The organism is Paracoccus sp. DMF (genome assembly GCF_004407025.1).
In the GTDB taxonomy this organism is placed as follows: Bacteria; Pseudomonadota; Alphaproteobacteria; order Rhodobacterales; family Rhodobacteraceae; genus Paracoccus; species Paracoccus aminovorans_B.
Map to the genome: position 1 here is coordinate 1 of NZ_SOKV02000023.1, position 57,182 is coordinate 57,182.

50 protein-coding genes (1 of these 50 running past the window's edge) are annotated in these 57,182 nt (G+C 68.9%); 31 read left to right on the top strand and 19 right to left on the bottom strand.

The window, feature by feature from the left end:
• The coding region (locus tag E3D03_RS12825) for a substrate-binding domain-containing protein (RefSeq protein WP_263567264.1) at positions 1–268 on the top strand (268 nt) is incomplete at its 5' end.
• On the opposite strand, the gene E3D03_RS12830 is transcribed toward E3D03_RS12825, so the two are convergent.
• From E3D03_RS12830 to cyoA, 5 genes are read right to left on the bottom strand one after another with little or no spacing between them, the layout of a single operon-like run.
• On the bottom strand, positions 265–966 hold the full coding sequence (locus E3D03_RS12830; RefSeq protein ID WP_263567303.1) for an SURF1 family protein: 702 nt from the start codon (positions 964–966) through the stop codon (positions 265–267). The genes E3D03_RS12825 and E3D03_RS12830 overlap by 4 nt on opposite strands.
• Entirely contained in the window at positions 966–1,349 is a 384-nt protein-coding gene (gene cyoD / locus E3D03_RS12835; RefSeq protein ID WP_263567265.1) for a cytochrome o ubiquinol oxidase subunit IV, read from the bottom strand. The genes E3D03_RS12830 and cyoD overlap by 1 nt, the downstream gene beginning before the upstream one ends.
• Entirely contained in the window at positions 1,349–1,966 is a 618-nt protein-coding gene (cyoC, locus tag E3D03_RS12840) for a cytochrome o ubiquinol oxidase subunit III (RefSeq protein ID WP_062563142.1), read from the bottom strand. Before cyoC ends, cyoD begins: the two co-directional genes overlap by 1 nt.
• A 3-nt stretch (positions 1,967–1,969) precedes the next feature.
• Entirely contained in the window at positions 1,970–3,976 is a 2,007-nt protein-coding gene (cyoB, locus tag E3D03_RS12845) for a cytochrome o ubiquinol oxidase subunit I (RefSeq protein ID WP_263567266.1), read from the bottom strand.
• A 12-nt stretch (positions 3,977–3,988) separates the two neighbouring features.
• Positions 3,989–5,185 carry a ubiquinol oxidase subunit II gene (gene cyoA, locus E3D03_RS12850; protein WP_263567267.1) on the bottom strand — a complete coding sequence of 399 codons (1,197 nt, stop codon included), beginning with the start codon at positions 5,183–5,185 and terminating at the stop codon, positions 3,989–3,991.
• A gap of 211 nt (positions 5,186–5,396) precedes the next feature.
• Between cyoA and E3D03_RS12855 the strand changes: the two genes are divergently transcribed.
• Positions 5,397–6,725 carry an MFS transporter gene (locus E3D03_RS12855; protein ID WP_062563145.1) on the top strand — a complete coding sequence of 443 codons (1,329 nt, stop codon included), beginning with the start codon at positions 5,397–5,399 and terminating at the stop codon, positions 6,723–6,725.
• A gap of 18 nt (positions 6,726–6,743) precedes the next feature.
• On the opposite strand, the gene E3D03_RS12860 is transcribed toward E3D03_RS12855, so the two are convergent.
• A complete protein-coding gene (locus tag E3D03_RS12860; RefSeq protein ID WP_263567268.1) occupies positions 6,744–7,655 on the bottom strand; it encodes a LysR substrate-binding domain-containing protein in 912 nt (303 codons plus the stop codon).
• Positions 7,656–7,741: 86 nt separating this feature from the next.
• Here E3D03_RS12860 and E3D03_RS12865 point away from each other — a divergent pair, with 86 nt between their 5' ends.
• Entirely contained in the window at positions 7,742–8,932 is a 1,191-nt protein-coding gene (locus E3D03_RS12865) for an acyl-CoA dehydrogenase (RefSeq protein WP_263567269.1), read from the top strand.
• Positions 8,925–10,073, top strand: coding sequence for a CaiB/BaiF CoA transferase family protein (locus E3D03_RS12870; RefSeq protein WP_263567270.1), 1,149 nt, complete (start codon positions 8,925–8,927; stop codon positions 10,071–10,073). Before E3D03_RS12865 ends, E3D03_RS12870 begins: the two co-directional genes overlap by 8 nt.
• Before the next feature lie 2 nt (positions 10,074–10,075).
• Here the strand turns inward: E3D03_RS12870 and E3D03_RS12875 are convergent, their stop codons facing one another.
• Positions 10,076–11,317 (bottom strand): NAD(P)/FAD-dependent oxidoreductase, encoded by a 1,242-nt coding sequence (locus E3D03_RS12875; RefSeq protein ID WP_263567271.1) that lies wholly within the window; start codon positions 11,315–11,317, stop codon positions 10,076–10,078.
• Between the two features lie 201 nt (positions 11,318–11,518).
• On the opposite strand from E3D03_RS12875, the gene peaA reads away from it, so the two are divergent.
• From peaA to E3D03_RS12905, 6 genes are read left to right on the top strand one after another with little or no spacing between them, the layout of a single operon-like run.
• Positions 11,519–13,057, top strand: coding sequence for a quinohemoprotein amine dehydrogenase subunit alpha (gene peaA / locus E3D03_RS12880; RefSeq protein WP_263567272.1), 1,539 nt, complete (start codon positions 11,519–11,521; stop codon positions 13,055–13,057).
• A 4-nt stretch (positions 13,058–13,061) separates the two neighbouring features.
• A complete protein-coding gene (gene peaB, locus E3D03_RS12885) occupies positions 13,062–14,519 on the top strand; it encodes a quinohemoprotein amine dehydrogenase maturation protein (RefSeq protein ID WP_263567273.1) in 1,458 nt (485 codons plus the stop codon).
• A complete protein-coding gene (gene qhpC, locus E3D03_RS12890) occupies positions 14,516–14,848 on the top strand; it encodes a quinohemoprotein amine dehydrogenase subunit gamma (protein WP_018001313.1) in 333 nt (110 codons plus the stop codon). Before peaB ends, qhpC begins: the two co-directional genes overlap by 4 nt.
• Positions 14,848–15,918 (top strand): quinohemoprotein amine dehydrogenase subunit beta, encoded by a 1,071-nt coding sequence (peaD, locus tag E3D03_RS12895; RefSeq protein WP_263567274.1) that lies wholly within the window; start codon positions 14,848–14,850, stop codon positions 15,916–15,918. Before qhpC ends, peaD begins: the two co-directional genes overlap by 1 nt.
• Before the next feature lies 1 nt (position 15,919).
• On the top strand, positions 15,920–16,588 hold the full coding sequence (locus tag E3D03_RS12900) for a S8/S53 family peptidase (RefSeq protein WP_263567275.1): 669 nt from the start codon (positions 15,920–15,922) through the stop codon (positions 16,586–16,588).
• On the top strand, positions 16,581–18,320 hold the full coding sequence (locus tag E3D03_RS12905; protein WP_263567276.1) for an ABC transporter ATP-binding protein: 1,740 nt from the start codon (positions 16,581–16,583) through the stop codon (positions 18,318–18,320). Before E3D03_RS12900 ends, E3D03_RS12905 begins: the two co-directional genes overlap by 8 nt.
• On the opposite strand, the gene E3D03_RS12910 is transcribed toward E3D03_RS12905, so the two are convergent.
• Positions 18,224–19,168 carry a helix-turn-helix transcriptional regulator gene (locus tag E3D03_RS12910; protein ID WP_263567277.1) on the bottom strand — a complete coding sequence of 315 codons (945 nt, stop codon included), beginning with the start codon at positions 19,166–19,168 and terminating at the stop codon, positions 18,224–18,226. The two genes, E3D03_RS12905 and E3D03_RS12910, sit on opposite strands and share 97 nt — an antisense overlap.
• 353 nt (positions 19,169–19,521) lie before the next feature.
• Here E3D03_RS12910 and E3D03_RS12915 point away from each other — a divergent pair, with 353 nt between their 5' ends.
• Complete coding sequence (locus E3D03_RS12915) at positions 19,522–19,953, top strand: MerR family transcriptional regulator (protein ID WP_263567278.1); 432 nt, start codon at positions 19,522–19,524, stop codon at positions 19,951–19,953.
• Here the strand turns inward: E3D03_RS12915 and E3D03_RS12920 are convergent.
• From E3D03_RS12920 to E3D03_RS12935, 4 genes are read right to left on the bottom strand one after another with little or no spacing between them, the layout of a single operon-like run.
• A complete protein-coding gene (locus E3D03_RS12920) occupies positions 19,950–21,191 on the bottom strand; it encodes an ATP-binding protein (RefSeq protein ID WP_263567279.1) in 1,242 nt (413 codons plus the stop codon). The two genes, E3D03_RS12915 and E3D03_RS12920, sit on opposite strands and share 4 nt — an antisense overlap.
• Positions 21,188–21,916 (bottom strand): response regulator, encoded by a 729-nt coding sequence (locus E3D03_RS12925; RefSeq protein WP_062563159.1) that lies wholly within the window; start codon positions 21,914–21,916, stop codon positions 21,188–21,190. Before E3D03_RS12925 ends, E3D03_RS12920 begins: the two co-directional genes overlap by 4 nt.
• A 58-nt stretch (positions 21,917–21,974) precedes the next feature.
• Positions 21,975–23,912 (bottom strand): MacB family efflux pump subunit, encoded by a 1,938-nt coding sequence (locus tag E3D03_RS12930; protein WP_263567280.1) that lies wholly within the window; start codon positions 23,910–23,912, stop codon positions 21,975–21,977.
• 3 nt (positions 23,913–23,915) lie between these two features.
• Positions 23,916–25,133: an efflux RND transporter periplasmic adaptor subunit gene (locus E3D03_RS12935; RefSeq protein WP_263567281.1), complete on the bottom strand. Its 1,218-nt coding sequence runs from the start codon at positions 25,131–25,133 to the stop codon at positions 23,916–23,918.
• Positions 25,134–25,421: 288 nt separating this feature from the next.
• Here E3D03_RS12935 and E3D03_RS12940 point away from each other — a divergent pair, with 288 nt between their 5' ends.
• From E3D03_RS12940 to E3D03_RS13005, 14 genes are all read left to right on the top strand, one after another.
• Positions 25,422–25,628, top strand: coding sequence for a hypothetical protein (locus E3D03_RS12940; protein ID WP_263567282.1), 207 nt, complete (start codon positions 25,422–25,424; stop codon positions 25,626–25,628).
• A 56-nt stretch (positions 25,629–25,684) separates the two neighbouring features.
• Positions 25,685–26,260: a TetR/AcrR family transcriptional regulator gene (locus tag E3D03_RS12945; protein WP_263567283.1), complete on the top strand. Its 576-nt coding sequence runs from the start codon at positions 25,685–25,687 to the stop codon at positions 26,258–26,260.
• A gap of 27 nt (positions 26,261–26,287) precedes the next feature.
• Positions 26,288–27,493, top strand: coding sequence for an efflux RND transporter periplasmic adaptor subunit (locus tag E3D03_RS12950; protein ID WP_263567284.1), 1,206 nt, complete (start codon positions 26,288–26,290; stop codon positions 27,491–27,493).
• Positions 27,494–27,497: 4 nt separating this feature from the next.
• A complete protein-coding gene (locus E3D03_RS12955) occupies positions 27,498–30,632 on the top strand; it encodes an efflux RND transporter permease subunit (protein WP_263567285.1) in 3,135 nt (1,044 codons plus the stop codon).
• A 95-nt stretch (positions 30,633–30,727) separates the two neighbouring features.
• On the top strand, positions 30,728–32,107 hold the full coding sequence (locus tag E3D03_RS12960) for an efflux transporter outer membrane subunit (RefSeq protein WP_263567286.1): 1,380 nt from the start codon (positions 30,728–30,730) through the stop codon (positions 32,105–32,107).
• Between the two features lie 241 nt (positions 32,108–32,348).
• Complete coding sequence (locus E3D03_RS12965; protein WP_062563369.1) at positions 32,349–33,386, top strand: GlxA family transcriptional regulator; 1,038 nt, start codon at positions 32,349–32,351, stop codon at positions 33,384–33,386.
• A gap of 52 nt (positions 33,387–33,438) precedes the next feature.
• A complete protein-coding gene (locus tag E3D03_RS12970) occupies positions 33,439–34,227 on the top strand; it encodes a DUF72 domain-containing protein (RefSeq protein WP_263567287.1) in 789 nt (262 codons plus the stop codon).
• 206 nt (positions 34,228–34,433) lie between these two features.
• The gene (locus E3D03_RS12975) at positions 34,434–35,741 is read left to right on the top strand and encodes an ABC transporter substrate-binding protein (protein WP_062563167.1); all 1,308 of its coding nucleotides are present in this window, start codon (positions 34,434–34,436) and stop codon (positions 35,739–35,741) included.
• Between the two features lie 104 nt (positions 35,742–35,845).
• Positions 35,846–36,715 (top strand): carbohydrate ABC transporter permease, encoded by an 870-nt coding sequence (locus tag E3D03_RS12980; RefSeq protein ID WP_263567288.1) that lies wholly within the window; start codon positions 35,846–35,848, stop codon positions 36,713–36,715.
• 4 nt (positions 36,716–36,719) lie between these two features.
• On the top strand, positions 36,720–37,550 hold the full coding sequence (locus tag E3D03_RS12985; protein WP_062563169.1) for a carbohydrate ABC transporter permease: 831 nt from the start codon (positions 36,720–36,722) through the stop codon (positions 37,548–37,550).
• 9 nt (positions 37,551–37,559) lie between these two features.
• The gene (locus tag E3D03_RS12990) at positions 37,560–38,558 is read left to right on the top strand and encodes an ABC transporter ATP-binding protein (RefSeq protein ID WP_263567289.1); all 999 of its coding nucleotides are present in this window, start codon (positions 37,560–37,562) and stop codon (positions 38,556–38,558) included.
• A gap of 8 nt (positions 38,559–38,566) precedes the next feature.
• Positions 38,567–40,030, top strand: coding sequence for a mannitol dehydrogenase family protein (locus E3D03_RS12995; RefSeq protein ID WP_263567290.1), 1,464 nt, complete (start codon positions 38,567–38,569; stop codon positions 40,028–40,030).
• A gap of 3 nt (positions 40,031–40,033) precedes the next feature.
• Positions 40,034–40,690: an HAD family hydrolase gene (locus E3D03_RS13000; protein ID WP_263567291.1), complete on the top strand. Its 657-nt coding sequence runs from the start codon at positions 40,034–40,036 to the stop codon at positions 40,688–40,690.
• Positions 40,691–40,702: 12 nt separating this feature from the next.
• Positions 40,703–42,163: an FGGY-family carbohydrate kinase gene (locus E3D03_RS13005; protein ID WP_263567292.1), complete on the top strand. Its 1,461-nt coding sequence runs from the start codon at positions 40,703–40,705 to the stop codon at positions 42,161–42,163.
• Here the strand turns inward: E3D03_RS13005 and E3D03_RS13010 are convergent.
• Positions 42,154–43,086 carry a sugar-binding transcriptional regulator gene (locus E3D03_RS13010; protein ID WP_263567293.1) on the bottom strand — a complete coding sequence of 311 codons (933 nt, stop codon included), beginning with the start codon at positions 43,084–43,086 and terminating at the stop codon, positions 42,154–42,156. The two genes, E3D03_RS13005 and E3D03_RS13010, sit on opposite strands and share 10 nt — an antisense overlap.
• 285 nt (positions 43,087–43,371) lie before the next feature.
• On the opposite strand from E3D03_RS13010, the gene acs reads away from it, so the two are divergent.
• The 4 genes from acs (at position 43,372) to E3D03_RS13030 (ending at position 48,011) form a co-directional block, all read left to right on the top strand.
• Complete coding sequence (gene acs, locus E3D03_RS13015; protein WP_062563175.1) at positions 43,372–45,327, top strand: acetate--CoA ligase; 1,956 nt, start codon at positions 43,372–43,374, stop codon at positions 45,325–45,327.
• 203 nt (positions 45,328–45,530) lie between these two features.
• Positions 45,531–45,839 (top strand): DUF485 domain-containing protein, encoded by a 309-nt coding sequence (locus E3D03_RS13020; RefSeq protein WP_018001287.1) that lies wholly within the window; start codon positions 45,531–45,533, stop codon positions 45,837–45,839.
• The gene (locus E3D03_RS13025; protein ID WP_062563176.1) at positions 45,836–47,551 is read left to right on the top strand and encodes a cation acetate symporter; all 1,716 of its coding nucleotides are present in this window, start codon (positions 45,836–45,838) and stop codon (positions 47,549–47,551) included. The genes E3D03_RS13020 and E3D03_RS13025 overlap by 4 nt, the downstream gene beginning before the upstream one ends.
• A gap of 73 nt (positions 47,552–47,624) precedes the next feature.
• Positions 47,625–48,011: a response regulator transcription factor gene (locus E3D03_RS13030; RefSeq protein ID WP_263567294.1), complete on the top strand. Its 387-nt coding sequence runs from the start codon at positions 47,625–47,627 to the stop codon at positions 48,009–48,011.
• Here E3D03_RS13030 and E3D03_RS13035 read toward each other — a convergent pair.
• Positions 48,008–48,175, bottom strand: coding sequence for a hypothetical protein (locus E3D03_RS13035; protein ID WP_172823788.1), 168 nt, complete (start codon positions 48,173–48,175; stop codon positions 48,008–48,010). The genes E3D03_RS13030 and E3D03_RS13035 overlap by 4 nt on opposite strands.
• A 131-nt stretch (positions 48,176–48,306) precedes the next feature.
• Between E3D03_RS13035 and E3D03_RS13040 the strand changes: the two genes are divergently transcribed.
• The gene (locus E3D03_RS13040) at positions 48,307–49,389 is read left to right on the top strand and encodes a PA0069 family radical SAM protein (protein ID WP_263567295.1); all 1,083 of its coding nucleotides are present in this window, start codon (positions 48,307–48,309) and stop codon (positions 49,387–49,389) included.
• Here the strand turns inward: E3D03_RS13040 and bmt are convergent, their stop codons facing one another.
• Both bmt and trpS read right to left on the bottom strand, forming a co-directional pair.
• Positions 49,390–50,349 carry a betaine--homocysteine S-methyltransferase gene (gene bmt / locus E3D03_RS13045; protein WP_263567296.1) on the bottom strand — a complete coding sequence of 320 codons (960 nt, stop codon included), beginning with the start codon at positions 50,347–50,349 and terminating at the stop codon, positions 49,390–49,392. It abuts the gene before it with no gap.
• A 94-nt stretch (positions 50,350–50,443) separates the two neighbouring features.
• Entirely contained in the window at positions 50,444–51,463 is a 1,020-nt protein-coding gene (gene trpS / locus E3D03_RS13050; protein ID WP_263567297.1) for a tryptophan--tRNA ligase, read from the bottom strand.
• An 84-nt stretch (positions 51,464–51,547) separates the two neighbouring features.
• Between trpS and E3D03_RS13055 the strand changes: the two genes are divergently transcribed.
• Positions 51,548–52,258: a rhomboid family intramembrane serine protease gene (locus E3D03_RS13055; RefSeq protein WP_062563181.1), complete on the top strand. Its 711-nt coding sequence runs from the start codon at positions 51,548–51,550 to the stop codon at positions 52,256–52,258.
• Here the strand turns inward: E3D03_RS13055 and murJ are convergent.
• The 3 genes in view from murJ to E3D03_RS13070 are tightly spaced (at most 10 nt apart) and all read right to left on the bottom strand, a layout consistent with a single transcriptional unit that may run on beyond the window.
• Entirely contained in the window at positions 52,249–53,793 is a 1,545-nt protein-coding gene (murJ, locus tag E3D03_RS13060; protein ID WP_062563182.1) for a murein biosynthesis integral membrane protein MurJ, read from the bottom strand. The two genes, E3D03_RS13055 and murJ, sit on opposite strands and share 10 nt — an antisense overlap.
• Positions 53,794–53,803: 10 nt before the next feature.
• On the bottom strand, positions 53,804–56,614 hold the full coding sequence (locus E3D03_RS13065) for a [protein-PII] uridylyltransferase (RefSeq protein WP_263567298.1): 2,811 nt from the start codon (positions 56,612–56,614) through the stop codon (positions 53,804–53,806).
• Positions 56,615–56,616: 2 nt separating this feature from the next.
• Positions 56,617–57,182 carry the 3' portion of a penicillin-binding protein activator gene (locus tag E3D03_RS13070; protein WP_263567299.1) on the bottom strand. Its footprint extends 631 nt past the window's final position, so the window shows 566 of its 1,197 coding nt (coding positions 632–1,197); the start codon falls outside the window, past its right edge; its stop codon occupies positions 56,617–56,619.

Consider the following 57,182-nt stretch of genomic DNA (forward strand, 5'->3'; position numbering starts at 1 on the left):
CGAGATGGCGATCGGCGCCATCCAGGCGCTGAACGCGGCGGGCGTCGACAAGGAGAAGGTGGTCGTGGCCGGCATCGACGCGACGCCCGACGGGCTGGCGGCGATGCAGGCAGGCGACCTGGATGTGACCGTGTTCCAGAACGCGACCAGGCAGGGCGAGGTCGCGGTGCAGGCGGCGCTGGCCATGGCCAGAGGCGAGGCGACCGACCGCAATATCTGGGTGCCCTTCGAGGCGGTGACGCCCGATAACCTGGCCGATTACCGCTAGTCGCCCCGTGGCGCCGGACCCCGGCGCCACAGCCAGCCCAGCCACAGCGCCCAAAGCGCGGCAAGCGCAAACCAGGTCAGCGCATAGCCGAGATGGCTGTTGCGAAAGCTGACCACGGTCAGCCCGCCGATGGGCAGGCGCGCGTCGGCGCGGGCATCGGCGTCGATGAAATAGGGCGCGACCTTGCCCAGGCCCAGCGTCGCGGCAATGGCGGCGGTGTCGCGGGAATACCAGCGCCCGGCCTCGGGCCGGTTGCTGCGCAGGAATGCGCCGCCGGGCTGGCTGAGGCGCAGGAGCCCGCTGACGCTGACCGGGCCATGCGGCAGGAGGCGGTCGGCCTCGGCGCGCTTGTCCTCGGGGACGAAGCCGCGGTTGATGAGTAGGGTCCAGCCGTCGGGCGTGGTCAGCGGCGTTATCACCCAGAAGCCCGGGCCGCGCGACGTCACCGCCTTGACCAGCGTGTCGGCGCCCTCGGCATAGCGGCCCCGGGCCGAGACCCGGCGATATTCGTCGGCCGGGGAAAGCCCCGCCCAATCGGCGGGGCCGGGGGCAGGGACCGGGGCGGCAGCCAGCCGCGCCTCGACCCGCGCGATCAGGTCGGTCTTCCAGGCCAGGCGCTGGACCTGCCAGACGCCGAGCGCGCAGAAGCCCAGGAAAATCGCCAGCGCCCCGGTCAGCAGCGCCAGCCGGTGCAGCATCACGAGCCGAAGCCCTGCATCGCCTCGTGGTCCATCTGCGGCATCATGTTGGTGTTCATGTGATACATGACCCAGATCGAGCCGGCGAGCAGGATCACCACGATGACGATGGTGAAGATGGTGGACATCAGCGTCCAGCCCTCTTCCTGGTTGCCGGTCATGTGCAGGAAATAGACCATGTGGACCAGGATCTGCACCACCGCAAAGGCGATGATGACCAGCGCCGTCAGGCCCCGGCTTTCGAAACCGCCGGACATGACGATTGCGAAGGGGATCGCCGTCAGGATCACCGACAGCACGAAGCCCTTCATGTAGGAGCCGAAGCTGCCATGGTCGTGGCTGTCGCCGTGATGGTCGTGGTCGTGATGCGAATGGGCAGACATCAGATCATCCCCAGCAGATAGACGAAGGTGAAGACGCCGATCCAGATGACGTCGAGGAAGTGCCAGAACATCGACAGGCAGGCCATGCGGCGCTGGTTGGCCGGGATCAGCCCCTTCTGCATGATCTGCACCATCAGCGTGATGAGCCAGATCGAGCCGAAGGTGACGTGCAGCCCGTGCGTGCCGACCAGCGTGAAGAAGGCCGACAGGAACCCCGAGCGTTGCGGACCCGCGCCCTCGTGCAGGAGATGCGCGAATTCGTAAAGCTCGATGCCCAGGAAGCACAGGCCGAAGAACAGCGTCACCGCCAGCCAGCGCAGCGTGCCGCCCTTGTCGCCCTTGGCCATGGCGAGCATGGCGAAGCCGAAGGTGATCGAGGACAAGAGCAGCATCGCGGTGTTGACCGCGACCAGTTCCAGGTCGAACAGGTCCTTCGGCCCCGGCCCGGCGGCAAAGCTGGTGCCCAGCACGCCGAAGACCGCGAAGAGCACCGCGAACATCAGGCAGTCGCTCATCAGATAGACCCAGAAGCCCAGGCTGGTCGAGGCGCCCTCGGGGTGGTGATGGGGCTCAAGCTCCCAATACTGGCCCATGGTGTCGGTGGTCGTGCTGCTCATGGCTCAGGCCCCCTGCGCAAGCTGGCGCGTCCGGGCATCCTCGGTCGCCTGAACCTCGGAGACCGGGATGTAATGGTCGCGGTTGTAGTTGAAGGTATGCGCGATCGAGACCGCGATGATGCCGAGGAAGCTGACGGCCGCCAGCCACCAGATGTACCAGACCAGCGCCAGGCCGCAGATCGTCGACAGCGCGGCCAGGATCACCCCGGTGCCGGTGCCCCTGGGCATGTGGATATCCATGAAGCCCGAGGTCGGGCGCGGCACGCCGGCCTGTTTCATCTCCCACCAGCTGTCGAGCCCGTGCGAGATCGGGTTGAAGGCGAAGTTATAGTCCGGTGGCGGCGACGAGGTCGCCCATTCCAGCGTGCGGCCGTCCCAGGGATCGCCCGTCACGTCGCGGTAATCGGCGCGGTTGCGGCGCAGGATCGAGACGCCGAACTGCACGAACATGGCCGCGATGCCGCAGGCGATCAGCACGGCGCCAAAGGCCGCGATGGCGAACCAGATCCGCAGGTCGGGATCGTCGAAGACCCGCAGCCGGCGCGTCACGCCCATCAGCCCCAGCACGTAAAGCGGCATGAACGCGACCCAGAAGCCGACGACCCAGAACCAGAACGAGACTTTGCCCCAGAACACGTCCAGCTTGAAGCCGAAGGCCTTGGGCCACCAGAAGTTGATCGCCGCGAACAGGCCGAACAGCACGCCGCCGATGATGACGTTGTGGAAATGCGCGATCAGGAACAGCGAGTTGTGCAGCACGAAGTCGGCAGGCGGCACCGCCAGCAGCACGCCCGTCATGCCGCCCACGACGAAGGTCAGCATGAAGGCCACCGTCCACATCATCGGCAGCTCATAGCGGATGCGGCCGCGATACATGGTGAAGAGCCAGTTGAAGAGCTTGGCCCCGGTCGGGATCGAGATGATCATCGTGGTGATCCCGAAGAACGAGTTCACCGACGCGCCCGAGCCCATGGTGAAGAAGTGGTGCAGCCAGACCAGATAGGACAGCACCGTGATGCAGACGGTGGCATAGACCATCGAGGAATAGCCGAAAAGCCGCTTGCCCGAGAAGGTCGAGGTGACTTCCGAGAAGACGCCGAACAGCGGCAGGATCAGGATATAGACCTCGGGGTGGCCCCAGATCCAGATGAGGTTGATATACATCATCGGATTGCCGCCAAGGTCGTTGGTGAAGAAGTTGGTGCCGACATAGCGGTCCAGCGTCAGCAGGATCAGCGTCATGGTCAGCACCGGGAACGAGGCGACGATCAGGATGTTGGCGCAGAACGAGGTCCAGGTGAAGATCGGCATGCGCATCATCGTCATGCCCGGCGCCCGCATCTTCAGGATGGTGACCAGCAGGTTGATGCCCGACAGCGTGGTGCCGACGCCGGCGACCTGCAGGCCCCAGATATAGTAATCCACCCCGACCCAGGGGCTGTAGCCGATGCCCGACAGCGGCGGGAATGCCAGCCAGCCGGTCTGGGCGTATTCGCCGACGAACAGCGAGACCATGGTGATGATCGCGCCGCCCACCGTCATCCAGAACGAGAAATTGTTCAGGAACGGAAAGGACACGTCGCGCGCGCCGATCTGCAAGGGCACGACATAGTTCATCAGCCCGGTGATGAAGGGCATGGCCACGAAGAAGATCATGATGACGCCATGCGCCGTGAAGATCTGGTCGTAGTGGTGGCTGTTGAGATAGCCCTCGGAGCCGCCGAAGGCCCAGACCTGCTGCAGCCGCATCATCACCGCATCGGCAAAGCCGCGCACGAACATGATCAGCGCCAGCACCACATACATGATGCCGATCTTCTTGTGATCGACCGAGGTGAACCACTCCCTCCAGAGCCAGCCCCAGAGCCGGTATTTCGTCAGCGCCGCCACAAGCGCGACGCCACCGATGGCGACGGCGACGAAGGTGGCCCAGACGATGGGCTCCTTCGGGATGGCATCCCAGTTCAGGCGGCCGAAAAGAAAGGTGGTTTCGTTGGAAAACGTAGCCATGGACGGGTCCGATCAGAAATTCCGCGCCTGACCCGGGGCCGGGTCGAGCTGGGTCACGTCATTGTCATGCGAAGGGGCGAGCGCGCTCCGTGGCGGGGTCAGCGCGCGCCCGCGCAGCGGCGTCAGGTCCATCGGCGCCTGCACCACCTGGGCGGTGCGGCCGAACATCAGCGCCGAATCCTCGGGCGTGCAATAGCTCGCCACCTGGAACGGCGACCAGCCCAGCACCGGCGCGCGGCTGCCGCGGGCCTGTGCGTCATGGCTGGGCGCGGTGTTCATGGTGCCGGCCAGGCCGGCGCCGCCCTGGCGGTCGATGGCCATCATCTCGGCCATGCACATCCTGCCCTCGGCCACGCACATGTTCACCACGCGCTGGAACAGCGTCGGGTCGACCTTGGCAAACTGCATCGGCGGCACGTTCTCGCTGGGCGCCTCAAGCTGCAGGTAACGGGCGCGGTCCAGCGTGCCGCCACCGGCGCGGGTCTTTTCGACGAAGGCGTCGAAGCCCGCCTGATCCGTGGCGAAGGTCTTGAAATGCATGCCCGAGAAGCCGTGGCCGGAATAATGCGAGGCGATGCCCTTGTATTCGCCCGGGTTGTTGAAGACGCCGTGCAGCTTGGTCTGCATCCCCGGCATGGCATAGATCATGCCCGCCATGGCCGGGATGTAGAAGGCGTTCATCACCGAGGTCGAGGTCAGCGTGAATTCGACCGGCCGGTCCACCGGCACGGCCAGCTCGTTCACCGTGGCGATGCCCTGATCGGGATAGATGAAGAGCCATTTCCAGTCCATCGCCACCACATCGACCCGCAAGGGCTGCATGTCATGCGTGGCAGGCACGTCCTCGCTGATGCGGTCGAGCCGGCGATAGGGGTCCAGAAGATGGGTGCCGACCCAGGTCAGCGCCCCCAGCGAGATGATGATCAAGAGCGGCGCCGCCCAGATCACGAACTCCAGCTTGGTCGAATGGTCCCAGTCGGGCGCGTAATCGGCCGCACGATTTTTCGCGCGATATTTCAACGCGAACCACACCGTCAGCGCCATCACCGGCACGATGATGATCAGCATCAAAAGCGTCGACATGACCAGGAGGTCGCGCTGGCGTGCCGCAACGTCACCGGCGGGGGCCAGCACCTCGGCCTTGCACGCGGCAAGCGGGATCAGAAGCGAAAGCCCCGCGAAGCGGATGATTTTATCTTTTCTTTTCATTGGACTACCTGCTGTCCGATGGGTGGCGCAAGGCGAGTGAGTCGGGAATGCACCGGGCAAGTGGCGTCTGCCTACCTTGATCTTGGTCAAGGCGACATGCGACGTTTTGCCCTATGCAGTCCGCCCCGCTTCTGATGCAGGGAAGGGGCGGGACGCCGGGCGGCTCAGGCCCAAGCCCGGCCGGAATCTGGATCAGATCGAAATCACCGCCATGTCGAGCACCTCACATTCGGCCCATGCCGGCCGCCCTGCCGCCCCGGTTTCCAAGCATCAGGGGCATGCGGTTTCGCCCTCTGACATCGCCGTGGGCGTCATCATCGGACGAACCTCCGAATTCTTCGACTTCTTCGTCTTTGCCATCGCCTCGGTGATCGTGTTCCCGCAGCGGATCTTTCCCTTCACCGATCCGCTGACCGGAACGCTTCTGTCCTTCGCGCTGCTGGCGCTGGCCTTCCTGGTGCGGCCGCTGGGCTCGGCGCTGTTCATGGCGCTGGACCGCCGCCATGGCCGGGTGACCAAGCTGACCGTGGCGCTGTTCCTGATGGGCACCGCCACCGTGGCCATGGGCCTGATCCCCAGCTACGAGACCGCCGGGGCCTGGGCCGTCGTCATCCTGGCGGTGCTGCGGATCGGGCAGGGGCTGGCGCTTGGCGGCGCCTGGGACGGCATGCCGTCGCTTCTGGCGCTGACCTCGCCCAGGAACCGGCGCGGCTTCTACGCCATGATCCCGCAGCTTGGCGCGCCGATCGGGCTGATCGTCGCCAGCCTGCTTTTCGCCTATCTCGCCTCGAACCTGTCCGAGGCGGATTTCCTGGACTGGGGCTGGCGCTACCCGTTCTTCGTCGCCTTCTCGGTCAACGTCGTGGCGCTGTTCGCCCGGCTGCGCATCGTCGCCACCGACGAGTTCACCCAGCTGTTCGAATCGCGCGAATTGCAGCCGACCCGGCTGGGCTCGACGCTGGCCGAGGACGGGCCGACGGTGCTTCTGGGCATCTTCGTGCCGCTGGCGAGCTTTGCCATGTTCCACATGGTCACGGTCTATCCGCTGTCCTGGATCTTCCTCTACACCAATGAAACCCTGGTCAGCTTCCTGGTGATCGAGGCGGTTGCCGCCTGTGCCGGCATCGCCGCGATCTTCCTGTCGGGCTTCCTGGCCGATCGCATCGGGCGCCAGCAACTCTTGCTGGTCGGCGCGCTGGCCATCGGCGTCTTCGCGATCATGGCGCCGCTGCTTCTGTCGGCCGGCCAGACCGGCGAGACGGTCTACATGATCGTCGGCTTCTTCATCCTGGGGCTCAGCTTCGGGCAAAGTTCGGGCGCGGTCGGCTCGCTGTTCGAGGCGCGCAACCGCTATACCGGCTCGGCCATCGTCTCGGACCTGGCCTGGCTCTTCGGCGCCGGCTTCGCGCCGCTGACCGCGCTGCTGCTCTCGACCTGGCTCGGGCTGCCGGCGGCGGGGCTCTATCTGCTCTCGGGCGCGGTCTGCTCGACCGTGGCGGTGCTGCTGGCCGGCCGGATGGACTTCAAGGGCGGCGCCTGATCGGCCAGACGCCCGGGCTCAGTCCCGGGCGTCTTCGTTTTCGGCAATGCGCTCCAGCCAAGCGGCGAAAGCTGCCAGGGCGGCGCTGTCCTGGCCCTGCGGGCGGATCAGGCCATAGGGCCAGCGCCCGGGCAGCACCAGCGGGCTGACCTGGCGCAGGCTGCCGGCCCGCAGCGCGGCGGCGGCGAAGATGTCGGGCAGCAGCGCAATGCCCAAGCCCGCCTGCGCCGCCGCGATCACCATGTCGAAATGCTGCAGCCGCGGCCCGCGCATGCGGTCGAAGGCATCGACTCCGGCCAGCGCGAACCAGTCGCTCCACAGTTCCGGCCGCGTCGCCTGCTGGATCAGCGGCCAGCGCATCAGCGCCGCCGACTCGGGGTCGGCCGGCCCGACCAGCCCCGGCGCCGCCACCACCACCAGGTTTTCCCGCACCAGCGGCGTCACCCGCGCGCCGGGACGGGCGAATTCGGCGCGTTGCAGGGCGGCGTCGAAGGGGCTGTCCGCGAAGTCCACCGGCCCCAGCGCGGCGGTCAGGTCGATCGAGACCTGCGGATGGATCCGCGCGAAATCCGGCAGGCGCGGGATCAGCCACATGGCGGCGAATGTCGGCAGCGCCGCCAGCCGCAGCACCTCGCCGCCGTCGCCGAAGGACATCACCATCCGCGCCGAGCGTTCCAGCCGGTCGAGGATCTCGCGCGAATCGCGCACCAGCGCCCGGCCGGCGTCCGACAGGATCAGCCGTTGCCGCACGCGCCGGAACAGCCGCACGCCCAGCCGCTCCTCCAGCGTGCGGATGGCACGGCTGACGGCGCTTTGCGTCAGGTTGAGCGCCTCGGCCGCGCGCGAGGCCGAGCCGGTCTCGGCGCAGAGGACCAGCGCGCGCAACTCCTGGATGCTGGGCGTATAGCCGGGGCGGGCCGGTCGGTTCATGCGCGAAACTCATGATCTGCGGACAAGACATCATTAGCACCCCGGCGCGATCCGCGGTAGCAATGTCGCAACATGAGGAGTGTGCCATGGCCGGAAAATCCGCCCCCTTCACCTGGAACGACCCTTTCCTGCTGGACGACCAGCTCAGCGAGGAAGAGCGCATGATCCGGGACAGCGCCGCCGCCTTCGCCCAGGCGTCGCTGGCCCCGCGCGTCAAGGATGCCTATCTGCATGAGACCACCGACCCCGAGATCTTTCGCGAGATGGGCGCGGCCGGACTCTTGGGCGTCACCGTGGCCGAGGAATATGGCGGCGTCGGCGCCTCCTATGTCGCCTACGGCCTGGTCGCGCGCGAGATCGAGCGCATCGATTCGGGCTATCGCAGCATGGCCTCGGTGCAGTCTTCGCTGGTGATGTATCCGATCGAGGCTTACGGCAGCGAGGCGCAGAAGCGCAGATACCTGCCGAAACTGGCCTCGGGCGCATTCATCGGCTGCTTCGGCCTGACCGAGCCCGATGCCGGCTCTGACCCCGCCGGGATGAAGACCCGCGCGAAGAAGGTCGAGGGCGGCTATGTGCTGTCGGGCGCCAAGATGTGGATCACCAACGCGCCCATCGCCGATGTCTTCGTGGTCTGGGCCAAGTCGGACGCGCATGGCGGCAAGGTGCGCGGCTTCGTGCTGGAAAAGGGCATGAAGGGCCTGTCGGCGCCGAAGATCGAGGGCAAGCTGTCCCTGCGCGCCTCGGTCACCGGCGAGATCGTCATGGAGGATGTCGAGGTCGGCGAGGACGCGCTGCTGCCCGGCACCGAGGGCATGGGCGGCCCCTTCGGCTGCCTGAACCGCGCCCGCTACGGCATCAGCTGGGGCGCCATGGGCGCGGCCGAGGATTGCTGGTTCCGCGCCCGCCAATACGGGCTCGACCGCCACCAGTTCAACCGGCCGCTGGCTGCGACGCAGCTTTACCAGAAGAAGCTTGCCGACATGCAGACCGAGATCGCGCTTGGTCTGCAGGCGTCCTTGCGCGTCGGGCGGCTGTTCGACGAGGGCAGGATGGCGCCCGAGATGGTCTCCATCGTCAAGCGCAACAATTGCGGCAAGGCGCTGGACATTGCCCGCATGGCCCGCGACATGCATGGCGGCAACGGCATTTCCATCGAATATCACGTCATGCGCCACGCGCAGAACCTGGAGACCGTGAACACCTATGAGGGCGCGCATGACGTGCATGCGCTGATCCTCGGCCGTGCCCAGACCGGGATCCAGGCCTTTGGCTGAGGCGCCGCTGAAGGGGCTGCGGGTGGTCGAGCTGGCCCGCATCCTGGCCGGTCCCTGGATCGGCCAGACCCTCGCCGACCTGGGTGCCGAGGTCGTCAAGGTCGAGGCGCCCGAGGGCGACGACACCCGCCGCTGGGGCCCGCCCTTCATCGAGCGGCCGCGCGCCGACGGCAGCATGGAAACCGTCGCCGCCTATTTCCACGCCGCGAACCGGGGCAAGACCTCGGTCACCTGCGATTTCAACGATCCGGCCGATCTCGACCGGCTGCGCGGGCTGATCGACCAGGCCGATGTCGTGGTCGAGAACTTCAAGCTGGGCGGGTTGCGCAAGTTCGGCCTGGATTACGACACGCTTGCGGCGCGCAATCCGCGGCTGGTCTATGCCTCGATCACCGGCTTCGGCCAGGACGGGCCGCGCGCGGCGCAGCCGGGCTATGACTTCCTGATCCAGGGCATGTCGGGGATCATGGACCTGACCGGAGACCCGGGCGGCGAGCCGCAGAAGGTCGGCGTGGCCTGGATCGACATCTTCACCGGGCTTTACGGCGTGATCGCCGTGCAGGCGGCTCTGGCGGAACGCGAACGCTCGGGGCAGGGGCAGCACCTGGACCTGTCGCTGCTGGATTGCGGCGTGGCAGTGCTGGCGAACCAGGCGACGAATTACCTGCTGGGCGGGGTGGTGCCGCATCGCCTGGGCAATGCGCATCCGAATATCGTGCCCTATCAGCTGTTTCCGGCCTCGGACGGGCATCTGATCGTGGCCTGCGGCAATGACCGGCAATTCGCGGCGCTGTGCCGGGTGCTGGAACTGCCCGCGCTGGCGGCCGAGCCGGATTTCGCCACCAACCCGGCCCGGGTCGCGCATCGCGACCGGCTGGTGCCCTTGCTGGCGGCGGCCACGCGCCGATTCACCCGCGCCACCCTGATCGCGGCGCTGGAGAGTGCGGGCGTCCCCGCCGGCCCGGTCAACGACGTGGCCGAGGCCCTGGCCGACCGCCAGGTTACCGCGCGCGGCTTGCGCATCGCGCCCGAGGGCATCCCGGGGCTGCGCAGCCCGCTGCGGTTTTCCCGCAGCCCGCTGGTCGCCGACCGCGCCGCCCCGGCCTTGGGCGCGGGCGAATGGCGCTTCGGCGCGGGCTAGGCTCAGCCCGCCGCGATCTGCCGCGCCACCGCCTCGCCCGCCGCGCCCCAGCGCGCGACCAGCCCGGCCGGCCCTTGCGCCTGCCACAGCCGAAAGGCCTCGGCCGCCGGGATGGTGCCGAACCAGCCGATGCCCTGCGGCGCGGCGGCGGTGCGCAGCACCTCGCGCTCGGCCAGAAGCCCGTTCTCGACCACCACGGCGGCGGCGATCTCGGGGCGGGACGGGGCGTCGGAGGCCGGCAGGTCGTCCGGAAAGTCCAGCCGGGCGCGCCAGAACGGCTGGTCGCGGAAACGCGGCTCGGCGCGCAGGAAATCGCGGCCGACGCGGGCCTGGTGCAGGCTGGTCTCATGCGCGCGCCGCATCAGGAAGCGCCGGCACAAGGCGTCGTCGCCCGGCCGCGCGTCCAGCGTGCGGCGCACGGCGGCGACCGCCAGCGCGCTGGACACCGCCCAGAACTGGCCGTGGCCCGAGAGCGGATCCATCGCCGCCAGCGCATCCCCGACCGGCAGCAGGGAAAGGTCGCCCAGCGGCCGGGGCAGGCGCGGCGCCGCCTCGCGCGCCAGCACCGGGCCGATCAGCGGGGCGCCGGCCAGCGCCGGCTCGGCGGCGGCCATGGCGGCCGACAGGCGCTGACCCGGCCCGCGCGACCCCGATCCGTCCTGACCCGCCGCATCCATCAGCGCCTGCACCCAGACCCGGCCGTCGGGCAGCGCCACCCGCCACAGCCAGCCACCGGCATGGGCGGCCAGCCGGATGCCGGGCGGCAGGTCGGCCCGCGCCCAGCCGGACAGCGCCAGTGTCGCCGGCGCCTTGCCCAGTCCCGCCGGCGCCGCCCGGCCCCGGGCGTCGATGACCAGCGGCGCCCGCAGCCGCCCGGCGCTCAGCGCGACGCCGCCCGGTTCGGGGCGGCCATTGCCCGCGACCAGCCGGGCACCCGCCGCCTGCGCGCAGCCGCGCAGATGCGCGTCGAGGGCGGCGCGCTCGACCACCCGCTCGCTGTTGCCTTCGCTGATGCCTGCCCAGTCCACCTGCCGGCGCAGCGGCCCCAGGATGCCGTGAAACCCCGCGAGCAGCCCCTGGCCGTCCAGCCAGCGATGCAGCCGCGGGCTCAGCCCCTCGGGGCGGGGCCGGCTGCGGCCCGGATCGACCAGCAGCACGCGAAGCCCGTCGCGCGCGGCAAGCCAGGCCGAGATCGCCCCGGCCGGACCGCCGCCCAGCACGATCAGATCGGCGTCATGCGCCATCCGCGCCCCCTTGCTGCCGGTGTTTTCGGCAGTCTGGCCCGCAGCAGCGGCGGCGGACCTGACATTTCCGGCCAAAGCCGGCCGGCGCGACGATCTGTCGCGATTCTGGCCGGGAATGACAAGAATCCAATCCGCCCCGGCGCTTTTCTGGACCCTATCGCAATCGGGGCCCGCGCGCCCTGACGAGCCAGAGGAGCCGACATGAAGCCACTCACCCGAATCGCGCTGGTCTCGGCCACAGCCCTTGCCGCCGCCGTGCCGGCGCTGGCGGTGACCGGCGAGGAGGTGTTGCAGAACGCCTGCGCCGCCTGCCACGTCAAGCACGAGGACGGAAGCTGGGAACGCATCGACGCCGCGCGCAAGACGCCCGAGGGCTGGGACATGACCGTGACCCGGATGATGCGCAACCACGGCGTCGCGCTGGAGCCCGAGGAACGCAGCGCCATCGTGCGCTACCTCTCGGACACCCGCGGCCTGTCGCTGGCCGAGACCGAGGGCCGCCGCTATATCCTGGAACGCGAGCCGGTGGCCTTCGACGAGGGCCCGGACGTGCAGATGACCCAGACCTGCGGTCGCTGCCATTCCTATGCCCGCGTGGCGCTGCAACGCCGCACGGCCGAGGACTGGACGCATCTGGTGAACTTCCACCTGGGCCAGTTCCCGACCCTGGAATACCAGGCGCTGGCGCGGGACCGCGACTGGTGGGGCATCGCCCAGGCCGAGATCATGCCCTTCCTGGCCAAGACCTATCCCTTGGGCGAGCCGGTCGGGCCCTTCGCGGGCGATGCCTCGGGCCGCTATGTGCTGGCCGGGCGCCAGCCGGGGCGCGGCGACTATACCGGCGCGCTGGTCGTGACCAGGGCCGGCGAGGATTACCAGGTGACCATGCAGCTGGACTTCGCCGACGGCAGCGAAAGCTACAGCGGCAGCGGCCGGATCCTGGGCGAGGGCGAATGGCGCGCGACGCTGAGCGACGGCAAGACCCAGATCCGCCAGGTCTTTGCCTTCCGTGACGGCCGCTTCGACGGGCGCTGGTATCACGCCGACAGCGACGTGATCGGCGGCAGGCTGGCGGCGGTTCGTCCGGATTCCGCGCCGCAGGTGCTGGCCGCCCAGCCCGCCCGGCTGAAGATCGGCGCCCCGACCGAGATCCGGGTTGCGGGCGCGGGCCTGTCCGATGCGCTGACCCTGCCCGAAGGCGTGACCGGCCGGGTGCAATCGGTCAAGGACGGCGTCGCGGTGCTGGAGCTGACGGCGGCGGGCGCGGCCGGGCCGGTCTCGGTCCAGCTGGGCGGGCAGGCGGTGGAACTGGTCGCCTATGACCGCCCCGACCGCATCAGCATCTCGCCCGAGATGGCGATGGCGCGCATCGGCGGCAATGGCGGGCCGATCCCCAAGGCGCCGGCGCAGTTCGAGGCCCTGGGCTGGCTTGACGGCGCCGACGGCAAGCCGGCGACCGAGGACGACATTCCTCTGGGCGCCTTCCCGGCCGCCTGGGCGGTGGACAATTTCGACGAGGAGGCCATTGCGATGCAGGACGCGAAATATTCGGGCTCGATCGACGACACCGGGCTTTTCGTGCCGGCCGACGCCGGGCCGAACCCCGAGCGCCCGCGCCAGACCAACAACGCGGGCAATCTCAAGGTGATCGCCACCGTCACCGAGGGCGACCAGCCGCTGAGTGCCGAGGCGCATCTCTACGCCACGGTCCAGCGCTTTGTCGACGCGCCTATCCGGTGACGCCATGGGAGCCCTGACCCTGATCCGCCACAATGCCCACCGCGTCGATGTCGACGGCCATGCCATGCTGATGCATGTGCCGACGACCAGCCTGTTCGAGCTCGACGGCGTGGCGCGCGACGTCTATGACCTGTTCCGCCGCTCGCCCGCCGTCGATCCCGATGTGATGCGCGCCGAACTGGGCGCGCGTCACGCCCCCGACACCCTGGCCGACTGCCTGCACAGCTTCCTGGCGCTCGATATCCTGCGCGATGCCGATGCGGCGGACACCCCGCGCCCCATCGCGAAGGTCGAGGAGATCCCGCTGTCCACGATCATCCTGAACGTGAACACCGGCTGCAACCTGGCCTGCACCTATTGCTACAAGGAAGACCTGACCACCCCCGCCAAGGGCCAGAAGATGGGCTTTCAGACGGCTAAGGCCAGTTTCGAGCTGCTGCTGAAGCAGGCCCATGCCCGTGACCGGGTGAACGTGGTGTTCTTCGGCGGCGAGCCGCTGTCGAACATGGCCCTGATCCGCGAGGTGGTGGCCTATGCCCTGCCGCGCGCGGCGGAACTCGGCAAGACGGTCGATTTCTCGCTGACCACCAATGCCACGCTGCTAACGCCGGAACTGGTCGACTGGTTCGACGCGCATCGCTTTGCGCTGACGGTCAGCATGGACGGCCCCAAGGCGCTGCATGACGCGAACCGCAAGACCGTGGGCGGCAAGGGCACCTATGACCTGGTGGCGCGCAATGTGCGGATGCTGCTTGCGCGCTATCGCTCGCGCCCGGTCGGCGTGCGGGTGACGCTGACGCGCGGCGTGACCGACGTCATCGGCATCCACGACCACCTGAAGAACGAACTGGGCTTTCACGAGGTCGGCTTCGGCCCGGCGACCTCGGGGCCGATCGCGGTCTTCAACCTGGACCAGGAGGCGCTGAAGGGCGCCTTCGAGGACATGAAGACCCTGGGCCGGCGCTATGTCGAGGCCGCCTGCCGGGGCGAGAACATCGGCTTTTCCAACATGCACCAACTGCTGACCGACATCGCCCAGGGCACCAAGAAGGCGGTGCCCTGCGGCGCGGGCCTGGGGATGCTCGCCGTGGACAAGGAGGGCGAGCTGCACCTCTGCCACCGCTTCGTCGGCTCGAACCAGCCGACCTATGGCAATGTCGAAACCGGCATCGACATCCCCAAGCTCGCCGGCTTCATCGAGACCGCGCAGGACCGCAGCGCCTTCGGCTGCAAGACCTGCCGCATCCGCAGCATCTGCGCCGGCGGCTGCTATCACGAAAGCTATGCCCGGCAAGGCGACCCCTTCGCGCCGGTCTGGCATTACTGCGACCTGATGCGGGACTGGGTCGATTTCGGCATCGAATCCTATGTCCGCATCATGCAGGCCAACCCGTCCTTCTTCCGCAGCCAATTGGAACCCCGGATCACCCGGTCCGGCCCAGCAAGGGAGCATCTCCAATGAAACATCTGATCCCCGCCAACGCCAAGGCGAAGGCCTTCGTCGAAGCCGAGGCCCTGGGCCGCGAGGAGGAGGTCGTGGCGATGAATTCGCTGGTCGGCTGCACCACCTCCTTCGACCCGGGCTGGGAGGTGGACGCCTTCGGCGCCGTCTCGAACCTGTGCCAGCCGATGGAGGCCGACCTGTATGGCTGCGCCGATCCCTGCTGGTGGCCGGCGCAGGTGGCCGACACGCTGAACACCTATCCGAACTGGAGCGCCGGCGCCGACGACGTCATGCAGGACTGGCGCAAGCTGCAATCGGTGTTCCCGGAAACGAAAGGCTCGTCCTGATGCGCAAATCCCTGATGCTTGCGGCCGCGCTGGCGCTGGCCGGCCCGGCTGCCGCGCATGACTATATCCTGGCCCCGGCACGGCCCAACAAGCTGGTCGTGGTCGATACCCAGAAGATGGCGGTCGAGAAGGTGATCGAGATCGACGATGCCGGCCCCACGCCCATGGTGCCGATGGTCGCGCCGGGCGGCAGGATCGCCTATGCCACGGTCAACAAGTCCGAAAGCCTGGTCAAGGTCGATCTCGTGACCGGCGAGACGCTGGGCCGCATCGACCTGTCCACCCCCGAGGAGCGGGTGAAAAGCCTGTTCGGCGCGACGCTTTCCCCCGACGGCAAGACGCTGGCGATCTATGAAAGCCCGGTGAAACTGGCGCCGACGCATTTCGAGGTCCAGCCCACCCGCATCGCGCTTTACGACGCCGAGACGCTGGCGCTGAAGACCCGCTTCGAGGCGCCGCGCCAGATCACGCTCCTGGCCTATTCGCTGGACGGGACCAGGCTTTACGGTCTGGGCCGCGCCATGCATGTGCTGGACGCCGCCACCGGCAAGCCGATCGAGGACAAGCCGATCCAGAGCTGGCAGCCCGAGACCTATGCCCAGCCCGACGTGCTGGCGGTCTGGAGCCAGCATGAAAGCTCGGGCGTGATGGCGGTGCCGTTCTACACCTCGCGCAAGGACATGGATGCGGCCGATCCGCAGGCCTATCGCACCGGCATGCTGACCATGGACCTGGGCAGCGGCGACATGGCCATGCGCGAGGTCCGGGTGATGGACGTGTTCTATTTCTCGACCGCGGTGAACCCGGCCAAGGACCGCGCCTTCGGCGCCTATAACGTGCTCGAAAGTTTCGACCTGGTGAACGACACGTCGCTCAAGCGCGTAGACCTGCCGCACAGCTATTACTCGGTCAATGTCAGCTCTGACGGCAAGACGGTCTGGCTGGGCGGCGCGCTGGGGGATCTGGCGGCCTATGACGCCGAGACGCTGGAAAAGAAGGGCCAGGTCGACCTGCCGGCGAATGCCTCGATGTCGCTCGCCTCGGTGCGGCTGTTCCAGCGGGACGAATGACATGCTGCGGGTCGGGGTGATCGACAGCGGCCCCGGCCCCGACGATCCGCTGGACCCGGCCCGCGCCTTCCTGGCCGACGGCTCGGTCGCGCCGGCGCGGCCCGACGGGCTGGGCCATGGCACCGCCGTCGCCGCGATCATCCGCCGCGCCTGCCCAGGCGCGGCGATCCTGCATGCGCAGGTCTTCGACGACCGCCCGGTGACCAGCGCGCTGCGCATCGCCGCCGCGCTGCGCTGGTTTCACGCCATGGGCGCCGAACGGCCCCAGGTGATCTGCATGAGCCTGGGCCTGGCCGCCGACCGCGCGCCGCTGCGTGCGGCCTGCGCGGCGCTGCTGGGGCAGGGCGCCGTGCTGGTCTCGGCCCATCCGGCGCGCGGCGCGCCCTGTTTCCCCGCCGCCTATCCCGGCGTGATCGGCGCCACCGGCGACGCGCGCTGCGGCTGGGACGAACTCTCGCAACTCGGCCCGGCGCTGTTCGGTGCCTGGTGCAATTCGCCCGAGCATGGCGCCATCGGCATGGGTGGCGCCAGCATCGGCGCGGCCCGCATCGCCGGGCACCTGGCGGCGATCATGGCCGCGACCGGGTCCCTGGACGGGCCTGGCGCGGTGGCGGCGCTTGCGGCCCGTGCCTGCCATCACGGTGCGGAAAGGAAGCGCGCCGATGGCTAGGCTTGCCGCCAAGGCCGCGCTGCGGCTGGCTCCGAAACTGGCGCGTCTGATCCTTGGCCCCGAGGCCGCGGCCTGGATCACGCCGGTCATGGCGCGGGCGCTGCCCTCGGCGGCCCTGGTGCTGGCGGCCTCGCTGGCGGCGGCGGCGCTGGGGCTGGCGATGCCGATGCTGACCCGGCAGGTGATCGACGCCGGCATCATGGCGCGCGACATGGGCGCGCTGATGTTCTGGGCCGGGCTGTCCTTTGCGCTGGGGCTGGGGGCGGTGGGTTTCGGCATGGCGAATGCCATGCTGCACCTGCGCGCCTCGGCGCGGATGCTGGCCGATCTGCGCGGGCGGCTGTTCGGTGCCGCGCTGGCGCGCGACCCCGAGCGTCCCGACCTGCCGCTGGGCGAGGCGATGGCGCGGCTCGACGGCGATTGCGCCGAGATCCAGAGCTTTGCCTTCGACACGGTGCTGGTCGCGGTCGGCGCGGTGTTCCGGCTGGCCGGCGGCTTTGCGCTGATGCTGGCGCTCGACTGGCGCATGGCGGCGCTGCCGCTGATCGCCGCGCCCTTCGAGCTGTGGTTCCTGTCCCGCGCCCGGCCCAGGACGCGCGCCTTGGCCGAGACGGTGCGCGGCCAGCGCGGCGCTCTGTCCTCGCAGATGGCCGAGACGCTGGCGGCGCGGGCGACGCTGCGCGGGCTCGGCGCGCTCGACCAGCGCGAGGCCGGTTTCCGCACCGCCCAGGGGCAGCAGATCGGCGGGCTGATGCGGCAGCGGCTGTGGTCCGAGACGGTGGGCGCGGTCAGCCAGACCATCACCGCCCTGATGCGCGGCACCATCCTGCTGGTCGGCGGCTGGCAGGTGGTGCGCGGCGAATGGCAGATCGGCACGCTGGTCGCCTTCCTGGCCTATGCCGGGATGATGTCGGGGCCGCTGCGGAACCTTCTGGGCCTCTATCACGCCCAGGCCCGCGCGCGCGTGGCGGCCGACCGGCTGGGCGCGGTCATCGCCAGCGCCCGCCCGGACGAGGGCGCCGCGCCACCCGACGGGCCGCTGGTCCTGGCCTTCGCCCAGGCCCGCGCCGCCCATGCCGACCACCATCCAGTCAGTGCCACCATCCTGCCCGGAGAGCGGGTGCTGATCGACGGCCCCTCGGGCATCGGCAAGTCGCGGCTGGTCGCCACCCTGACCCGCGACGCGGCGCTGGCCGAGGGCCGGGCGCTGGTCGGCGGCCAGGACGCGGCGGACCTGCGCCCGCTGGCGCTGGCCGGGCGCATCCTGCATCTGGCGCAGCGCCCGGCGATCCTGCGCGGCACGCTGGCGCAGAATCTGCGGCTGGCCGCGCCCGAGGCTTCGGATGCGGCGCTGTGGCAGGCGCTGGCCGATGCCGACCTGGCGCCCTGGGCGCGGGCCGAGGCCGGGCTCGACACGCCGGTCAGCGAAACCGGCGCCAACCTGTCGGGCGGGCTGCGCCAGCGCATCGCCATCGCCCGCGCGCTGCTGCGCCCGGCCGATGTGCTGGTCTTCGACGAGGCCTTCTCGGAAATCGACGATGCCGCCTGCCGGCGCATCCTGGCCGCCATCGACCGCCGGCCGGTCACGCGCATCTTCATCGCCCATAGCGGCCCGGCGCGCGAGGGCTGCTTCGATCAGCGGATCACGCTGACCTCCTCGGCGCCCATCTTCCTGATCTCGCGCGGCGAAACCCCATACCAGCGCGAGAACGCCCGCGAGAACGCGGTCTGATCGGAATAGCCCAGCAGCAGCGCGATCTCGCCGAACAGCCGGTCGCCCCTCACCAGCAGCGCGAAGCCATGCGCGCGCCGGCATTCCTCGAGGATGGCATGGAAGGGCTGGCCTTCGGCGGCAAGTGCCCGGCGCAAGCCGCGTTCCGACATGCCGAGCAGGGCGGCCACATCGGCCTGGTTCACCAGCCCGTGCTGCATCTGCGACAGGATCAGCGCGTGGACGCGCTGCGACACCGGGGTCTGGCGGCGCAATTCGACCAGCGCCTCGTCCAGGCGTTTCGCGGGCTCCATCGCATCCCCCGGCGGTTCGGCGCGCAGCCGATGCGACAGCGCGCTGGCGGAAAAGGTGATCCGGTTCTCGTCCTGGCCGAAACGCGGCATCCGGCCCAGGTGCCGGGCCAGCGCGCGCAGGTCGCGGTCGGGCTGGTGTTCGAAGCACAGGTCCTGGATCGCCTCGCGCGGGACGGCATAGCGGTCGCAGATGCCGCGGATCAGGCCCAGCGTCAGCTCGGCATCGGCGCGGCGTGGCCAGATGCGCGGGTCGAGCACGCGATAGGAGACATGCGCCTCGTCCCCGGTGACCTCCAGCGTGACCGAGCTGTTCGATTGCAGCACCGGAAAGCCGCGCGCGAAAAGCCGCAGCGCCTCGCCCAGGGTGCGGCGGGGGGCGATGGCCTCGCCCAGCACCCCGATGCTGGGCAGGCTGATCTGCTGGCCCGAGCGCCAGCAATGCGTCCCGTCGGTGCTGCCGGCGCGTTCCTGTTCCAGGCGGCTGACGAAGGTTTCCAGCGGCATGGGCCTTTCGACCGCCGCTTGGGCGGGGTCGGCCTCGGGCCCCAGAAGCATCGATGCGACGGCTCCGCGAATCCATGACGCTTGCATGGCGTTTCCCGTGGCTGCGCCGGCTGGCCGCTGTTTCGCGCCTTGGCCCGGCTATCCCTGTTGGTGGGGCGAGCTTATCACAAAGCCGTCCCGATCCACAGAAAAGCCTTGCCGCGCCGGACGAGGGCGGATCGTCACGAAAACGCCGCAATTCCCACGGTTTGCCGGAAACGCGCGACTCGCGCGGCAAGCGGCGAATTTGACATTTCCGGCCAGATTTTCCGGGCAGGCCCGGCGCCGCCACCGGGAATCGCCGCTTGCCGCCCGGGCCGGGCGCCCCATATCTATAGTCGATACAGGTTTAGACGGGGCATTCCATGCTGAGCATCGGCAAGCTGAGCAGCGCGACCGGGGTCAAGGTGCCCACGATCCGCTATTACGAACAGATCGGGCTGCTGCCCCGGGCCGGGCGCAGCACCGGCAACCAGCGGCTCTATGACCGGCCGGCGGTCGAGCGGCTGGCCTTCATCCGCCACGCGCGCGAGCTGGGCTTCTCGCTCGAGGATATCCGCGAATTGCTGGCGCTGGCCGACGATCCCGAAAAGCCCTGCGCCGCCGCCGACCTGATCGCCGGGCGCCAGCTGGCCGCGGTCAATGCCCGGCTGCGCCGGCTCGAGGCGCTGCGCGACGAATTGCAGCGCATGCTGGCGCAATGCACCAGCGGGCGCATCGCCGATTGCCGGGTGATCGAGGTGCTGGGCAATCATGCGCTCTGCGCCCACGACCATGCCGAGGCGGCCGAGGCCTAGGCGCAGGGCAGGGTGCAGACCTGCTCCAGCCCGTGCGGCTGGCGGTTGCGGACGGCGATGCTGCCCTGGTGGCGCTCGATGATCTCGCGCGAGATCGCCATGCCCAGGCCCGCGCCGGGGAAGGATTTGCGCCGGGCCTGGTCGACGCGGAAGAAGGGCTCGAAGATCTGTTCGATCAGGTCTGGCGGCACGCCGGGGCCGTCGTCCTCGATGCGGATCACCGCGTTGCGGCCGTCGCGGACCAGCGCCACGCGGGCGCCGCCGCCATGGGTCGCGGCATTGACGATCAGGTTGCGCAGCGCCCGCTTCAGCGCGATCGGGCCGGCGCTGACCTGAAGCGGCGGCAGGGCGGCAGTCTCGACCGCGTGGCCCTGGGCGCGCAGCTCGGCGGCGGTGTCCAGAAGCAGCCGGTCCAGCCGCAGGACCTGCACGCCATCCACGCCGACCTCCTCCCGCACCAGGCGGATGGCGCTGTCGGCGATCATGTCCAGCTCCTCGAGATCCGAGAGCCATTTCGCCCGCTCGGCCTCGTCCTCGATGAACTCGGCGCGCAGCCGCATGCGGGTCATCGGCGTGCGCAGGTCGTGGCCCGCCGCCGCGACCAGGCGCATGCGGCTTTCCATGGCGCCGCGCAGCTGGCGCGACAGCCGGTTCAGCGCTTTGGCGGCGGCCTGCACCTCGCCCGAGCCGGTCTCGGGGATGGTTTCCAGCGTGCCGTCCGGGCCGACGCGGTCGACGGCATCCTCGATCAGCTGCAAGGGCCGGGTCAGGCGCCGCGCGGCATGGATCGAGATCGCGGCGCTGCCGAGCACGATCAGGCTCAGCCACAGCGCCAGCACCTTCCAGCGCCCGGGCGGCGGCGACAGGTCGGGGATCTGCAGGATCAGCCATTGCGCGCCGACCCGGACCGAGGCGGTCAGCGGCTGGCGCGGCCCCTCGCGCGTCACCAGCGCCTGCAGCGGCGCGCCGGTGCGCCGCAGCGCGCCTTGCAGGAAGCGGGTCATGTGCGGATCGGCCGTGCCGCCGGCCGGCGCCACCTGCAGCCGGCCGGGCCGGTCCTGCGCCGGGCCGTGGCCCATCAGCGCGATGGTCATGTGGATCTGGCGCGCCACCGGCTCCATCGTCGCCTGCGGCGCCGGCGGCTGCATGACCCAGGTGGCGGCAAAGCTCGCCAGCAGCACCACCGAGACGATGGCCGCGATCAAGAGCGCCGCGATGCGGGTCTGGAGCGAGTTCACGGCGCAGCCACCCCCTGGCTGGTGACCGGCACCGCCATCTGGTAGCCGCCGTTCCGGACGGTGCGAAAGATCGGCGCGTCGTGGCGCTCGGCCAGCTTGCGGCGCAGCCGGCTCATCAGCACGTCGATGGAACGGTCCAGCGGGTCGCGGTCGCGGCCCTGGGTCAAATCCAGCAGCTGGTCGCGCGACAGCAGCCGCCCGGGCCGTTCCAGGAACACCCGCAGCAGGTCGAATTCGGCGCCGGTCAGCTCGATCTCGCTGCCGTCCGCGGCCAGGACGCGGCGCTGGCCGGGATCGACCTCGAAGCCGGCGAAGCCGTAGATGCGGGGCTCGGGCGCGGGCGCCTCGTCGCCGCCGCTGCGGCGCAGGACCGCCTTGATGCGGGCGACCAGCTCGCGCGGGTTGAAGGGCTTGCCCAGGTAGTCGTCGGCGCCAAGCTCCAGCCCGATGATGCGGTCCACATCCTCTTTCAGCGCGGTCAGCAGGATGACGCGCAGCTCGGGTCGGCGCTCGTGCAGGCTGCGGCAGATGTCGAGGCCCGAGCCGTCGGGCAGCATCACGTCCAGCACGATCAGGTCGGGATTGCCGTCCGCCACCCGCGCCTCGCATTCGCGGCGGTCTGCGGCGGTCGAGACGCGGAAGCCCTGGCCCTCGAGATAGCGGCGCAGCAGGGTGCGGATCTCGGGGTCGTCGTCGACGATCAGGATGTGCCGGGACGCGGACATGCGGCTGTCTCCTTCGGGCTGGCGGGTTGCGCGGTGGTTGCCATGGCCTGTCCCCCTGCTAGTCGCGCGACAGGGCCGCGACCGGATCGAGGCGCGAGGCGCTGACCGCGGGCAGATAGCCGAAGACCAGGCCGATGCCGCAGGAGCTGGCCAGCGCCAGGACCATGGACATGGCCGAATAGACCAGGCTGAAGTCGCTGCTGAGCCGGTCGAAGACCAGGCCGAACCCCAGTGCCGCCAGGATCCCGGCCACGCCGCCGATGATGCAGACCAGCACCGCCTCGATCAGGAATTGCGAGCGGATGTCGGCGCGCCGCGCCCCCACCGCCATGCGCAGCCCGATCTCGCCGATGCGCTCGGTGACCGAGACCAGCATGATGTTCATCACCCCGATGCCCCCCACCAGAAGCGAGATCACCGCGATGGCCGAGATCAGCAGCGTCAGCGTCTGCGTCGTCGCGGTGATGGTCTGGCGGATCTCGTCGTTGTTGATGGTGAAGAAATCCTTGGTGCCGTGGCGGCGGGTCAGCAGCTCGGTCACGGATTGCTCGGCCAAGGCCATATCGACCGCGTCATGCACGCGCAGGGTCAGGCCGCTGACGCTGGTCGTGCCCAGATAGCGCGCCTGCACCGTGGTATAGGGGGCATAGACGGTCAGGTTGCGGCTGCCGCCCGGCCCCTGCTGGCGCACGCTGGCGACGCCGATCACCCGCAGCGGCACCTTGCCGGCCATGAAGACCTGGCCGAGCGCATCGCCACCCTCGCCGAACAGGCTGTTGCGGGTGTTCTCGTCGATGACGACATTCTGGCTCATCGCCGCCACGTCGCCGGCGTCGAAGGCGCGGCCCTGGGTCAGGGTGATGCCGGCCACGTCGAAATATTGCTCGCCGACGCCGCTGATCTGGGCGGAAAGCTCGGTCGCGCCGTGGCGCAGGGTCTGGCTGGAGCTGACCGTCGGGCTGACCGAGGCCGCCCAGGCCTGCCGGGCCAGCGCCTCGGCATCGGCCATGACCAGCGTCGTCACCCGCCCCGAGCGCATGTCGCCGAAGTCGCGGCCGGGATAGATCTGCAAGGTGTTGGTCCCGAGCCCCGAGATGTTCGACAGCACCCGCTGGCGCGAGCCCTCGCCCAGGGCCACGACCGAGACCACCGAGGCGATGCCGATGATGATGCCCAGCATGGTCAGAAAGCTGCGCAGCTTGTGGGCGCGCATCGCCAAAAGCGCCATGCGCAGCGCCTCGGCCAGCCGGCCCAGGATCGGCGCCGCCGCCCGGGCGGGGGCGGGCGCGGCCAGCGCGGCGGCGGCGGGGCGATTGCCGCGATCGGCCACGATGCGGCCGTCGGCGATCTCGATCACGCGATGGGCGCGGGCGGCGACCTTGGGGTCGTGGGTGACGATGATGACGGTGCGGCCCTCGGCATTGAGCTCGTCGAGGATCGCCAGCACCTCCTCGCCGCTGCGGCTGTCCAAGGCACCGGTCGGCTCGTCGGCCAGGATGACGCGGGCGTCGTTGACCAGGGCCCGGGCGATCGACACCCGCTGCTGCTGGCCGCCCGAGAGCTGGCCCGGCCGGTGGTCCAGCCGCTGGCCCATGCCGAGCCGGTCCAGGAGCCCGCGCGCCTTGCTGCGCCGCGCCTCGGAGGACAGGCCGCGATAGATCGCCGGCACCTCGACATTGCCGAGCGCGGTCATTTCCGAGAGCAGGTGATAGCGCTGGAAGATGAAGCCGAAGAACTCGCGCCTGAGCGAGGCGAGCGCGTTCGGGTCGAGCTGCGCCACCTCGCGCCCGTCCAGCCGATAGCTGCCCGCGGTGGGCCGGTCGAGGCAGCCCAGGATGTTCATCAGCGTCGACTTGCCCGAGCCCGAGGCGCCGGTGATGGCGACGAACTCGCCCTGCGCGATGGTCAGGTCGATGTCGCGCAGCACAGATAGCACGCCCTCGCCCGAGGGATAGTCGCGGCAGATGTCCGTAAGTTGGATCAGCGGCGTGGCCATGACTCAGCCTCCCAGCGGCGGGCCCATCATGCGGCCGCCGCGCGTCGAACCACCGCTTGATCCCGCGCCCGAAGCCGCGCCGGCGGCCTGCTCGCCCAGGATGACCTGCTCGCCCTCGGCAAGGCCCGAGACGACCTCGGCCACGACCTTGTCGTTCAGCCCGATGCGGACCTCGCGCGTCTCGGGCACGCCGCCGGCCAGCACGCGCACGCTATGGCTGCCGTCGCCGATCTGCGGCCCCAGCGCCGTGGCCGGCACGGTCAGCACGTCGCGCGCCTCGCCCAGCAGGATGCTGACCTGCGCGGTCATATAGGTGCGCAGCGCGCCGTCCGGGTTCTCGACCGGGATGATGCCGATGTAATAGACCGCGCTGCTGTCGCTGTCGGTGGTGCTGTCGGGATTGACCGCGCTGTCATTGACGATGCTCTGCGGCGCCGGCGCGATGGATTCCAGCCGGCCCTCGTAGCGGCGGCCGCTGTCGTCGAGCAGGGTGAAGCGCACGCGCTGGCCCGGCTGGACCTTGCCGATGTCGGCCTCGGAGATCTCGGCATGGACGTTCATGCGGTCGAGCCCGCCCAGGACCGCGATGGTGGGCGAGGATTGCACCGCGTTCACCGTCTGCCCGGCCTGGTTCACGATGGCCAGGACCGTGCCGGCGCTGGGGGCGGTGATGCGGGTATAGCCGAGGTTCGCCTCGGCGGTCTCGATGGCGACCTCGGCCTCGGCGATCTGGGCCTCGAGCGCGGCAAGCTGGGCGCGGGCTGCCGCGACCGCCTGCTCGGCGCTGTCGAAATCGCTGCGCGACGCGGCGGCTGTGCGCACAAGGTTCTGCTGCCGCTCCAGCGTCTTTTCGGCCAGGGCCAGCACGGATTGCTTCTCGGTGTGCTGCGCCCGCAGGTTCGCCAGCGCGGCCTGGGCGGTGCGCAGCTGGTTCTGCTGCGTGACCGAGTCGATCTCGGCGATCAGGTCGCCCTTTTCCACGCGGTCGCCCAGCTTCACCGCCAGCCGGGTGATCCGCCCCGAGGCCTGCGCCCCGACCGCGACCAGGTTCGAGGGCTTCAGCTTGCCCTCGGCCAGCACCGTGACCTCGACATCGCCGCGCGCGACGGTCGCGGTCAGGTAGCTCTGGCCCTGCGCCTGACCCTCGCCCCGCCAAACCGCCGCAGCCAGCCCCGCCACAACGGCGACAAGGATCAGAACGGTCAGGACAGCCTTGCGCATTGCTTCTCCTTGGCGGCGGTCAAGCGGCCGAATCGGCGCGGGGGACGGGCGCCGTCGCAACCCGATCTAGGAAGGGCTTGTATCGCAGCGTTGTCTTGCCGGTGAACCGGCGTTTCTCCAAGGGCCGAATTTGTAACCGAATGTTGCGATCCGGAACAGGGAAACAATTCGTTACAAAACTTTCCGCACGATGCCGCGCGATCCGACCATCATCGGGCAAGGCGGCCGTCGCGGCTGCCGTGCTTTGCCAGTGGAAGGTGCGATGAATGCAACCCCGGCGGTGGCGCCGTGACGCTGCTGCGACCCAGCGAATGGCTGCTGCGCCTTGCCTGCGGGGCGATCTGGTATGCGCTGTCGCTGGCGCTTTGCGTCGAGATCGGTGCGCTGGCCGGCTGGATGTTCGGCGCGGCGACCCTTGGCGCCAAGCTGGCGGTGCTGCCGCATGGGCTGTTCTGGCTGTGGCTTCTGGCCGGCGACGGGCGGCGCGGCGGTTGACAAGCGGTTGGGCGAATTATATTCGAACGGTCGTATTGAAATTATGGGTGCCGCCCGTGGGACGCAAACGCTCGATCGACCGCGACGAACTGATGCTGGCCATCGAAAGGGTGGCGCGGCGTTCGGGCATCGCCGGGCTCAGCATCGACGCCGTGGCGCGCGAGGCCGGCATCAGCAAGTCGAGCGTGGTCTATGACTTCGACAGCAAGGCCGGGCTGCTTGCCGCCTTCACCCGCCACCGCATGTCCCAGCACCGCGCCGATTTCCAGGAGCTGCTGGCCCGCCACCAGGGCCAGCCCAACGCCCGGCTGCGCGCGGTGATCGAAAAGTTCCGCACCGCGCCGACCGAGGAAGAGACCGCCATGGCCTTGCTGGTTTCCGCCAGCATGGGCGAGAATGCCGAATGCCGCGAGATCATGCGCGGCTGCCTGGCCGAGGACGCCGACCAGATCGCGCTCGAGGCCGGCAACAAGGCCAAGATGCTGCGCGCCCTGCTGACGCTGCACGGCATGGCCTTCCTGGAATTCTTCGGCTTCTACCGCTTCGATGACAAGACCCGCAACGAGATCCTCGATGAACTGATGGCGGTCGCGGAAAGCGACCCCGGCGCCGACGGAGACCCGGACCCCTAAGACCTCCCCCCAGGAAAGACCCCTCTCATGACGAACAGATCTTTTCCCGGCCTCGGCGCCGGGCTGGTGCTTTTTTGCCTGACGACCGTGCCCGCGCTGGCGCAGCAATTGCCGCCGCCGCAGGTCAGCGTGCAGGTGATGACGCCCGAGGCGCTGCCGGTGGTGAACGAACTGCCCGGCCGCGTCGCCGCCACCCGCACCGCCGAGGTGCGCCCCCGCGTCGGCGGCATCGTGCTGGAGCGGGTGTTTGAACAGGGCGGCAAGGTCGCGGCGGGCGACGTGCTCTATCGCATCGACCCGGCGCCCTTCGACGTGCGCGTCGCCAGCGCCAAGGGCACGCTGGCCCGCGCCGAGGCGACCGAGCTGAACGCCGCCGACCAGGAAAAGCGCGCCCGCGCGCTGCGCGAGCGCAAGGTGACGGCCGGGGTGGACCTGGACAATGCCGCGACCGCGCTGGCCCAGGCCCGGGCCGACGTGACCATCGCCCGCGCCGCGCTGCAAGAGGCCGAACTGAACCGCAGCTATACCGAGGTCACGGCGCCGATCTCGGGCGTGGTCGGCCGCGCGCTGGTGACCGAGGGCGCGCTGGTCAACGCCCAGACCGACATCATGGCGACGATCCAGCAGCTGGACCCGGTCTATGTCGACTTCACCCAGTCCTCATCGGAGCTCTTCGCGCTGCGCCGTGCGCTGGCTGCTGGCCAGCTGGCGATGATGTCTGCGGGCGAGGCCCGCGTGCAGCTGATCTTCGACGACGGCAGCGAATACGAACACCCCGGCAAGCTGCTGTTTTCCGAGGCGAGCGTGGACAGCACCACCGGCCAGATCACCCTGCGGGCGGAATTCCCGAACCCGGACGGCAACCTGCTGCCCGGCCTCTATGTCCGCGTCCGCATCGAACAGGCGGTGCGCGACAACGCCCTGACCGTGCCGCAGATGGCGGTGCAGCGCGACCAGTCCGGCCAGGCCTATGTCTATGCGCTGAAGGGCGACGACATGGTCGAGCGCCGCGACGTGACCCTGGGCCAGACCAGCGACAACCGCTGGCTGGTCGAGGAGGGGTTGGCGCCGGGCGACCGCGTGGTCGTGGCGGGCGCGCAGAAGCTCTATCCCGACGCCAAGGTGGTGGCGCAGCCGGTCGCGGCCAAGCCCGTGCCCGCCGGTGCCGCCGCCGCGGCCGAGGCGCCCGTCGAAGCCTCCGCCGAAACGCCTGTCGCGCCGGCCAAGGAATAACCGCATGGCACAGTTCTTCATCCGCAGGCCGGTGCTGGCCTGGGTGCTGTCGATCTTCATCGTCATCGCCGGCCTTCTGGCGCTGCCGCAGATCCCGGTCGCGCAATATCCGCAGGTGGCCTGGCCGCAGATCACCGTCTCGACCAGCTACACCGGCTCGTCCCCGGCCGAGATCAACCAGGCCGTGGCCCAGCCCATCGAGGATGAGCTGAACGGCGTCGAGGGCCTGGCCTATTACGAATCCGTCTCGGACAGTTCCGGCTCGATGCAGATCACCGCGACCTTCGAGCCCGGGACCGACGTCGCCCGCGCCCAGGTGGACGTGCAGAACGCCGTCTCGCGCGTCGAGCCGCTGTTGCCGCAAAGCGTGGTCGACCAGGGCGTGCTGATCGAAGAGGCCGGCTCGGGCTTCCTGATGATGGTGGCGCTGACCTCGGACGACGGCTCGATGGACGACATCGCGCTTGGCGACTACATCAACCGCAACGTGGTGGGCGAGCTGCGCCGGATCGAGGGCGTCGGCAGCGCCACGGTCTTCGCCCCGGAACGCGCGCTGCGCATCTGGGTCGATCCCGCCAAGATGACAGGCTTGAACCTCAGCTCGGCCGAGATCGTCGCGGCGGTCCGCGCCCAGAACGCCCAGGTCGCGGCCGGCAAGGTCGGCGCCGATCCGAACCCCATCGGCCAGCAGCTGACCGCGACCGTGCTGATCAAGGGCCAGCTCGACAGCGTCGAGGAATTCGGCAAGATCGTGCTGCGCGCCAATCCCGACGGCTCGACCGTGCTTTTGCGCGACGTGGCCCGGCTCGAGGTCGGGGCGGAAAACTACAGCTTCGCCTCCAAGCTGAACGGCAAGCCGGCGGCGGCGCTGGGGATCCAGCTTTCGACCACCGGCAACGCCATGAACACCTCGGAAGCGGTGCATGAGAAGATGCAGGAACTGGCGCGCTTCTTCCCGCAGGGCGTCAGCTACCAGATCCCCTATGACACCACCCCCTTCGTCGAGGCCTCGATCGAAAAGGTGCTGCACACGCTGGTCGAGGCGATGGTGCTGGTCTTCGTGGTGATGTTCCTGTTCCTGCAGAACTTCCGCTACACGATCATCCCGACCATCGTCGTGCCCATCGCGCTGGCGGGCACGGTGGCGGTGATGCTGGTCGCGGGATTTTCCATCAACGTGCTGACCATGTTCGCCATGGTGCTGGCCATCGGAATCCTGGTCGACGACGCCATCGTGGTGATCGAGAACGTCGAGCGTATCATGGCGACCGAGGGTCTGCCCCCGCGCGAGGCGACGCAGAAGGCCATGGGCCAGATCTCGGGCGCCATCGTCGGCATCACGCTGGTGCTGGCGGCGGTCTTCGTGCCGATGGCCTTCTTCCCCGGCTCGTCGGGCATCATCTACCGGCAATTCGCGCTGACCATGGTGGTGTCGATCCTGTTCTCGGCCTTCCTGGCGCTGACGCTGACCCCGGCGCTTTGCGCGACCTTCCTGAAGCCGATCCACGGCCATCACGAGAAGAAGGGCTTCTTCGGCTGGTTCAACCGCCGCTTCGACGCCCTGACCGAGCGCTATAGCCGCGGCGTCGGGCTGGTCACGCGCCGGCGCGCGGTGATGATGCTGTTCTATGTCGGGCTGGTCGCGGCCACCGCCATGGGCTTCCTGCGCCTGCCCTCCAGCTTCCTGCCGAACGAGGACCAGGGCTTCATCATCACCGACATCCAGACCCCGGCCACCGCCAGCTCGAACCGCACCGACGAGGTGCTGGCCACGGCGACCGGCATCTTCGGCGCCATGGAGCCGGTCGAGAACGTGGTCTCGATCCGCGGCTTCAGCTTCTCGGGACGCGGGCCGAACGCCGGGCTGATGTTCGTCACCTTCAAGGACTGGGCCGAGCGCGACCAGTCGGCGCAGGACATCGCCAATGCCGCGAACATGCAGCTGTTCGGCCAGCAGGACGCGCAGGCCTTTGCGCTGTCGCCGCCGCCGATCCCCGGCTTCGGCACCACCGGCGGCTTCAGCTTCCGGCTGCAGGACCGCGGCGGGCAGGGGCAAGAGGCGCTGCTGGCCGCCGCCCAGCAGATCATGGCCAAGGCGCAGGAGGGCGGCGTCGTCACCGGGCTGCGCATCGAGGGCCTGCCCTCGGCCGCGCAGGTCTTCGTGACCATCGACCGCGAAAAGGCCAATGCCTTCGGCGTGACCTTCGCCGACATCTCGGCCACGATCTCGCAATACCTCGGCTCGGCCTATATCAACGACTTCCCCAATGCCGGGAAGATGCAGCGCGTGGTCATGCAGGCCGAGGACGACAGCCGCATGCAGGCCGAGGACATCCTGGCGCTGACCGTGCGCAATACGAACGGCGGCATGGTGCCGTTCTCGTCCTTCGCCAGTGTCACCTGGGAGCAGGGGCCGTCGCAGGTCGTGGGCTACAACGGCTATCCCTCGATCCGCATCGCCGGATCGGCGGCGCCCGGCTACAGCTCGGGTGCGGCCATGGACGAGATGGCGCGGCTGGCCGGCGAGCTGCCGCAGGGCTTCGGCTATGAATGGACCGGGCAATCGCTCGAGGAAATCCAGGCCGGCAGCCAGGCGACGCTGCTTTACGCGATGAGCATCCTTTTCGTCTTCCTGCTGCTGTCGGGGCTTTACGAAAGCTGGTCGATCCCCTTGTCGGTGATGCTGGTGGTGCCGCTGGGCGTCCTGGGCTGCGTCGCCGCGGTCATGCTGCGCGACATGCCGAACGACATCTATTTCAAGGTCGGCCTCATCGCCATCATCGGGCTGTCGGCCAAGAACGCCATCCTGATCGTCGAATTCGCCAAGGACCTGCGCGAGCAAGGGCAAAGCCTGATCGAAGCGGCGGTGACGGCGGCGAAGTTGCGCTTCCGGCCGATCCTGATGACCTCGCTGGCCTTCACGCTGGGCGTGGTGCCGCTGGCGATTGCCACCGGCCCCTCGGCCGCCAGCCAGAACGCCATCGGCACCGGGGTGATCGGCGGCATGGTCGCGGCGACGGTGCTGGCGATCTTCTTCGTGCCGGTGTTCTTCGTCTTCGTGCTGGGCCTGTTCAGCCGCTTTGCCGGCCGGCGGCCGCAGGACGACGAAACCCAGACGGCAACCCGTAAGGCGGGCTGAGCTCCGGCCCCGCCGCGCTGCGGGCGACCTTCGGGCCGCCCGCAGCCGTTTTCCATAGGCGGCGCCTCTCGGGCCGCGACAGACAGAGAGAACCGATGACCCAGACCCTTTCGCTTTCCCGCCGCGGCATCCTGGCCGGGCTGGCCTCGACCCTGGCGCTGGCCGCCTGCGCCCAGGTCACCTACACCGCGCCCAAGGCCGAGCTCGCCAATGCCTTCGCCGGCAACTCGCCCGCGCGCCGCGCCGGCGCCAACGCCTGGTGGGCGGCCTTCCGCGACAAGCAGCTGGACGCGCTGATCGCGGCCGGGCTGAAGCGCAACCTTGACGTGCTGACCGCCGTTGCCACCATCCGCGAGGCCCAGGCCAATGCCCGGCTGGTCGGCGCGAACGACCTGCCGCAGGTCGATGCCTCGGGCTCGGCCGGGCGCTCGCGCAGCGAGACCACCGGCGTCAGCGAAAGCAGCTCGGCGACGCTGGGCGTGTCCTGGCTGGTCGATCTCTTCGGCCAGAACCGCGCCGCGCGGGCCGGGGCCTCGGCGCAGCTCGACGCCGCCTATCTCTCGGCCGAGGTCTCGCGCCTGACGGTGGCCAGCGCCATTGCCCAGGCCTATGTCGACGCACGCTATTACCAGCAGGCGGCCGCCCTGACCCGGCAGAGCCTCGACAGCCGCAAGCGCTCGCTGTCGATGACCCGCACCCAGGACGAATTCGGCAGCGCCACCCGGCTGGAGGTCCTGCAGGCCGAGCAGCTGGTGACCCAGGCCGAGGCGGCGCTGCCCGGGCTCGAGGTCGGCTTCGACCAGTCGGTCAACCGGCTCGCCACGCTGACCGCCGGGCGCAGCGCCGACATCGCCGCGCAGCTGCGCCGGGGCGGCGGCCAGCCGCGTGCCGCCTACAAGGCCAGCGTCGGCGTGCCGGCCGAGGTGATCCGCGTCCGCCCCGACGTGCGCGTGGCCGAGCGCAACCTGGCCGCCGCCGTCGCCGGCGTGGGCGAGGCGCAGGCGGCCTTCTATCCCAAGCTGACGCTCTCGGGCTCGGTCACGCCGGCGAACATCAGCGGCGGCGGCAGTTCCAAGACCTGGAGCTTCGGCCCGCAGATCACCCTGCCGCTGTTCAACGCCGCGAACCAGGCCAACCTGTCGGCGGCGCAGGCCCGGGCCGAGCAGTCGCGGCTGGCCTGGCAGGCCTCGGTGCTGAACGCGGTCGAGGAGGTCGAGAACGCGCTGGCCGGCTATAACCGCGATGCCCGCGCCGTCGCCGCGCAATCGCGGCTGGTCGAGAATGCGCGCGAGACGGTGAACCTGACCCGCAGCTCCTGGGACCTGGGCGAATCCGACTTCTTCCCGGTGCTCGACGCCGAGCGCAGCCTGCTGTCGGCCCGGCAGGAACTGGCCGCGGCGCTGCGCGACCAGGCGGTGAACTACATCAAGCTGAGCGCCGCCGCGGCCGGCGGCGTCGGCATCCCGGCGGTCTGAGCCTGGAGCGGGCTGGCGGCAAGGGCGGGCATCGGCGCGCCCGCCGCCAGCGCCGCGCGGATGGTCACGTCCATGTCGCCCGGATGCTGCCACCATGCAGGACCTGCTGGCCCGTGCCGATGGCGTGGCGATCCGCTGGAACGGCTGCAAACGCTCGGCCCCCGTTGACGAAACCCGTGGCGGGGCCGCATGGTTTGTGGCAAAGGCCATGGCTCGGGACAGGTATCCGCAGGGGGCGAGGGTGGAGCAATCGGCAGCCGGCGACAGCGAACGCTACATCGCCAAGGGCATCGCGCATCTGAAGCTGGCCGCGCCGGTCGAGGCGCCGGTCAGCGTCGCCTTCGTGCTGATGCCGCGCTTTACCATGCTGGCCTTCACCTCGGCCATCGAGCCCTTGCGGGTCGCGAACCAGCTGACGGAAAAGCTGCTGTTCAAATGGCATGTGCTCAGCGACACCGGCCAGCCCATCGCCTGCTCGAACGGCGTGCCGCTGGTGCCCGATGCCGCCCTGGCCCAGGCGCCGGCCAGCGACTATGTCCTGGTCTGCGGCGGGGTCGAGCCCGATGCCGGCTGCAGCGCGGAACTGACCGACTGGCTGCGCAAGCAATGGCGGCACGGCCGCACCGTCGGCGGGCTTTGCACCGGCGCCTATGCCCTGGCCCGCGCCGGCATCCTGAACGGGCGCCGCTTCACCCTGCATTGGGAAAACATCCCGAACTTCAGCGAAAAGCACCCCGACCTGCTGCCCGAGCGGCGCATCTTCTGCATCGACGAGCGCATCGTGACCAGCGCCGGCGGCGTCGCCTCGACCGAGCTGGCGCTGAAGCTGATCGAGGATTACTACGGCAGCGAGCTGATGCAGGCCGTCATGGACATGTGCCTGCTGGGCCAGATCCGGCGCGGCGAGGAAGAGCAGCTGAGCTCGCTTTCCGTGCGCCTGGGCACCCGCAACGACCACCTGATCCGCGCCGTCGCCTATATCGAGGCCCATGTCGAGGATGAGGTGGACCTGGCCGAATGCGCCGCCTATCTCGGCATCTCGCGCCGGCAGCTCGAGCGGCTGTTTCAGCGCTATCTGGACACGACGCCGCTGCAATATCTCAACAAGGTGCGGCTGCAGCACGCGCGTTCGCTGCTGACGGAAACCAACCTCGGCGTGATGGAGGTGGCGGTGGCCTGCGGCTTCGGCTCGGCCTCGTATTTCTCCAAGGTGTTCCGCGGGCATTACGGCATCTCGCCGCACAAGTTCTCGCTGACGCGCAAGCGGCTGGCGGGCTGAACCGGACCGCGCCTCGCGCGTTGTGCCTGGCCCAAGGCATCAGGAGGCAGGCATGGCGGGACGGATTCGCATCGGCATCGGCGGCTGGACCTATGAGCCCTGGCGCGGCAGCTTCTACCCGGCCGGCCTGGCGCAGCGGCGCGAGCTGGAGCATGCCAGCCGCCATCTGAGCTCGATCGAGGTCAACGGCACCTATTACGGCAGCCAGAAGCCCGACAGCTTTCGCAAGTGGCATGACGAGACGCCGGAGGATTTCGTGTTTTCGCTGAAGGGCCCGCGCTTTGCCACCAACCGCCGGGTGCTGGCCGAGGCGGGCGACAGCGTGGCGCGCTTCATGGACAGCGGCGTCCTGCTGCTGGGCGACAAGCTGGGGCCGATCAACTGGCAGTTCATGCCGACGAAGAAATTCGATCCCGAGGATTTCGCCGCCTTCCTGGACCTGCTGCCGCCCGAGGCCGAGGGCCGGCGCCTGCGCCATGTCGTCGAGCTGCGCCACGCCAGCTTCCGCGACCCCGCGCTGCTGGAACTGGCGCGCAGCCGGGGCATCGGCGTGGTGGTGGCGGCGGACAGCCCGCATCCGCAGATCGCCGACCCGACCGCCGATTTCGTCTATGCCCGGATCATGGGCACGCGCGAGGACGAGCCCATGGGCTATGCCGCGGCCGAACTGGATCTGTGGGCCGAACGGGCGCGGACCTGGGCCGGCGGCGGGCTGCCCAAGGGCCTAGATTATGTCGGCAAGCCGGTCAAGGCCAAGGCGCGCGACGTGTTCCTTTATGTCATCAGCGGTTACAAGGAACGCAATCCACAGGCCGCCATGGCGCTGATCGAGCGTCTTTAGCATCCTTGAAACAACGACAGACATTCATCGCAATACGCTGAAGCAATTGCATTTATTGCCGTGACCTGCCCTGCCAGATGGTGCGGAAAGCGCCTGCGCAAAACGCCGCAGCGGGCTCATAGCTTTTTGCTTGACTCTCGCCACCGTGATGTGTGAGCATTTGCCCATCGTATTAGCAAATGCTGATCCGCAGGGAGGATAGACGAATGAGCATGATGCTGCGCGGCCTGATGGGGGCCTGCGCCATGACGGCGCTGGCCGTCCCGGCCATGGCCGAGACGCTGACCATCGCCACCGTGAACAACGGCGACATGATCCGCATGCAGAAGATGACCAAGCCCTTCACGGATGCGAACCCGGACATCCAGCTGGAATGGGTCACGCTGGAGGAAAACGTGCTGCGCCAGCGCGTCACCACCGACATCGCCACCAAGGGCGGCCAGTATGACATCGTCACGGTCGGCAATTACGAGGTGCCGATCTGGGCCAAGCAGGGCTGGCTGACCCCGCTGGAAGACATGGGCGCCGATTACGACGCCGACGACATCCTGCCGCCGATCCGGGAGGGGCTGTCGCTGGACGGCAAGCTTTACGCCGCGCCCTTCTACGGCGAATCGGCGATGATCATGTATCGCAAGGACCTGATGGAGAAGGCCGGGCTGACCATGCCCGAGCGCCCGACCTGGGACTTCGTCTATGACGCCGCCCGCAAGATGACCGACAAATCGGCCGAGGTCTATGGCATCTGCCTGCGCGGCAAGGCCGGCTGGGGCGAGAACATGGCCTTCCTGACCTCGATGGCGGCAAGCTATGGCGCGCCCTGGTTCGACATGGAATGGAAGCCGCAGTTCTCGGGCGAGGCCTGGAAGAAGGCGCTGACCGATTACGTCGCCATCATGACCGAGGCCGGCCCGCCCGGCGCCTCGTCGAACGGCTTCAACGAGAACCTGGCGCTGTTCCAGACCGGCAAATGCGGCATGTGGATCGACGCCACCGTCGCCGCCAGCTTCGTCTCGAACCCCAAGGAATCGACCGTGGCCGACAAGGTCGGCTATGCGCTGGCGCCCGAGGGCGAGAAGCCGCAGATGTGGCTCTGGGCCTGGACCCTGGCCGTGCCGTCCTCGACCGACGCGCCGGACGCGGCGAAGAAGTTCGTCGCCTGGGCGACCTCGAAAGCCTATACCGAGCAGGTCGCGGCCGCCGAGGGCTGGGCCAACGTCCCACCCGGCACCCGCACCTCGCTTTACGAGAATGCGGAATACCAGAAGGCCGCGCCCTTTGCGAAGCCGACGCTGGACAGCATCATGTCGGCCGACCTGAAGAACCCGACCACGGTCGAGGTGCCCTATATCGGCACGCAATGGGTCGGCATCCCCGAGTTCCAGGCGCTCGGCACCGCCGTGGGCCAGCAGTTCTCGGCCGCGCTGGCCGGCCAGGCGAGCGTCGACCAGGCGCTGCAGATGGCCCAGCAGATCGCCGAACGCGAGATGGCCAAGGCCGGCTATCCGAAGTGAGTAATCGGTAACCTGTTGCCGCAAGGGGCGGTGCGCCGCCCCTTGTCCCCAGCCTTCCCGTTTTCATGCCCCGATTTTCATCGCCCGCGTAGGGAGGCGCGCCGATGGCTACCCAACATCAAAGAACACTTGCGCGCTTCATGGTCGCGCCCTCGGTCCTGCTGCTCTTGGGCTGGATGATCGTGCCCCTGGCGATGACGCTGTGGTTCAGCTTCCAAAGCTACAACCTTCTGTCGCCCGGGATGGAGCAATTCATCGGCTTCACCAACTACAGGTATTTCCTGTCCGACCCGGCCTTCTGGCAGGCGATGGCGAACACGCTGCTGATCGTCGGCGGCGTCCTGGTCATCACCGTCGGCGGCGGCATCCTGCTGGCCTTGCTGCTGGACCAGCCGATCCGCGGCCAGGGCGTGGTGCGCGTCCTGATGATCGCGCCCTTCTTCATCATGCCGACCGTCTCGGCGCTGGTGTGGAAGAACATGTTCATGAACCCGGTCAACGGGCTTTTCGCCTGGCTTGCCAAGGCCGTGGGCGCACAACCCATAGATTTTCTGGCGCAGTATCCGCTGATGTCGATCATCCTGATCGTCGCCTGGCAATGGCTGCCCTTTGCCACGCTGATCCTGCTGACCGCGATGCAGTCGCTGGACAGCGAGCAGATGGAGGCGGCCGAGATGGACGGCGCCGGCGCCTGGGCCAAGTTCACCCATCTGGTGCTGCCGCACCTGTCGCGCGCCATCACCGTGGTGATCCTGATCGAGACCATCTTCCTGCTGTCGGTCTTTGCCGAGATCCTGGTCACCACCAATGGCGGGCCGGGCTATGCCTCGACCAACCTGACCTACCTCGTCTATTCGCAGGCGCTGCTGCAATACGACGTGGGGGGCGCCTCCGCCGGCGGCATCATCGCCGTCATCCTGGCCAATATCGTTGCGATCTTCCTGATGCGGATGATCGGCAAGACGCTGGAGTGATCCCATGGCCCGTCGCGTTTCCGAAACCCGCCGCTGGACCTTCACCATCCTGGCATGGCTTGTCGCGCTGGCGATCTTCTTCCCGATCCTGTGGACGATCCTGACCAGCTTCAAGTCCGAGGCCGATGCCATCGCCAGCCCGCCGAAGTTCCTGTTCTTCGACTGGACGACCGAGAACTATGCCGAGGTGCAGTCCCGCTCGCCCTATTTCCGGCATTTCATGAACTCGGTCATCATCTCGGTCGGCTCGACCCTGCTGGGTCTCCTGATTGCCATTCCGGCCGCCTGGTCGATGGCCTTCCAGCCGGCCAAGCGGACCAAGGACCTGCTGATGTGGATGCTGTCCACCAAGATGATGCCGGCGGCCGGCGTGCTGATCCCGATGTATCTGATGTTCCGGTCCTTCGGGCTTCTCGACACCCGCATCGGCATCACGGTCGTGCTGATGCTGATCAACCTGCCGATCATCACCTGGATGCTCTACACCTATTTCCGCGAGATCCCGGGCGAGATCCTGGAGGCCGCGCGCATGGACGGCGCCAGCCTGTCCAAGGAGATCATCCACGTCCTGACCCCCATGGCCGTGCCCGGCATTGCCTCGACGCTGCTGCTGAACGTCATCCTGGCCTGGAACGAGGCGTTCTGGACGCTGAACCTGACCACCTCCAAGGCGGCGCCGCTGACGACCTTCATTGCCAGCTATTCCAGCCCCGAGGGGCTTTTCTACGCGAAACTCTCGGCGGCGAGCACCATGGCCATCGCCCCGATCCTGATCCTGGGCTGGTTCAGCCAGAAACAACTCGTGCGCGGCCTGACCTTCGGCGCGGTGAAGTGAGGTAACACGATGGGAAGCATTACGCTCAAGCAGGTCCGCAAGGCTTTCGGCGATGTCGAGGTCATTCCGGGCGTCGATCTGCAAATCAACGACGGCGAATTCGTGGTCTTCGTCGGCCCCTCGGGCTGCGGCAAGTCCACGCTGTTGCGGCTGATCGCCGGGCTCGAGGACGTGAGTTCGGGCCAGATCCTGATCGACGGCCAGGACATGACCCAGGCGGCGCCCTCGCGGCGCAAGCTGGCGATGGTGTTCCAGAGCTATGCGCTTTACCCGCATATGTCGGTCAGGAAGAACATCGCCTTTCCGCTGAAGATGGCCGGCATGGACGCGGCCCAGCAAGAGGCGCGGGTGAAGCATGCCGCCGGCATCCTGAACCTGACCGATTACCTGGACCGCCGCCCCGGCCAACTGTCAGGCGGCCAGCGCCAGCGCGTCGCCATCGGCCGCGCCATCGTGCGCGAGCCCTCGGCCTTTCTCTTCGACGAGCCGCTGTCGAACCTCGACGCCGCGCTGCGCGTGAACATGCGGGTGGAAATCTCGGAACTGCACAAGAAACTGGCCACCACCATGGTCTATGTCACCCATGACCAGGTCGAGGCGATGACCATGGCCGACAAGATCGTCGTGCTGCGCGCCGGCCGGGTGGAGCAGGTGGGCAGCCCGCTGGAACTCTACCGCACGCCCGCGAACCGCTTCGTCGCCGGCTTCATCGGCAGCCCGAATATGAACTTCATCGAGGGCGAGCCGGCGGCGCGCCTCAGCGCCCATGCCATCGGCGTCCGCCCCGAGCATTTCGCCATGTCCACGACCGAGGGTCTGCTGGCCGGCACCGTGGGCGTGGCCGAGCATCTGGGCTCGGACACCTTCCTGCACATCGACCTGGACAACGGCCCGCATATCGTCGCCCGGGCGGCGGGGGAATTCCCCGTCCATCACGGCGACCGCATCTTCCTGACCCCGCAAGAGGGACGGGTCTATCGCTTCGACCAGAACGGCCTGGCGCTGTGAGGGACAAGATGGACAGGCTTTCCAACCAGACGCTTGCGCAACTCTCCCAACCTGGCCCCGGCTATGACCGCGCCGGTCTGCGCCCCGGCATCCTGCATTTCGGCGTCGGCAATTTCTTTCGCGCGCATCAGGCCTTCTACCTCGACCGGCTGATGAACATGGGGCTGGCGCAGGATTTCGCCATCATCGGCGCCGGGGTCATGCCGGGCGACGCCAGGATGCGCGACACGCTGGCGGCGCAGGATCACCTTTACACGCTGGTCGAGCAATCGGCCACACGCTCGGACGCCCGCGTGCTGGGGCCGATCGTCGATTACATCGCGCCGGGCGATCATGCGCGCGTCATCGCCACCCTGGCCGATCCGGCGATCCGCATCGTCGGGCTGACCATCACCGAAGGCGGCTATTTCATCGACGCCGCCACCGGCCATTTCGACCCCGCGCATCCCGCCATCGCCGCCGATGCGGCGACGCCCGAGGCGCCGAAGACCGTTTTCGGCCTGATCGTCGCGGGGCTGAAAGCCCGTCGCGCCGCCGGGCATCCGGCCTTTACCGTGATGTGCTGCGACAACATCCCCCATAACGGCAACGTCACCCGCGAGGCGGTGGTCGAGACCGCGCGGCTCTCGGACCCCGAACTGGCCGAGTGGATCGCGGCGCATGTCGCCTTCCCCAACGCCATGGTGGACCGCATCACCCCCGCGACCAGCGACCGCGAACGCCGCATGGTGCGCGAGGACTTCGGCATTCCCGACGCGGCGCCGGTCTTTTGCGAGGACTTCATCCAATGGGTGCTGGAGGACAATTTCCCCGCCGGCCGCCCGCCCTTGGAAAAGGCCGGCGTCGAATTCGTCGCCGACGTCACGCCCTGGGAGCTGATGAAGATCCGCATCCTGAACGGCGGCCATGCGGTGATCGCCTATCCGGCCGGTCTGCTGGACATCCATTTCGTGCATGAGGCGATGCAGGACGCCCAGGTCCGCGCCTTCCTGGAAAAGATCGAGGCCGACGAGATCATCCCGGCCGTGCCGCCGGTCCCGGGCACCGACCTGCAGGCCTATTTCGCCAAGGTCGCGGAACGCTGCGCCAATCCCAAGATCGGCGACACCGTGCGCAGGCTCTGCCTCGACGGCTCGAACCGGCAGCCGAAGTTCATCGTGCCGACCATTGCGCACCGGCTGGAACGGGGGTTGCCGGTCGAGGGGCTGGCGCTGGAATCGGCGCTGTGGTGCCGCTATTGCGCCGGCGTCACCGACAGCGGCGCGGTGATCGAGCCGAACGACCCGAACTGGGACAGCCTTGTGCCCAAGGCGCAGGCGGCGCGGACCGATCCCTCGGCCTGGCTCGGCATGGCCGAGATCTATGGCGCGACCGGGCAGGACCCGCGCTTTGCCGAACCCTTCGCGCGCTGGCTGGCGATGCTGTGGGACAAGGGCACGCGGGCCACGCTCGACGCCTATCTCGGGGCGTGAGCGGTGGCGCGGGGGCTGATCTTCGACTGCGACGGCGTGCTCGTGGACAGCGAGCCGCTGGCCGTGGCCGAGCTCGAGGCCCTGCTGCATGGCCTGGGCGTGCCGATCGACAGCGCGCGGATCTATGACGAATTCCTCGGCCGCTCGATCCTGACCATCGTCGAGGCGGCGCGCGTTCACGGCGTCGACATGGCGCCGGCGCTGCCGGGCTTTTCGCAGGCGCTGTTTCGCCGCTTTCGCCGCGACCTGCGCCCGGTCGAGGGGATGCTTCAGGCGCTGGCCGGGATTGCGGGGCCGCGTGCCGTGGCCTCGTCCAGCGCGCCCGACCGGCTGGCGCTGTCGCTGGCGCTGACCGGGCTCGCGCCGGTCTTCGGCCCGCATGTCTATTCCTCGACCATGGTCGCGCAGGGCAAGCCGGCGCCCGACCTGTTCCTGCTGGCCGCCGACCGGCTGGGCCTGGCACCCGGCGATTGCGTGGTGATCGAGGACAGCCCCGCCGGGCTGCGCGCCGCCCGCGCCGCCGGCATGCGCGCCATCGGCTTTCTGGGCGGCAGCCATGCCGGCGCCGCGCGTCTGCGCGACAAGCTGGCGGCCGAGGCGCCGGATGCGCTGATTGACCATGCCCGCGATTTGCCCAACACTCTGGCCGAACTGCGCTAGGGGAGGGCGGGCTTGCTGATCGCGGCGGTGGATGTGGGCTCGGCCCGCGCGCGGGCGGGGCTGTTCTCGGCCGAGGGGCGGCTTCTGGCCCGCGCCAGCCAGGGCTTTGCCGCCATCGCCGGCCCGGACCAGCAGGCCGGCCACGATTTCGCCGAGATCTGGCGCGCCGTGGCCGAGGCGCTGGCCGAGGCGCGGCGCCAGGCCGGCGCCAGCCCGGGCCAGGTCCGGGCGCTGGCCTTTGACGCCACCTGCTCGCTGGTGGTCGAAGCGCCGGGCTTCGCCCCCGATGTCATCGCCTGGCACGACCACCGCGCCATTGCCGAGGCGCGCGAGCTGGACGCGATGGGCCATGAGATCGTCACCCGCGCCGGCGGCGCCGTCTCGCCCGAGATGCAGACGCCGAAGCTGATGTGGCTCGCCCGGCACCGGCCCGAGGCTTGGGCACGGTTGACCGGCATCCGCGACCTCTGCGACCAGCTGGCCTTTCGCGCCACCGGCATCGAGGCGCGCTCGCATTGCGCGACGGTGGCGAAATGGCCCTGGCTGCCCGACCGGGGCGGCTGGCAGACCGATCTGATGACTCGCGCCGGCATCGACGGCTTTCCGCGCCCCGGCGCGGTGCTGCCGGCCGGCACGCCGATCGGGCCCCTGTCGGCGGCAGGCGCGGCGGAACTGGGGCTCGACCGCGACACCATGGTCGCGGCCGGGCTGATCGACGCCTTTGCCGGCGCGCTCGGTGCGGCGCCCGAGATGCCGGCGCTGATCGCCGGCACCTCGAATTGCGTGATGGCGACCGGGCTCGGGCCGGCGCCCGCGCTCTGGGGGCCCTATCCGGGCGCCATCCTGCCCGACGAGGCGGTCAGCGAGGGCGGCCAGTCCGCGACCGGCGCGGCGCTGGAGCAGATCCGCCGGCTGTATCCGCAGCCGCAGAGCCATGACGAGATCCTGGCCCGGATCGCGCGGGCGCCGGACGAGCCGGGGCAGGGGGTGCATGTGCTGCCGGATTTCAAGGGCAGCCGCACGCCCTTCGCCGATCCGCTGATGCGCGGCACCGTCCACGGGCTTGCGCTCGACGGCAGCATCGCGGCGCTGGACGGGCTCTATTGGCGCGCGGCGGTGGGGATCGCGCTGGGAACGCGGCAGGTCATCGCCCATATGGGCCTGGCGCCGCAGCGGCTGGCCATGGCTGGCGGCCAGGCGCGGGCGCCCGCCATGCGCCAGCTCTATGCCGATGCCACCGGGGCCGAGATCCACTGGCAGCCCGAGGATGCCGTGCTGCGCGGCACCGCCATCGCCGCCGCGGCGCCGCTGGCCGGGGGCCTGCGCGCCGCCCGCGCCCGCTTTGCCCGCCCGGTCGAGATCACCCGCCCGGACCCCGGCGCCCGGGCCCGGCGCGAGGCCGACTGGCGCATCTTCCAGCGCCTGCAAGAGCAGCGCGCCGAGATCGCGGCCATGCTTCCGGCTCAGTCCTGAAGCAGCCCGGCCGCGGTCGCGGCATCGGTGATCAGCCCGCTGACCAGCCCGCCCTGCAGCGCGCCCCGGATCGCCGGCAGCTTGTCGAGCCCATGCGCCGCGCCGATGACCAGCGTGCTGGCCCGGGGCGGGATCGGGGCCGAGGCGACGCGGTCGTTGCTGAGCCCCTCGATCAGCCGGCCTTGGGCGTCATAGGCCCAGCCGGTGATCTCGCCCACCGCGCCGGCGGCGACCAAGGCGTCGAGATCCGGCTGCGACAGGAACCCGTCCAGCATCAGCGGCGCGGCCGCCCCCACGGTGCCGATGCCCAGAAAAGCCACGGCGGCGTCCGAGGACATGCGGATCAGCCGCTGAATGCTGGGCTGGCCGTTCACCGCCTGCCGCTCGTGCACGGTGGGCGCGATCACCGGCAGCGGCATCGGGAAGCTGCGCGCCGTCACCAGGTCCGACAGGGTGAACAGCACGTTGTAATAGGCGGTCGAGCCATCCGGGGCGATATTGCCGGTCAGCGACACGATGCGGTGCTGCGGGCAGTCGATATGCGGCAGCTGCGCGATGGCCGCGCGCAGGGTGCGGCCGGTGCCGATCGCCATGGTCATCGGCTCGGGCCGGCGCAGCCATTGCTCGATGGTGTCGGCCAGCATCAAGGCCACCCCGGCCTCGGGCGCGTCCGCGGGCGCCACCTCGCAGAAGGCCAGCCGCCAGCGCCGGCGCAGCGCCTCGGCCAGGTCCATGCAATGGGCAAAGGGGTGGTCGATGCGGATCTTGACGATGCCCTCGGCCATGGCCTGCGCCACCAGCCGCTGCGCGGTCTGGCGCGACACGCCCATGATCCCGGCGATCTCGTCCTGGGTCTTGCCGGCGACATGGGAAAGCCACGCCGCCTTGGCGGCCTGTTCCAGTTTCCGGCCCTGGTTCGACATCGCTTCGCCTTCCGCCCTGCGGGTGGTTCCCGCGCCGGCCATGTCTAGCTTGGCCCGGTGTCGCCTGTCCAGCCGCCGCGCCGCTCGCGCTTCTGTGAATAATTTACATAAGCAATATAGATCCCGTCAATAATTTTACAAAATTCCCTTTAATAAAAAATGGTTTACTAAAATTGCATTCTAGGATTAACATTCGGCATATTCGGAGTGTCGAGGCCGGCACAGGCGCCAGAGGAGGGTGCCGCCGTGCCGCCGCCAGCCGCATCGCCAGGAGAGGAGCCCGTCATGTCTGTTGAAAATGTTGCGAAACACCCCATCCCCGCCGGTTTCGAGGATGCCCATCTTCTGCCCGACGGTTACGCGCGGATGTATGCCGAATCGATTTCCGACCCGGAGGGGTTCTGGCGCCGCGAGGGTCAGCGCCTGGACTGGATCCAGCCCTATACCAAGGTGAAGGACACGGATTTCACCATGGGCAACGTCTCGATCAAGTGGTTCGAGGATGGGGTGCTGAACGCCTCGGTCAACTGCATCGACCGCCACCTGCCCAAGCGCGCCAACCAGACCGCGATCATCTTCGAACCCGACGATCCGGGCGCGCCGGCGCGCCATATCACCTATGCCGAGCTGTCGGAAAAGGTGAACCGCTTCGCCAACGTGCTGCTGAGCCAGGGCGTGATGCGCGGCGACCGGGTGGTGATCTATCTGCCGATGATCCCCGAGGCGGCCTATGCCATGCTGGCCTGCGCCCGCATCGGCGCCATCCATTCCATCGTCTTCGCCGGCTTCTCGCCCGACGCGCTGGCGAACCGCATCAACGACTCGGGCGCCAAGCTGGTCATCACCGCCGACACCGCGCCGCGCGGCGGCCGGCGCACGGCGCTGAAGTCGAACACCGATGCGGCGCTTCTGCATTGCTCGGACCGGGTGCGCTGCCTGGTGGTCAAGCATACCGGCGACCAGACCACCTGGATCGACGGCCGCGACGTGGACGTGCTGCGCCTGATGGAGGAGGTCAGCCCCGACTGCCCGCCGCGCCCGATGAATGCCGAGGATCCGCTGTTCATCCTTTACACCTCGGGCTCGACCGGCAAGCCCAAGGGCGTGGTGCATACCACCGGCGGCTACCTGGTCTTTGCCGCGATGACGCATCAATATGTCTTCGACTACAAGGACGGCGACGTGTTCTGGTGCACGGCGGACGTGGGCTGGGTCACCGGCCACAGCTATATCGTCTATGGCCCGCTGGCGAACGGCGCCACCACCGTCATGTTCGAGGGCGTGCCGAACTATCCCGACGCCGGCCGCTTCTGGGCGGTCTGCGAAAAGCACAAGGTCAACCAGTTCTACACCGCGCCGACCGCCATCCGCTCGCTGATGGGCCAGGGGCCGGAATGGGTCGAGAAATACGACCTGTCCAGCCTGCGCGTGCTGGGCTCGGTCGGCGAGCCGATCAACCCCGAGGCCTGGAACTGGTATGACAAGCATGTCGGCAAGGGCAAATGCCCGATCGTCGACACCTGGTGGCAGACCGAGACCGGCGGCCACATGATCACCTCGATCCCCGGCGCCATCGAAACCAAGGCCGGCGCGGCGACGCTGCCCTTCTTCGGCGTCAAGCCCGAGGTGCTGGACGCCGCGACCGGCGCGGTGCAGGAGGGCGACCCGGCCGAGGGCGTGCTCTGCATCGCCGACAGCTGGCCGGGGCAGATGCGCACGCTGTGGGGCGACCACCAGCGCTTCATGGAGGCGTATTTCCAGCAATATCCGGGCTATTATTTCACCGGCGACGGCTGCCGGCGCGACGAGGACGGCTATTACTGGATCACCGGCCGCGTCGATGACGTCATCAACGTCTCGGGGCACCGCATGGGCACGGCCGAGGTGGAATCGGCGCTGGTCGCCCATGCCAAGGTCGCCGAGGCCGCTGTGGTCGGCTATCCGCACAGCCTGAAGGGGCAGGGCATCTATGCCTATGTCACGCTGATGAACGGCATCGAGCCCAGCGACGACCTGCGCAAGGAGCTGGAGACCTGGGTCCGCACCGAGATCGGCCCCATCGCCAAGCCCGACCTGATCCAATGGGCGCCGGGCCTGCCCAAGACCCGCTCGGGCAAGATCATGCGCCGCATCCTGCGCAAGATCGCCGAGGACGATTTCGGCGCCCTGGGCGACATCTCGACGCTGGCCGATCCGGGCGTCGTGGACGAGCTGATCGAGAACCGGATGAACCGCAGCTGACGCGGGGCCCGGCGCGACAACCTCGCGCCGGACCTTCGCCTTTCCGACCCCGCGGGCGGCACGCTGCCCGCGGACCGGTCGCGGCTTGGCTGCCGATTGCGCGCCCGCGCCGCGATCCCATGCAATGAGGGACCAGATCATCCGGCCGAGGAGGACCGCCCGGACGACCTGACCGCAGCCCGTGCAGGAGGAACACGACGGACATGGAACAGAACCTCGCAGACCGGATCGCCGCCGATCCGAACTATCAGCAGCTGAAATCAAGCAGGTCCCGCTTTGGCTGGATCCTGACCCTGGCCATGCTGGTGGTCTATTACGGCTACATCACGCTGATCGCCTTCGACAAGGAGGCGCTGGCCGCGCGCATCGGCGACGGCGTGATGACCTGGGGCATCCCCATCGGCTTCGGCGTCATCATCTTCACCATCGTCGTGACCGGCATCTATGTGCGCCGCGCCAACAGCGAGTTCGACGACCTCAACGAAAAGATCAAGCGGGAGGCGCTGAAATGAGCCGCATCACCCAACGCTTCGCGGCCGCAGCCGCGCTGGCGCTGACCCCGGGCCTTGCGCTGGCCGACGCCATTCAGGGCGGCGGCGAGAAGCAGGCCACCAACTGGACCGCGATCATCATGTTCGCGGGCTTCGTGGTGCTGACGCTGTTCATCACCAAATGGGCCGCGGCCAAGACCAAGTCGGCGGCGGATTTCTATACCGCCGGCGGCGGCATCTCGGGCTTCCAGAACGGCCTGGCCATCGCGGGCGACTACATGTCCGCCGCCTCGTTCCTGGGGATTTCGGCCGCGGTGATGACCTCGGGCTATGACGGGCTGATCTATTCCATCGGCTTCCTGGTCGGCTGGCCGATCCTGACCTTCCTGATGGCGGAACGCCTGCGCAACCTCGGCAAGTTCACCTTTGCCGACGTGGCGGCCTTCCGCTTTGCCCAGACGCCGGTGCGGATCTTTGCCGCCTCGGGCACGCTGGTCGTGGTCGCCTTCTACCTGATCGCGCAGATGGTCGGCGCCGGCTCGCTGATCGAGCTGCTGTTCGGCCTCGACTACTGGATCGCGGTGGTGATCGTCGGCGCGCTGATGATGATCTATGTGCTGTTCGGCGGCATGACCGCGACGACCTGGGTGCAGATCATCAAGGCCTGCCTGCTCTTGGGCGGCGCATCCTTCATGGCCTTCATGGTGATGTGGAAATACGGCTTCTCGCCCGAGGCCATGTTCGCCGATGCCGTGCGCGTCAAGGCCGATCTCGCCACCGCCGCCGGCAAGACCCCCGAGGAAGCCGCCACCGCCGGCCAGTCGATCATGGGTCCGGGCACCTTCATCAAGGACCCGATCTCGGCCATCAGTTTCGGCATGGCGCTGATGTTCGGCACCGCCGGCCTGCCGCATATCCTGATGCGCTTCTTCACCGTCCCCAGCGCCAAGGAAGCGCGCAAGTCGGTGATGTGGGCGACCGGCTGGATCGGCTATTTCTACCTGCTGACCTTCATCATCGGCTTCGGCGCCATCACCTTCGTGCTGACCAACCCGGGCTTCCTGGGCGCGGACGGCAAGCTGATGGGTGGCAACAACATGGCGGCCGTGCATCTGGCCCATGCCGTCGGCGGCAACGTCTTCCTGGGCTTCATCTCGGCCGTGGCCTTTGCCACCATCCTGGCGGTGGTCGCCGGCCTGACGCTCTCGGGCGCCTCGGCGGTCAGCCATGACCTCTATGCGACCGTCATCAAGAAGGGCAACCCCGAGCCGGGCAGCGAGCTGCGCGTGTCCCGCATGACCACCATCGCGCTTGGCATCGTCGCGGTGGTGCTGGGCATCGCCTTCAAGAACCAGAACATCGCCTTCATGGTGTCGCTGGCCTTCGCCGTCGCCGCCTCGGCCAACTTCCCGGTGCTGTTCATGTCGGTGCTGTGGAAGGATTGCACCACGCGCGGCGCGGTGATTGGCGGCTTCCTGGGGCTGATCTCCTCGGTGGTGCTGACGGTGCTGTCGCCCTCGGTCTGGGAAGCGACGCTGGGCAATCCCGAAGGCTCGGCGCCCTTCCCCTATACCTCGCCGGCGCTGTTCTCGATGACGCTGGCCTTCGTGGGGATCTGGCTGTTCTCGAAGCTGGACAACAGCCGTCGGGCGCAGATCGACCGCGCGGGCTTCCTGGCCCAGCAGGTGCGCTCGGAAACCGGGATCGGCGCGTCCGAAGCCTCGTCGCACTAAGCAAGACCGGCCGGGGCGTGCCCACGCGCGCGCGCCCCGGCCTTCTGCCTTGCCGCAGCATCGCGAGGACGGGATGACGGCTGATCCGCACAGGCATTCGGTCCTGATCGTCGAGGACGAGGACAGCATCGCGCTGGCCATCGAATTCGTGCTGGCCCGCCAGGGCTATGCCCATCGCCGGGTCGCCCGGGGCCGCGACGCTCTGGCCAGCATCCGCGAGGCCCGTCCCGACCTGGTGCTGCTGGACATCATGCTGCCCGACATTTCGGGCTATGAGATCATCGAGACCCTGCGCGCCGATCCCGCCCTGCGCGGCATGCGCGTGCTGATGATGACCGCGCGCGGCTCGGTGGTCGAGCGGCGCAAGGGCCTGGAACTGGGCGCCGACGGCTTCATCGCCAAACCCTTCGAGCTGAACGAATTGCGCGCCGAGATCGCGCGGCTGCTGGACGCCGGCTAATGCGGGTGGTCGTCGCGTGTGCTCAGATGCGCGATGCCGGCGGCGGCCAGCGCCAACAGCGCCAGCGCGAACAGCGGAATGCCCACGGCGCTGGCCGCCCAGATCGTCAGCCCGGCGGCGAGGATCACGGCAAGCATCAGGATCAGGAAATGCGGCAGCGGCATCACATCCTCCGTTCCCTTCAATATGGGCCGCCGGCGCGGCGGCGAAAAGCCCCGGGACGGAAAATCGGCGATAATCCGGCGCAGCGTCACGCGGCGCTGGTCAATGTTCGCTGAATGTTCTAGAATGGGGCATGACCCTGCCGCCCCGCAACCCCGACGAGATCCTGCGCGCCCGCGGTGTCGACTCGCGCCCCGCCGGCCGCTTCGAGCCCTATCGGGCCGAGCGCGAGCATGACGGCTGGGACATCCCCGAGGACCAGGAACTGCTGCGCACCGAGATCGCGATGGAGCGGGCGCGCTCGGTCATCACCCGCAATGCCTCGCCCGACGTGCCTTTCGACCGCTCGGTCAATCCCTATCGCGGCTGCGAACATGGCTGCATCTATTGCTTCGCCCGACCCAGCCACGCCTATCTCGGCCTGTCGCCGGGTCTGGATTTCGAAACCCGCATCACCGCCAAGCCCAATGCGGCCGAGGTGCTGGCGGCGCAGATCGCCAAGCCCGGCTATCAGGTGGCGCCGCTTGCCTTCGGCACCAACACCGACCCCTATCAGCCGGCCGAGGCGGGCCTTGGCATCATGCGCGCCTGCCTGCAGGTGCTGCATGACTGGAACCACCCGCTGAGCCTGGTCACGCGCGGCGCTACGGTGATGCGCGACGCCGATCTGCTGGGGGCGATGGCGGCGCGGGGGCAGGCGATGGCCGGGGTCTCGATCACCACGCTCGATGCCGCGCTGGCGCGGCAGATGGAGCCGCGCGCGCCGGCGCCCGCGACCCGGCTGCGCATGATCCGGGTGCTGGCCGATGCCGGCGTGCCGGTGCGGGTGATGGTGGCGCCGATGATCCCGGCGCTGACCGCGCATGAGATGGAATCGATCATGCAGGCGGCGCGGGACGCCGGCGCGACGGCCGCCAGCATGATCCCGGTGCGCCTGCCCTTGGAGGTGGCGCCGCTGTTCCGCGACTGGCTGGAACGCCACCACCCCGGCAAGGCGGCGCATGTCATGGCCCGCATCCAGGCCATGCGCGGCGGGCGCGACAACGACCCCCGCTTCGGCTCGCGCATGCGCGGCGAGGGGGTCGAGGCGGAGCTTCTGCATCAGCGCTTCCGCCTGGCCCGCAAGCGGCTGGGGCTGGTGCGAGAAGCCGAGGTGCTGGATTGCAGCCGCTTCGGTCCGCCGCCGCGGGCGGGCGACCAGCTGTCGCTGTTCTGACTATTCTCCCGGCCCCATGACCTGCGCGATCCGGGCCGAGATCGCATCCGGGGTCGGCTTCGGCCCGCGCGGCGCGCCGACCAGCGCGTCGCGCATCGCCGCCAGATGCGCCGGCGTGGTGCCGCAGCAGCCGCCGATGATGCGGATGCCGAGGTCGCGGGCCAGCACGGCGAATTCCGCCATCACCTCGGGCGTGGCGTCATAGACCAGCCCGCCGTCCTGATAGCGCGGCACGCCGGCATTCGGCTTGGCGATCAGCGGGCGTTCGTTCCCCGAGGCCGCGAAGCCGGCGATGGCGTGCAGCAATTCGGCCGGGCCGGTGCCGCAATTGGCGCCGAAGGCCAGCGGCGGATGCGGCAGCCGCTCGATCAGCGCGGCAAGCTGCGGCGGGCTGACGCCCATGATGCTGCGCCCGCCCGGCTCGAAGCTCATCATGCCGCACCAGGGCATGCCGACGGTCTGGGCGGCGCGGGCGGCGGCGCGCATTTCCTCGGCGGCGCTAATGGTCTCGATCCACAGCACGTCGGCGCCGCCGTCCTTCAGCGCCTGGGCCTGGTCGGTGAACATGGCGGTGGCCTCGGCCTCGGTCAGCCGGCCCATCGGCGCCATGATTTCGCCGATCGGACCCATCGAGCCCGCGACGACTACCGCGCGGCGCGCCTCGGCCGCGGCCTCGCGCGCCAGCCGCGCGGCGGCGCGGTTCAGCGCCGCGACGCGGTCGGCGGCGCCAGCCAGCCGCAGGCGGCTGGCATTGGCGCCGAAGCTGTTGGTCAGGATGATGTCGGCGCCCGAGGCGATCATCCGGCGGTGCAGCTCGCGCACCTTGTCGGGCTGGGACTCGCACCACAGGTCCGGCGCCTGTCCCGGCGCCAGCCCCATGTTGTAGAGATTGGTCCCGGTGGCGCCGTCGGCCAGAAGCCAGGGGCGTTCGCCGAGCGCGCGCGAAAGCTGGTCAGGCATGGTCTTTCCCGTCTGGAGAGGGCCCGGCTTGCCGGCAGGATCGGGGAATCATAGCCGATCCTGCGCGGAAGTCATTGAAACATTGGGCACCCGCTCAGCGTGAGCGGATCATGCCCATGATCTCCTTGGTGCGCTCGACGATGGGCTCGGCGATGGCCTGGGCCTGGCCGGCGCCGCGACCCAGGATGCGGTCGATCTCGGCCGGATCGGCCATGAAATCGGTCATGCGCCGGGTGATCGGCGCCAGCGCCTCGACCGCCACCTCGGCCAGCGCCGGCTTGAAGGCGCCGAAACCCTGGCCCTCGAAGCGCGCCAGCACCTGGTCGCCGGTCTCGCCCGAAAGCGCGGCGTAGATATTGACGAGGTTCTTCGCCTCGGGCCGGTCCTTGAGGCCCTCCATCGTGCCGGGCAGCGGGTCGGCATCGGTGCGGGCCTTGCGGATCTTCTGTGCGATGGCGTCGGCATCGTCGGTCAGGTTGATGCGCGTCGCGTCCGAGGGATCGGATTTCGACATTTTCTTCGACCCGTCGCGCAGGGACATGACCCGGGTCGCGGTGCCCTCGATCAGCGGCTCGGTGATCGGGAAGAATTCCTGGCCGTAATCGTGGTTGAACTTCGCGGCGATGTCGCGGGTCAGCTCCAGGTGCTGCTTCTGGTCCTCGCCCACCGGCACGGCGGTGGCGTGATAGGCCAGGATGTCAGCGGCCATCAGCGAGGGATAGGCCAGCAGGCCGAGGCTGGAGTTCTCGCTGTTCTTGCCGGCCTTGTCCTTGAACTGGGTCATCCGGTACATCCAGCCAACGCGCGCCACCGTATTGAAAAGCCAGGCCAATTCGGCATGCTGCGGCACTTGGCTCTGGTTGAACAGGATCGAAACCTCGGGGTCCACGCCCGAGGCCAGGAAGGCCGCGGCGACCTCGCGGGTGTTGTGGCGCAGTTTCTCGGGGTCTTGCCAGACGGTGATCGCGTGCAGGTCCACGACGCAATAGATCGTCTCGGCCCCCTTGCCCTGATAGTCCGCAAAGCGTTTCAGCGCGCCGAGATAGTTCCCCAGCGTCAGCCCGCCCGAGGGCTGGATGCCGGAGAAGATGCGCTTGGTGAAGCTCGTGGTCATGGCACTACCTGCTTGGAAAATCCCGGGGGCTGGCTTACCCCTTGGCCGGTTCGGGCGCAACTGCCCGCAATGGAAGGAAGCAAGATGCGCCCCGGTTACGATGAATCGCCGCTGAACCCCGTGCCCGCCGTGGTCTGGATGATCGCCCTGCCGATGATCGCCTGCGAGGCGGTGTTCGGGCTGGGCCAGCTGGGCTTTCTGGGCGGCGGCCAGGGCGGCGGCATGGCCATGCGCCAGATCGCGGTCGAGCGCACCGCCTATATCCCCGATTTCGTGCTGCGGCTGTGGCAGATGAAGGTCTTCCTGCTGGACCAGAGCTGGCGCGTGCTGACCTATCCCTTCGTCCATCTGTCGCTGACGCATGCGCTGTTCGTCATCGTCTTCACGCTGGCCCTGGGCAACCTGATCGCGCATCAGTTCCGGCCCTGGGCGGTGATCGCGCTGTTCTTCGGCTCGGCCATCGGCGGGGCGCTGGTCTATACGCTTTGCGCGGGCCTTCTGCCGCAGTTCCGGTTCCAGCCGCTGATCGGCGGCTATCCGGCGGTCTATGGCTTCGTCGGCGCCTTCACTTTCCTGCTGTGGACCCGGCTCGGCCAGGAAAACGCCAACCGGCTGCGCGCCTTCACGCTGATCGGCATGCTGCTGGCCTTCCAGCTGGTGTTCGGCATCCTGTTCCAGGACGGCAGCCTGACCTGGATCGCCGAGGTGGCGGGCTTTGCCGCCGGCTTCATCCTGTCCTTCGTGCTGGTGCCCGGCGGAATCGCCCGGGTGGTCCGCCAGATCCGTCAGCGCTGACGCCGGAAGCCGGCGCGCAGGTCCGACAGGCGCACGGCGCCGCAGGCCACCGCTGCAAGCCCATAGGCCGCCATGCCGCCAAGGACCAGTGCGGCCAGCGCCAGGTAGCGGGTGCCAGGCGTGACCAGCGCCTGGTCCAGCGCCGCCATCAGCCCCCACAGCACCACGCCCATCACCGCCGAGGCCAGCGCGATGCGCGGCAGGCGGTGGCGCAACCGATCGTCGAGCTCGGCCGCCTCGCCAAAGGCGCGGGTGCCGTGCCAGAGCTGCGCCGCCATGGTCCAGCCGGCGACGGTCGTGCCCCAGGCGGCGGCCGAAAAGCCGATCAGCGGCGCGAGGCCCAAGGCCAGCACCGCGTTCACCACCATCGACCAGACGGCAAAGCGGAACGGCTTCTTCGTGTCCTCGCGCGCGAAATACAGCGGCTGCAGCACCTTTTGCAGAACGAAGGCCGGCAGGCCCAGGCCATAGATCGCCAGCGCCTGCGCCGTCGGGCCGACGTCCGAGGCCAGGAACTTGCCCCGCCCGAACAGGACCGCGATCAGCGGCCCGGCCGCCACCACCAGCGCCACCGCCGCCGGCACGGTCAAAAACAGCGCGAATTCGGCGGCGCGGTTATAGGCGTGCCGGCCGCCGCCGGTGTCGCCCGCCTTCAGCCGGCGCGAGATGTCGGGCAGCAGCACGATGCCGATGGCGATGCCCACCACGCCCAGCGGCAGCTGATACAGCCGGTCGGCATAGGTCAGCCAGGCCACCGCACCATCGAAGAACGAGCCGACCTGCTGGCCGACCATCAGGTTGATCTGCACCACGCCGCCGGCCAGCACCGCAGGCCCCGCCACGGCGATCAGCCGCTTCATGTCGGGCGAAAGCCGCGGCAGGCGCAGCCGCAGCGGAAAGCCCATGCGCTTGGCCGCCCACCAGACGGTCAGGAATTGCGCGATGCCCGAAACCGGCGTGGACCAGGCCATCGCTCCGCCCATGTCCCAGCCATAGCGATGCGCCAGCAGCATGGCGGCGATCAGGATGAAGTTCATCAGCACCGGCGCCGCCGCCGCCGCGACGAAGCGCCCGCCCGCGTTCAGCAACCCCGAAAGCAGCGCCGTCAGCGAGATGAACAGGATATAGGGAAAGCAGATCCGGCCATACATCACCGCAAGGTCGAAGCGCGGGTCGCCGTAGAACCCGGCCGCCATGGCAAAGACCAGCCAGGGCATGGCGAAATGCGCGATGACCGAGACGACCAGCACCACGGTGAACAGGCCCGAGAACGCCTCTTCGGCGAAGGCGCGGGCGTCCTCTTCCCCCTCCAGGCGCTTGGCGAACATCGGCACGAAGGCGGTGTTGAAGGCGCCCTCGCCGAAGAAGCGGCGGAACATGTTGGGCAGGCGGAAGGCGACGTTATAGGCCTCGGCCACCGGACCGGCGCCCAGATAGGCCGCCATCATTACGTCGCGGACAAAGCCCACGACGCGGCTGGCCAGCGTCCACGCCCCCACCGAGAGGAAGCCCCGGATCAGTCTTATCGGTTGCATCGCTGTCCCTTCAGAACGTCCCGCCAAGCGGGCGCTCGGCCTTTTCCGCGCGCTCGGTCCCGTCCTTGAGGGCCTGGCGCAGCTTCTTTTCCAGCGTGTCGCGGCGACCCTGCTGGTGCAGCTTCAGCCCGAACATGTCCTTGACATAGAAGGTGTCGACGACCTGGGCGCCGAAGGTGGCGATGACCGCGCTGGCGATCTGGATGTGGTTCTCGGCCAGGGTCCGGGTCAGGTCGTAAAGCAGGCCGGGGCGGTCGCGGGTGTCGACCTCGATCACCGTGTAGACGTCCGAGGCCTCGTTGTCGAAGGTGATATGGGTCGGGAAGCGGAAGGCCGCCTCGCGCTTTTTCGGCTTGTCGCGGCCGGCCAGCGCCTCGCGCGCGACGATCTCGCCCTTCAGCGTGCGCTCGATCATCTTGCGCAGGCGCGGCAGGCGGTCGGCGGCATAGGGATGGCCGTCGGCGTCCTGCAGCCAGAAGACCGCGGTCGCGAATCCGTCCTTGGTGGTATAGGTGCGCGCATCGACGATATTGGCGCCGACCAGCGCCAGGGCCCCCGCCATGCGGGAAAAGATGCCGGGATGGTCGGCCAGCACGAAGGCCGCGCGGGTCGCGTCGCGGTCGGTGTCGGGGTGCAGGTCGATGCGGATCTCGTCATCGCCGACGCCCGCCAGCAGATGGGCAAAGACCGATTGCGTCTCGGTCGGCAGGCCGGGCCAATAGGCGTCGTAATGGCGCGCCAGCTCGGCCTTGATCGCCTTCGGCTCCCAGGACTTCGCGGCCAGCAGGTGGCGCAGCGATCGTTTCGCCTCGCCGGTGCGCTTGTCGCGGTTCAGCTCCTCGAGGCCGTTCTGCAGCGCCAGCGCCGTCTCGCGGTGCAGCTTGCGCAGCAGCATGGCCTTCCAGTTGTTCCAGGTGCCGCGCCCGACGCCGCGAATGTCGCAGACCGTCAGCACCAGCAGCATGTCCAGCCGCTTGACCGTCTTCACCGCCTTGGCGAAGTCGCGCAGCGTGCGCGGATCGGCGATGTCGCGCTTTTGCGCCACGTCCGACATCAGCAGGTGGTTGCGGATCAGCCATTCGATGGTCTCGATCTCATCCACCGGCAGGCCGAAGCGGGTGCAGATCCGCCGCGCCAGCCGCGCGCCCAGGATCGAGTGATCCTCGCTCCGGCCCTTGCCGATGTCGTGCAGCAGCACGGCCAGGTAGATCACCCGGCGGTTGACCTTGCCCTTCATGATCTTGCTGACCATGGGCAGATCCTCGACATCGTCGCCGCGCTCGATGGCGGCCAAGGCCGCGACGCATTGGATCAGGTGCTCGTCGACCGTGTAATGGTGATAGACGTTGAACTGCATCATCGCCACGACCGGGGCGAATTCCGGGATGAAGGCGGCCAGAACGCCAAGCTCGTTCATCCGCCGCAGCGAGCGTTCCGGGTTGCCGTGCTTCAGCAGCAGGTCCAGGAAGATCCGCACCGCCTCGGGGTCGGAACGCATGCGGTCGTCGATCAGATCGAGGTTCGCCGCCACCGCGCGCATGGCGTCGGGGTGGATCAGGATGCCGGTGCGCAGGGCCTCCTCGAACAGGCGCAGGATGTTCAGCGGATCGGACAGGAACTGCTTTTCATCGACGAAGTTCAGCCGGCCGCGGTCCAGCCGGAACCCGGGCCGGATGCGGCGCCGGCGCTGGAACAGCAGGTTCATGATCGGCGCGCGGTAGAGGTGGCGCGCCTCGAGCGCGACCAGGAAGACGCGCGTCAGCTCGCCCACCTTGGTCGCGTGCAGGAAATAGTCCTGCATGAAGATTTCGACCGCGCGCCGGCCGCCGAGGTCGCGATAGCCCATGCGCGTCGCCACCTCGACCTGCATGTCGAAGGTCAGCTGGTCCTGCGGCCGGCCGGCGATCAGGTGCAGGTGGCAGCGCACCGCCCACAGGAAATCCTCGGCCTGCCAGAAGGTCAGGTGCTCTTCCTTGGTGAAGAAGCCGAGGTCGACCAGCTCGACGGCGCGGTCGACGCGGTGGATGTATTTCGCGATCCAGTAGAGGGTCTGCAGGTCGCGCAACCCGCCCTTGCCCTCCTTGACGTTCGGCTCCAGCACATAGCGCTGGCCGCCCTGGCGGCGGTGGCGCTCGGCGCGCTCGGCGAGCTTGGCCTCGATGAATTGCGGCACGCTCTTGTCGAAGAGCTCGCTCCACAGCCGGTCGCGCAGCGTCTCGGCGGTGGCGGCATGGCCGCAGATCAGCCGGTGCTCCAGAAGGCTGGTGCGGATCGTCATGTCGCCGGCGCCAAGCCGGATGCAATCGTCGACCGAGCGGGTGGATTGCCCGACCTTCAATTTCAGATCCCACAGCATGTAGAGCATGGATTCGACCACGCTCTCGACCCAGCCCGAGATCTTCCAGGGGGTCAGGAACAGCAGGTCGACGTCGGATTGCGGCGCCATCTCGGCGCGGCCGTAGCCGCCGATGGCCAGCACCGACAGCCGCTCGGCATCGGTCGGATCCGCCAGCGGGTGCAGGATGGTGGTGGCGACGTGGTGGATGGCGATGACGGTCGCATCGGTCAGGCTGGCGATGGCGCGCACCGTCTCGCGCGCGGCGCGCGGGTGCGACATGAAGCCCGCGGCGATGTCGGCCATGGCGGCGGTGCGGGCCTGGGTCAGCAGGGCGACGGCGCGGGCGCGGATCTCGCGCGGGTCGCCCGCGCCTTGCAGGGCGGCGGTCAGCGCCGGAAGGAAGGTCTCGGGCGCGAACAGCGAATGCGCCCCGGGCAGGGCCGGGGCGCTTTGCGGCAGGGTCTCGGTCGGCCTTGCGCTCAAGATCAGAACCCGAAGCCGCCGAAGCTGCGCGGGGCTGGGTCCAGCACCACCAGCTGGTTGCCGCGCACGGTGGCCACGGCCAGCGCGCGTTCGTTGGTGCCGTCGCGGCGCAGTCGGAAGGCGCCCTGGATCCCGGCGAAGCCCGAGTTCTGGGTCAGCCCGGCGGTGGTCAGCGCATTGCGCTTGCCGGCGCGGACCAGGGCGGCGATGGCCGCGACCCCGTCATAGCCCAGCGAGCCCAGCTCGTGCGGCGTCTCGCCATGGGCGGCGCGATAGCGCTGGTCGAACTGCGCCTTCATCGTCGTGTCGGGGATGGCGAACCAGCCGCCCTGCACCCCGCGCAGCTGCAACCGGGCCGAGGGCTGGTCCCAGCGCGTCAGCCCCATCATCTGCACCGAGGCCGAGGTGACGCCGGCATCGGCCAGCCTGTCGGTCAGATAGGGCAGCACCGCGCCCTGGTTGGCGGTCAGGAAGACCGCGTCGACATTGCCCGACAGCGCCGCCGCGGTGACATTCGGGATGATGCCGTCGATGCCCTGTTTCGACACCGGATGCACCGCGCTGCCGG

Coding starts and splice junctions, on each gene's coding strand:
- murJ (WP_062563182.1), bottom strand. CDS start 53,793: ATGCAACCGATAAGACTGATCCGGGGCTTCCTCTCGGTGGGGGCGTGG.
- E3D03_RS13010 (WP_263567293.1), bottom strand. CDS start 43,086: ATGTCGAACCAGGGCCGGAAACTGGAACAGGCCGCCAAGGCGGCGTGG.
- E3D03_RS13055 (WP_062563181.1), top strand. CDS start 51,548: ATGCGCCCCGGTTACGATGAATCGCCGCTGAACCCCGTGCCCGCCGTG.
- E3D03_RS12990 (WP_263567289.1), top strand. CDS start 37,560: ATGGGAAGCATTACGCTCAAGCAGGTCCGCAAGGCTTTCGGCGATGTC.
- E3D03_RS12900 (WP_263567275.1), top strand. CDS start 15,920: ATGCTGCGGGTCGGGGTGATCGACAGCGGCCCCGGCCCCGACGATCCG.
- cyoD (WP_263567265.1), bottom strand. CDS start 1,349: ATGTCTGCCCATTCGCATCACGACCACGACCATCACGGCGACAGCCAC.
- peaD (WP_263567274.1), top strand. CDS start 14,848: ATGCGCAAATCCCTGATGCTTGCGGCCGCGCTGGCGCTGGCCGGCCCG.
- E3D03_RS12930 (WP_263567280.1), bottom strand. CDS start 23,912: ATGGCCACGCCGCTGATCCAACTTACGGACATCTGCCGCGACTATCCC.
- E3D03_RS13035 (WP_172823788.1), bottom strand. CDS start 48,175: ATGCCGCTGCCGCATTTCCTGATCCTGATGCTTGCCGTGATCCTCGCC.
- E3D03_RS13040 (WP_263567295.1), top strand. CDS start 48,307: ATGACCCTGCCGCCCCGCAACCCCGACGAGATCCTGCGCGCCCGCGGT.
- E3D03_RS12860 (WP_263567268.1), bottom strand. CDS start 7,655: ATGAACCGACCGGCCCGCCCCGGCTATACGCCCAGCATCCAGGAGTTG.
- E3D03_RS12905 (WP_263567276.1), top strand. CDS start 16,581: ATGGCTAGGCTTGCCGCCAAGGCCGCGCTGCGGCTGGCTCCGAAACTG.
- E3D03_RS12950 (WP_263567284.1), top strand. CDS start 26,288: ATGACGAACAGATCTTTTCCCGGCCTCGGCGCCGGGCTGGTGCTTTTT.
- cyoC (WP_062563142.1), bottom strand. CDS start 1,966: ATGAGCAGCACGACCACCGACACCATGGGCCAGTATTGGGAGCTTGAG.
- E3D03_RS12985 (WP_062563169.1), top strand. CDS start 36,720: ATGGCCCGTCGCGTTTCCGAAACCCGCCGCTGGACCTTCACCATCCTG.
- E3D03_RS12855 (WP_062563145.1), top strand. CDS start 5,397: ATGTCGAGCACCTCACATTCGGCCCATGCCGGCCGCCCTGCCGCCCCG.
- E3D03_RS12935 (WP_263567281.1), bottom strand. CDS start 25,133: ATGCGCAAGGCTGTCCTGACCGTTCTGATCCTTGTCGCCGTTGTGGCG.
- cyoB (WP_263567266.1), bottom strand. CDS start 3,976: ATGGCTACGTTTTCCAACGAAACCACCTTTCTTTTCGGCCGCCTGAAC.
- cyoA (WP_263567267.1), bottom strand. CDS start 5,185: ATGAAAAGAAAAGATAAAATCATCCGCTTCGCGGGGCTTTCGCTTCTG.
- E3D03_RS12960 (WP_263567286.1), top strand. CDS start 30,728: ATGACCCAGACCCTTTCGCTTTCCCGCCGCGGCATCCTGGCCGGGCTG.
- qhpC (WP_018001313.1), top strand. CDS start 14,516: ATGAAACATCTGATCCCCGCCAACGCCAAGGCGAAGGCCTTCGTCGAA.
- E3D03_RS12995 (WP_263567290.1), top strand. CDS start 38,567: ATGGACAGGCTTTCCAACCAGACGCTTGCGCAACTCTCCCAACCTGGC.
- peaA (WP_263567272.1), top strand. CDS start 11,519: ATGAAGCCACTCACCCGAATCGCGCTGGTCTCGGCCACAGCCCTTGCC.
- E3D03_RS12975 (WP_062563167.1), top strand. CDS start 34,434: ATGAGCATGATGCTGCGCGGCCTGATGGGGGCCTGCGCCATGACGGCG.
- E3D03_RS13020 (WP_018001287.1), top strand. CDS start 45,531: ATGGAACAGAACCTCGCAGACCGGATCGCCGCCGATCCGAACTATCAG.
- trpS (WP_263567297.1), bottom strand. CDS start 51,463: ATGACCACGAGCTTCACCAAGCGCATCTTCTCCGGCATCCAGCCCTCG.
- E3D03_RS12970 (WP_263567287.1), top strand. CDS start 33,439: ATGGCGGGACGGATTCGCATCGGCATCGGCGGCTGGACCTATGAGCCC.
- E3D03_RS12925 (WP_062563159.1), bottom strand. CDS start 21,916: ATGTCCGCGTCCCGGCACATCCTGATCGTCGACGACGACCCCGAGATC.
- E3D03_RS12915 (WP_263567278.1), top strand. CDS start 19,522: ATGCTGAGCATCGGCAAGCTGAGCAGCGCGACCGGGGTCAAGGTGCCC.
- E3D03_RS12865 (WP_263567269.1), top strand. CDS start 7,742: ATGGCCGGAAAATCCGCCCCCTTCACCTGGAACGACCCTTTCCTGCTG.
- E3D03_RS12910 (WP_263567277.1), bottom strand. CDS start 19,168: ATGCTTCTGGGGCCCGAGGCCGACCCCGCCCAAGCGGCGGTCGAAAGG.
- E3D03_RS12980 (WP_263567288.1), top strand. CDS start 35,846: ATGGCTACCCAACATCAAAGAACACTTGCGCGCTTCATGGTCGCGCCC.
- E3D03_RS13030 (WP_263567294.1), top strand. CDS start 47,625: ATGACGGCTGATCCGCACAGGCATTCGGTCCTGATCGTCGAGGACGAG.
- E3D03_RS12955 (WP_263567285.1), top strand. CDS start 27,498: ATGGCACAGTTCTTCATCCGCAGGCCGGTGCTGGCCTGGGTGCTGTCG.
- acs (WP_062563175.1), top strand. CDS start 43,372: ATGTCTGTTGAAAATGTTGCGAAACACCCCATCCCCGCCGGTTTCGAG.
- peaB (WP_263567273.1), top strand. CDS start 13,062: ATGGGAGCCCTGACCCTGATCCGCCACAATGCCCACCGCGTCGATGTC.
- E3D03_RS12875 (WP_263567271.1), bottom strand. CDS start 11,317: ATGGCGCATGACGCCGATCTGATCGTGCTGGGCGGCGGTCCGGCCGGG.
- E3D03_RS12830 (WP_263567303.1), bottom strand. CDS start 966: ATGCTGCACCGGCTGGCGCTGCTGACCGGGGCGCTGGCGATTTTCCTG.
- bmt (WP_263567296.1), bottom strand. CDS start 50,349: ATGCCTGACCAGCTTTCGCGCGCGCTCGGCGAACGCCCCTGGCTTCTG.
- E3D03_RS13025 (WP_062563176.1), top strand. CDS start 45,836: ATGAGCCGCATCACCCAACGCTTCGCGGCCGCAGCCGCGCTGGCGCTG.